The sequence below is a fragment of the Campylobacter geochelonis genome (genome assembly GCF_013201685.1).
In the GTDB taxonomy this organism is placed as follows: Bacteria; Campylobacterota; Campylobacteria; order Campylobacterales; family Campylobacteraceae; genus Campylobacter_B; species Campylobacter_B geochelonis.
This window is the reverse complement of record NZ_CP053844.1, coordinates 1,845,285-1,902,955: the sequence shown is the minus strand read 5'-3', so window position 1 is coordinate 1,902,955 and position 57,671 is coordinate 1,845,285. Positions and strand designations below refer to the sequence as shown.

The 57,671-nt window shown below is 33.2% G+C and carries 52 protein-coding genes and 1 pseudogene (2 of these 53 cut by a window edge); 36 read left to right on the top strand and 17 right to left on the bottom strand.

Features of this window, described 5'->3' with window-relative positions:
• The 17 genes and pseudogenes from CGEO_RS08715 to CGEO_RS08640 form a co-directional block, all read left to right on the top strand.
• Positions 1-498 carry the 3' portion of a response regulator transcription factor gene (locus CGEO_RS08715; RefSeq protein WP_075493159.1) on the top strand. Its footprint begins 186 nt before the window's first position, so the window shows 498 of its 684 coding nt (coding positions 187-684); its start codon lies beyond the left edge, outside the window; its stop codon occupies positions 496-498.
• A 129-nt stretch (positions 499-627) separates the two neighbouring features.
• Positions 628-2,094, top strand: a complete 1,467-nt coding sequence (ccoN, locus tag CGEO_RS08710) for a cytochrome-c oxidase, cbb3-type subunit I (protein WP_075493160.1) — start codon at positions 628-630, stop codon at positions 2,092-2,094.
• 15 nt (positions 2,095-2,109) lie between these two features.
• Positions 2,110-2,775, top strand: a complete 666-nt coding sequence (gene ccoO, locus CGEO_RS08705) for a cytochrome-c oxidase, cbb3-type subunit II (protein ID WP_075493161.1) — start codon at positions 2,110-2,112, stop codon at positions 2,773-2,775.
• Positions 2,776-2,787: 12 nt separating this feature from the next.
• Positions 2,788-3,021: a cytochrome c oxidase, cbb3-type, CcoQ subunit gene (locus CGEO_RS08700; RefSeq protein WP_075493162.1), complete on the top strand. Its 234-nt coding sequence runs from the start codon at positions 2,788-2,790 to the stop codon at positions 3,019-3,021.
• On the top strand, positions 3,018-3,884 hold the full coding sequence (locus CGEO_RS08695; RefSeq protein WP_075493163.1) for a c-type cytochrome: 867 nt from the start codon (positions 3,018-3,020) through the stop codon (positions 3,882-3,884). The genes CGEO_RS08700 and CGEO_RS08695 overlap by 4 nt, the downstream gene beginning before the upstream one ends.
• Before the next feature lie 10 nt (positions 3,885-3,894).
• Positions 3,895-4,113, top strand: a complete 219-nt coding sequence (locus tag CGEO_RS08690) for a DUF4006 family protein (protein ID WP_075493164.1) — start codon at positions 3,895-3,897, stop codon at positions 4,111-4,113.
• Positions 4,114-4,234: 121 nt separating this feature from the next.
• Positions 4,235-4,843, top strand: a complete 609-nt coding sequence (locus CGEO_RS08685; RefSeq protein ID WP_075540209.1) for a TPM domain-containing protein — start codon at positions 4,235-4,237, stop codon at positions 4,841-4,843.
• Positions 4,824-5,315 carry a FixH family protein gene (locus tag CGEO_RS08680; RefSeq protein ID WP_075493166.1) on the top strand — a complete coding sequence of 164 codons (492 nt, stop codon included), beginning with the start codon at positions 4,824-4,826 and terminating at the stop codon, positions 5,313-5,315. The genes CGEO_RS08685 and CGEO_RS08680 overlap by 20 nt, the downstream gene beginning before the upstream one ends.
• A 50-nt stretch (positions 5,316-5,365) precedes the next feature.
• Positions 5,366-7,666 carry a PD-(D/E)XK nuclease family protein gene (locus tag CGEO_RS08675; protein ID WP_075531859.1) on the top strand — a complete coding sequence of 767 codons (2,301 nt, stop codon included), beginning with the start codon at positions 5,366-5,368 and terminating at the stop codon, positions 7,664-7,666.
• On the top strand, positions 7,651-10,395 hold the full coding sequence (locus tag CGEO_RS08670) for a RecB-like helicase (protein WP_075540210.1): 2,745 nt from the start codon (positions 7,651-7,653) through the stop codon (positions 10,393-10,395). Before CGEO_RS08675 ends, CGEO_RS08670 begins: the two co-directional genes overlap by 16 nt.
• 77 nt (positions 10,396-10,472) lie before the next feature.
• Positions 10,473-10,898: a 50S ribosomal protein L13 gene (gene rplM, locus CGEO_RS08665; RefSeq protein WP_075493169.1), complete on the top strand. Its 426-nt coding sequence runs from the start codon at positions 10,473-10,475 to the stop codon at positions 10,896-10,898.
• 2 nt (positions 10,899-10,900) lie between these two features.
• On the top strand, positions 10,901-11,290 hold the full coding sequence (rpsI, locus tag CGEO_RS08660) for a 30S ribosomal protein S9 (RefSeq protein WP_075493170.1): 390 nt from the start codon (positions 10,901-10,903) through the stop codon (positions 11,288-11,290).
• 162 nt (positions 11,291-11,452) lie between these two features.
• Entirely contained in the window at positions 11,453-12,439 is a 987-nt protein-coding gene (locus CGEO_RS08655; protein ID WP_075540211.1) for an OmpA family protein, read from the top strand.
• A 52-nt stretch (positions 12,440-12,491) separates the two neighbouring features.
• Entirely contained in the window at positions 12,492-13,130 is a 639-nt protein-coding gene (locus CGEO_RS08650; RefSeq protein ID WP_075540212.1) for an HAD family hydrolase, read from the top strand.
• Between the two features lie 113 nt (positions 13,131-13,243).
• Positions 13,244-16,795: a pyruvate:ferredoxin (flavodoxin) oxidoreductase gene (gene nifJ / locus CGEO_RS08645; RefSeq protein WP_075493173.1), complete on the top strand. Its 3,552-nt coding sequence runs from the start codon at positions 13,244-13,246 to the stop codon at positions 16,793-16,795.
• 144 nt (positions 16,796-16,939) lie between these two features.
• Positions 16,940-17,077 (top strand): hypothetical protein, encoded by a 138-nt coding sequence (locus CGEO_RS10340; RefSeq protein ID WP_367188332.1) that lies wholly within the window; start codon positions 16,940-16,942, stop codon positions 17,075-17,077.
• A 67-nt stretch (positions 17,078-17,144) separates the two neighbouring features.
• Positions 17,145-17,608 (top strand): annotated as a pseudogene (locus CGEO_RS08640) (aspartate/glutamate racemase family protein).
• A gap of 625 nt (positions 17,609-18,233) precedes the next feature.
• Here CGEO_RS08640 and CGEO_RS08635 read toward each other — a convergent pair.
• Together CGEO_RS08635 and CGEO_RS08630 are read right to left on the bottom strand one after the other, a co-directional pair.
• Positions 18,234-18,437 (bottom strand): hypothetical protein, encoded by a 204-nt coding sequence (locus tag CGEO_RS08635; protein ID WP_075540213.1) that lies wholly within the window; start codon positions 18,435-18,437, stop codon positions 18,234-18,236.
• 155 nt (positions 18,438-18,592) lie between these two features.
• Positions 18,593-18,751 (bottom strand): hypothetical protein, encoded by a 159-nt coding sequence (locus tag CGEO_RS08630; protein WP_165589861.1) that lies wholly within the window; start codon positions 18,749-18,751, stop codon positions 18,593-18,595.
• Positions 18,752-18,942: 191 nt separating this feature from the next.
• On the opposite strand from CGEO_RS08630, the gene CGEO_RS08625 reads away from it, so the two are divergent.
• The 3 genes from CGEO_RS08625 (at position 18,943) to luxS (ending at position 20,466) form a co-directional block, all read left to right on the top strand.
• The gene (locus CGEO_RS08625) at positions 18,943-19,269 is read left to right on the top strand and encodes a DUF2325 domain-containing protein (protein ID WP_075493175.1); all 327 of its coding nucleotides are present in this window, start codon (positions 18,943-18,945) and stop codon (positions 19,267-19,269) included.
• A 128-nt stretch (positions 19,270-19,397) separates the two neighbouring features.
• Positions 19,398-19,895 carry a flavodoxin FldA gene (gene fldA, locus CGEO_RS08620; protein WP_075493176.1) on the top strand — a complete coding sequence of 166 codons (498 nt, stop codon included), beginning with the start codon at positions 19,398-19,400 and terminating at the stop codon, positions 19,893-19,895.
• A gap of 82 nt (positions 19,896-19,977) precedes the next feature.
• Positions 19,978-20,466, top strand: coding sequence for an S-ribosylhomocysteine lyase (luxS, locus tag CGEO_RS08615; RefSeq protein ID WP_075540214.1), 489 nt, complete (start codon positions 19,978-19,980; stop codon positions 20,464-20,466).
• A gap of 1,488 nt (positions 20,467-21,954) precedes the next feature.
• Here the strand turns inward: luxS and CGEO_RS08610 are convergent.
• The gene (locus CGEO_RS08610; protein WP_242647994.1) at positions 21,955-22,374 is read right to left on the bottom strand and encodes a hypothetical protein; all 420 of its coding nucleotides are present in this window, start codon (positions 22,372-22,374) and stop codon (positions 21,955-21,957) included.
• An 87-nt stretch (positions 22,375-22,461) separates the two neighbouring features.
• Between CGEO_RS08610 and dut the strand changes: the two genes are divergently transcribed.
• From dut to CGEO_RS08585, 5 genes are all read left to right on the top strand, one after another.
• Complete coding sequence (gene dut, locus CGEO_RS08605; protein WP_075493178.1) at positions 22,462-23,151, top strand: dUTPase; 690 nt, start codon at positions 22,462-22,464, stop codon at positions 23,149-23,151.
• Positions 23,148-23,888: an EI24 domain-containing protein gene (locus tag CGEO_RS08600; protein WP_075540215.1), complete on the top strand. Its 741-nt coding sequence runs from the start codon at positions 23,148-23,150 to the stop codon at positions 23,886-23,888. The genes dut and CGEO_RS08600 overlap by 4 nt, the downstream gene beginning before the upstream one ends.
• 117 nt (positions 23,889-24,005) lie before the next feature.
• Positions 24,006-24,200, top strand: coding sequence for a hypothetical protein (locus CGEO_RS08595; RefSeq protein WP_075493180.1), 195 nt, complete (start codon positions 24,006-24,008; stop codon positions 24,198-24,200).
• 90 nt (positions 24,201-24,290) lie between these two features.
• Positions 24,291-24,935, top strand: coding sequence for a ferritin family protein (locus CGEO_RS08590; RefSeq protein ID WP_075493181.1), 645 nt, complete (start codon positions 24,291-24,293; stop codon positions 24,933-24,935).
• 299 nt (positions 24,936-25,234) lie between these two features.
• A complete protein-coding gene (locus CGEO_RS08585; protein WP_075540216.1) occupies positions 25,235-25,894 on the top strand; it encodes a Crp/Fnr family transcriptional regulator in 660 nt (219 codons plus the stop codon).
• Between the two features lie 1,106 nt (positions 25,895-27,000).
• Here CGEO_RS08585 and CGEO_RS08580 read toward each other — a convergent pair.
• Positions 27,001-27,408, bottom strand: coding sequence for an acyl-CoA thioesterase (locus CGEO_RS08580; RefSeq protein ID WP_075493183.1), 408 nt, complete (start codon positions 27,406-27,408; stop codon positions 27,001-27,003).
• Positions 27,409-27,514: 106 nt separating this feature from the next.
• On the opposite strand from CGEO_RS08580, the gene ciaB reads away from it, so the two are divergent.
• The 4 genes from ciaB (at position 27,515) to CGEO_RS08560 (ending at position 32,109) form a co-directional block, all read left to right on the top strand.
• Positions 27,515-29,329, top strand: a complete 1,815-nt coding sequence (gene ciaB, locus CGEO_RS08575; protein ID WP_075531466.1) for an invasion protein CiaB — start codon at positions 27,515-27,517, stop codon at positions 29,327-29,329.
• Positions 29,330-29,491: 162 nt separating this feature from the next.
• Positions 29,492-30,451, top strand: a complete 960-nt coding sequence (locus tag CGEO_RS08570) for a sugar ABC transporter substrate-binding protein (protein ID WP_075540217.1) — start codon at positions 29,492-29,494, stop codon at positions 30,449-30,451.
• The gene (locus CGEO_RS08565) at positions 30,438-31,184 is read left to right on the top strand and encodes an ATP-binding cassette domain-containing protein (RefSeq protein ID WP_075540218.1); all 747 of its coding nucleotides are present in this window, start codon (positions 30,438-30,440) and stop codon (positions 31,182-31,184) included. Before CGEO_RS08570 ends, CGEO_RS08565 begins: the two co-directional genes overlap by 14 nt.
• Positions 31,177-32,109, top strand: a complete 933-nt coding sequence (locus CGEO_RS08560) for an ABC transporter permease (RefSeq protein ID WP_106381575.1) — start codon at positions 31,177-31,179, stop codon at positions 32,107-32,109. Before CGEO_RS08565 ends, CGEO_RS08560 begins: the two co-directional genes overlap by 8 nt.
• A 666-nt stretch (positions 32,110-32,775) precedes the next feature.
• Here the strand turns inward: CGEO_RS08560 and CGEO_RS08555 are convergent.
• Positions 32,776-33,300: a hypothetical protein gene (locus tag CGEO_RS08555; protein ID WP_075493188.1), complete on the bottom strand. Its 525-nt coding sequence runs from the start codon at positions 33,298-33,300 to the stop codon at positions 32,776-32,778.
• 1,144 nt (positions 33,301-34,444) lie between these two features.
• On the opposite strand from CGEO_RS08555, the gene CGEO_RS08550 reads away from it, so the two are divergent.
• The 5 genes from CGEO_RS08550 to CGEO_RS08530 all read left to right on the top strand — a co-directional run bounded on the left by CGEO_RS08550 (position 34,445) and on the right by CGEO_RS08530 (position 43,311).
• Positions 34,445-35,125: a MerR family transcriptional regulator gene (locus tag CGEO_RS08550; protein ID WP_075493189.1), complete on the top strand. Its 681-nt coding sequence runs from the start codon at positions 34,445-34,447 to the stop codon at positions 35,123-35,125.
• Entirely contained in the window at positions 35,122-38,565 is a 3,444-nt protein-coding gene (locus tag CGEO_RS08545) for an acyl-[ACP]--phospholipid O-acyltransferase (RefSeq protein ID WP_075540220.1), read from the top strand. Before CGEO_RS08550 ends, CGEO_RS08545 begins: the two co-directional genes overlap by 4 nt.
• Before the next feature lie 1,363 nt (positions 38,566-39,928).
• Positions 39,929-40,831 carry an ABC transporter ATP-binding protein gene (locus CGEO_RS08540; RefSeq protein ID WP_242647995.1) on the top strand — a complete coding sequence of 301 codons (903 nt, stop codon included), beginning with the start codon at positions 39,929-39,931 and terminating at the stop codon, positions 40,829-40,831.
• A gap of 9 nt (positions 40,832-40,840) precedes the next feature.
• Complete coding sequence (locus tag CGEO_RS08535) at positions 40,841-42,430, top strand: DUF4857 domain-containing protein (protein ID WP_075540221.1); 1,590 nt, start codon at positions 40,841-40,843, stop codon at positions 42,428-42,430.
• 95 nt (positions 42,431-42,525) lie between these two features.
• Positions 42,526-43,311 (top strand): substrate-binding periplasmic protein, encoded by a 786-nt coding sequence (locus CGEO_RS08530; RefSeq protein WP_075493192.1) that lies wholly within the window; start codon positions 42,526-42,528, stop codon positions 43,309-43,311.
• A gap of 729 nt (positions 43,312-44,040) precedes the next feature.
• On the opposite strand, the gene CGEO_RS08525 is transcribed toward CGEO_RS08530, so the two are convergent.
• The 12 genes from CGEO_RS08525 to CGEO_RS08470 all read right to left on the bottom strand — a co-directional run bounded on the left by CGEO_RS08525 (position 44,041) and on the right by CGEO_RS08470 (position 55,908).
• A complete protein-coding gene (locus CGEO_RS08525; protein ID WP_106380115.1) occupies positions 44,041-44,175 on the bottom strand; it encodes a FeoB-associated Cys-rich membrane protein in 135 nt (44 codons plus the stop codon).
• 84 nt (positions 44,176-44,259) lie between these two features.
• Positions 44,260-45,075, bottom strand: coding sequence for a DUF4198 domain-containing protein (locus CGEO_RS08520; RefSeq protein WP_075540222.1), 816 nt, complete (start codon positions 45,073-45,075; stop codon positions 44,260-44,262).
• A gap of 24 nt (positions 45,076-45,099) precedes the next feature.
• Positions 45,100-45,408, bottom strand: a complete 309-nt coding sequence (locus CGEO_RS08515; protein WP_075493195.1) for a hypothetical protein — start codon at positions 45,406-45,408, stop codon at positions 45,100-45,102.
• A 13-nt stretch (positions 45,409-45,421) separates the two neighbouring features.
• The gene (gene feoB / locus CGEO_RS08510; protein ID WP_075540223.1) at positions 45,422-47,932 is read right to left on the bottom strand and encodes a ferrous iron transport protein B; all 2,511 of its coding nucleotides are present in this window, start codon (positions 47,930-47,932) and stop codon (positions 45,422-45,424) included.
• Complete coding sequence (locus tag CGEO_RS08505) at positions 47,923-48,168, bottom strand: FeoA family protein (protein ID WP_075493197.1); 246 nt, start codon at positions 48,166-48,168, stop codon at positions 47,923-47,925. The genes feoB and CGEO_RS08505 overlap by 10 nt, the downstream gene beginning before the upstream one ends.
• A 151-nt stretch (positions 48,169-48,319) precedes the next feature.
• Complete coding sequence (locus tag CGEO_RS08500) at positions 48,320-48,820, bottom strand: TlpA family protein disulfide reductase (RefSeq protein ID WP_075540224.1); 501 nt, start codon at positions 48,818-48,820, stop codon at positions 48,320-48,322.
• Positions 48,820-49,521: an ABC transporter ATP-binding protein gene (locus tag CGEO_RS08495; RefSeq protein WP_075493199.1), complete on the bottom strand. Its 702-nt coding sequence runs from the start codon at positions 49,519-49,521 to the stop codon at positions 48,820-48,822. The genes CGEO_RS08500 and CGEO_RS08495 overlap by 1 nt, the downstream gene beginning before the upstream one ends.
• The gene (locus CGEO_RS08490) at positions 49,518-50,660 is read right to left on the bottom strand and encodes an ABC transporter permease (protein ID WP_075540225.1); all 1,143 of its coding nucleotides are present in this window, start codon (positions 50,658-50,660) and stop codon (positions 49,518-49,520) included. Before CGEO_RS08490 ends, CGEO_RS08495 begins: the two co-directional genes overlap by 4 nt.
• Positions 50,647-51,915, bottom strand: a complete 1,269-nt coding sequence (locus tag CGEO_RS08485) for an ABC transporter permease (RefSeq protein ID WP_075531455.1) — start codon at positions 51,913-51,915, stop codon at positions 50,647-50,649. Before CGEO_RS08485 ends, CGEO_RS08490 begins: the two co-directional genes overlap by 14 nt.
• Positions 51,912-53,282 (bottom strand): Fe-S-containing protein, encoded by a 1,371-nt coding sequence (locus CGEO_RS08480; RefSeq protein WP_075540226.1) that lies wholly within the window; start codon positions 53,280-53,282, stop codon positions 51,912-51,914. Before CGEO_RS08480 ends, CGEO_RS08485 begins: the two co-directional genes overlap by 4 nt.
• 84 nt (positions 53,283-53,366) lie before the next feature.
• Positions 53,367-53,888 (bottom strand): iron transporter, encoded by a 522-nt coding sequence (locus tag CGEO_RS08475; RefSeq protein WP_075493203.1) that lies wholly within the window; start codon positions 53,886-53,888, stop codon positions 53,367-53,369.
• A 25-nt stretch (positions 53,889-53,913) separates the two neighbouring features.
• Entirely contained in the window at positions 53,914-55,908 is a 1,995-nt protein-coding gene (locus CGEO_RS08470; protein ID WP_075540227.1) for an FTR1 family iron permease, read from the bottom strand.
• A gap of 667 nt (positions 55,909-56,575) precedes the next feature.
• Between CGEO_RS08470 and CGEO_RS08465 the strand changes: the two genes are divergently transcribed.
• On the top strand, positions 56,576-57,175 hold the full coding sequence (locus CGEO_RS08465) for a 4Fe-4S dicluster domain-containing protein (protein ID WP_075540228.1): 600 nt from the start codon (positions 56,576-56,578) through the stop codon (positions 57,173-57,175).
• A gap of 2 nt (positions 57,176-57,177) precedes the next feature.
• A protein-coding gene (locus tag CGEO_RS08460) for a proton-conducting transporter transmembrane domain-containing protein (RefSeq protein WP_075540229.1) crosses the window boundary here: on the top strand, positions 57,178-57,671 show its start. It continues 1,474 nt past the right edge of the window; only the first 494 of its 1,968 coding nucleotides appear in the window; the start codon lies at positions 57,178-57,180; the stop codon falls past the right edge of the window.

The window sequence follows — 57,671 nt, the reverse complement described above, 5'->3', positions numbered from 1 at the left end:
CCTATTATGGATGGTCTTGATATGACTAAAAATTTAAAGAAAATTTCCCCAAATACACCAATTATCGCTCTAAGCGCATTTAGCGATAAAGATAAACTTTTAAAAGCTATTGATGTTGGTATAGATAAATATCTTTTAAAACCTATAGATATGGATGAATTGCTTGTCGCTATAGAGACTCTTGCTAAAAATAAAATTGATGCTTTAGGCGATATAGTGCTTGCTGATGGATATGTTTTTAGTCAAGTAAAAAAAGTTCTTTTAAAAGATAACAAAGAGATAGCATTAACAAAAAAAGAACTAGCTTTTATATCTTTACTTATAAATCGGCTTGGAACGCTTGTTCTGCACGAAGATATTAAGACAAATGTCTGGATAGGCGAAAAGGCCAGTGACGCGGCTATACGGACATTTATAAAGCGTGTTAGAGACAAGGTTGGGGCTGATATGATAAAAAATGTTCCAGGACTCGGATATAAAATCGAAGTTTTGCAATAGAAGTTAAATTCGTAATTAATACAAAAATAATCTAATTAAGAATAAATCTAGCAAAATAACATTATAATTACACAATTATTTTTTGTTTATATGAAAGATAGATATCAAATTTTTACATAGGAGGTTTAGATGCGACCTGGAGATGCGTTAAGTTACGATTATACAGTTGCAAAATACTTTATGTATACTACCCTTGTATTCGGAATCATCGGTATGTTGATAGGCGTTGTTTTGGCTTTTCAACTTGCATACCCTGATCTGAACTATTTAGCTGGTGAGTATTCAACTTTTAGTCGTTTAAGACCACTTCATACCAATGGTGTGGTTTATGGGTTTATGTTGTCTGGAATTTTTTCCACATGGTACTATTTAGGACAAAGAGTTTTAAAAGTTTCCATGAGTGAGTCGAAGTTTTTGATGTTTATTGGAAAACTTCATTTTTGGTTGTATGTTGTAGTTATACTTCTAGCAGTTGTTAGCCTTTTTGCTGGTGTTACAACTTCAAAAGAGTATGCTGAACTAGAGTGGCCAATCGACATCTTAGTTGTTGTTGTTTGGGTTTTATGGGGAGTTAGTATCTTTGGACTTATCGGAATAAGAAGAGAAAAAACTATCTATATCTCACTTTGGTATTATATGGCTACATTCCTTGGAATAGCTATGCTTTATCTTTTCAACAACATGGAAATCCCAACTCGTCTTCTAACAGGCATGGGCAGCTGGCTTCACTCAGTATCTATGTATGCTGGAACAAATGACGCTTTAGTTCAATGGTGGTGGGGACACAACGCTGTTGCTTTTGTTTTCACAGTTGGAATTTTAGCTCAAGTTTACTACTTCTTACCAAAAGAGAGTGGACAAGCAGTTTACTCATATAAACTTTCACTTTTCTCATTTTGGAGCTTAATGTTTGTTTACCTATGGGCTGGCGGACACCACTTGATATATTCAACAGTTCCTGACTGGGTTCAAACTATGGGTTCAGTTTTCTCAGTTGTATTGATTTTACCATCATGGGGTTCAGGTATTAACATGCTTTTAACCATGAAAGGCGAGTGGAATCAACTAAGAGACAATCCGCTAATTAAATTTATGGTTCTAGCAACAACTTTCTATATGTTCTCAACTCTTGAAGGACCAATTCTTTCAATTAAATCAGTAAATGCTCTAGCGCACTTTACAGACTGGATTCCAGGACACGTTCATGATGGAACACTTGGCTGGGTTGGATTTATGACAATTGCAGCAATGTATCATATGGTTCCAAGAATGTTTAAAAGAGAGATTTATTCTAAATCTTTAATGGAAGCACAATTTTGGATTCAAACTACAGGTATAGTTTTATTCTTTGCATCTATGTGGATAGCAGGAATTACTCAAGGTATGATGTGGAGAGCAACAGATGAGTATGGTAACCTTGCTTATTCATTTATCGATACTGTAACCGTGCTTGTACCTTACTACTGGATTAGAGCAATAGGTGGTCTTTTATATCTAATAGGATTTTTCATGTTTACATATAACATGGTTAAATCTTTCTCGTCAAGCAAAGTGGTTGAAAAAGAGCCGCAAAATGCTTCACCTATGGCAGCTTAATAAGGAGGATATGTAATGTTTAGTTGGTTAGAAAAAAATCCATTCTTTTTTGCGGTGTTTTTATTTATAGTAATTGCTTATGCTGGTATCGTTGAAATCTTACCTGATTTTGCCGATAGCGCTAGACCGATTGAGGGTAAAAAACCGTATAGTGTGTTGCAACTTTCAGGTAGACATGTCTATATCAGCGATAGCTGTAATGCGTGTCACTCACAGTTAATTAGACCATTCAAATCAGAAACTGATAGATATGGTGCTTATTCAAAAAGTGGCGAATTTGCTTATGATAGACCATTTTTATGGGGTTCAAAAAGAACAGGTCCAGATCTTATGCGTGTAGGAAACTACAGAACTACAGATTGGCATGAAAATCACATGAAAGATCCTGTATCTGTTGTACCAGGAAGCATTATGCCTGCATATACTCATATGTTTAAGAAAAATGCAGACATAGAAACAGCTTATGCAGAAGCATTAACTGTTAAAAAAGCCTTCAACGTTCCTTATGATAAAGAGGGTATGCCAAAGCTTGGAACTTGGGATGAATCTAAAGCTCAAGTTATGGCAGAAGCTAAGGTTATTGTAGATCAAATGAAAGATCAAGATGTTAAAGATGCGTTTGCTAGAGGTGAAATTAGACAGATTGTCGCTATCATCGCATACTTAAACAGCTTGAAATAAAAGGATTTTGAGATGAGTATAGAAACTATGAGAGAGTTACAAGCTTACGGCTACTTTATTTTGATAGTATCTTTATCTATAGGGCTTTATGCCTACTACTATCATTTATATAAGTCAGAAAAAACTGGTCGTAGAAATTACGAGAAGTATGGCAAACTAGCTCTTGATGACAGCTTGGAAGATGAAGTTTTAGAGTCTGTACCTTCTCAAGATAATGATAATACCAAAAAGGAATTTAGAAAATGAAATGGTTTAATTTACAAGATAACATAAACATGCTCACCATCTTGAGCGCTATTGCTCTACTTGTTCTTACCTTCGTTATTGTCGGCTTATATATGAAGAAGATGAAGGAGAAAAGAACTAGTAGCGAGTCGGAGATGTCTGGTGAAAGCTATGATGGTATAGGTGAATATAAAAACTCACTACCAGTTGGTTGGGCTTTATCATATATAGCTTTGATAGTATGGGCTTTATACTACTTTTTAGTTGGCTATCCTTTAAATTCATACTCACAAGTTGGCGAGTATAATGATGAGGTAAAAGCATATAATGCTAAATTTGAGTCTAAATTTGCAAACCCAGATCAACAAACCCTACATGCTATGGGCGAGGGAATTTACCTTGTTCAATGTTCTCAATGCCATGGCATAACAGGAAATGGTATAGATGGAAAAGCTGCAAATTTAGAGATTTGGGGTAGTGAAGCTGGAATACTTGATGCTATTGTAAAAGGTTCAAAAGGTATGAACTATCCACTAGGCGAAATGCCGGCTGATATGGTAGATACAAATAGCGCAAAAGCTATAGCTGCATTTGTCGCTAAAGAAATTTCTGCTATAAAAACTACAGCAAATGAAAGCTTAGTTGAAGAAGGACGCGCTCAATGGGGTGTTTGTGCAGCGTGTCATGGCGATGATGGTAAAGGAATGGACGGACAAGCTCCAGATCTTACTAAATACGGCTCACTAAATTTTGTTGTAGATGTTTTAGCTAAAGGTAAACACGGTTTAATAGGTGAAATGCCTGCATTTAATGATGGAAGATTAACAGATGTTCAAAAACGTGCAGTTGGCGAATATGTCATATCTTTATCTAAAAACAGATAGGAGTTAAAAGATGGAAAACAATAATAGAAGTGTATTTAGTATACATGGAGTTACAGGTATGCTTATAGCTACTGTTTTACTTATTGCTATACTAGTTGGCTTGACTATCTGGGGTATTAAAGCACAACAGCAAGTTGCAGATAAGCCATATACTTTAGATAACCTTACTAGCGTGCCTATGAAAACAGATGTTAAGACCGCTAATGATGTTATGGTTATAAAGAAATAAGGGGGATGGAATCATGTCAAAAGCTTTAGAAGCAATCATCTTATTAGGGCTTATCGTAAGCGCTATAGTATGTGCATGGGCGGTTCTTACGCCTAATCATCTTTTTATAGGTTAATCGCAATTGAAAAGATATATCATGGGTGCTATTTTTAGCACCCTTTTTTTATTTACGCACATTAATGCACAAAGCATAGTTTTAGAAAATGACTCTATTTTACTTGATAAAACAATCTCAGAAATGCAAATCATAGGAGATGAACTATATCAAAAAACTGGCGTTGCTTTAGAAGTTGCCGCAGTTAAGAGCCTAAACGGACTTACACTTAAAGAAAAAGCTGAACAACTTAGTAAAAATTTAAAACAACCATACGCTTTTATACTTTTAGCAGTAGATGAGCAAAAAGTTGATATTTTTACAAATGGCGATGTTGAGTTTGATAAAGAGGCAGTTTTAAGCCCATATCCAAGCAGTGGAAGCATCATACCCATTATCGTTTCGGTTAAAAAAGGAAGCGATCCTTACAACCCAGCTTTGTTTAACGGATATGCAGATGTGGCTGAACGCATAGCAAAAAGCAAAAACATCGAGTTAGAAAACGCAGTTGGCAACACCAACAGAATCGTTCTTGATGTGATAAGAGTGTTTGTTTATGGTTCGATAGTTTTAGTTATACTTAGCGGATTATATTATAAAAGGTTGAGAAAGAAAAATGCAAACAAACAGCAGTAAAAAGACATTTTGGCCTTATGGAATACTTCTTTCTATAGGAGCTATCGTTGTAGCATGTGTGGCGACTGTTATCTTTTCGCTTGATTATCCAGTTCATATGGACAGCTTTTATCTTGAAAGTTACGATAAAGTAGATAGAAACTACAACGAAATTCAAAAATCACAGGCTAAATTTGAGTCTAAATTTGACGTAGCTTTACTTCCAAAAGATATAAATTTAAACAAAAAGTCTGAAGCAGACATAAAAATAGTTTCAAAAACAGCAGAAAATTTGCCAAATTTAACTAGTGAAATTCTACTAACTAGACCAGAAACAAATGAATTTGATAAAAAACTAGATGCTAAATTTGAAAATGGCGTGTTAAAAACGCAAGAATTTAGTGTGACTAAAAAAGGCAGATGGCAACTTTTGGTTAAGTTAAGCGATGGGGATTCAACAGCATTTTACAAATTTGAACTCTTAGCGATATGATAAAAAAAGAGCTTTTTGTATTTACCACTGCAAGGAGCATTCGAGCGTTTTTGGAAAAATTTGATAACGAAATTTTACCAAAAACAACTACTATAAACGCCTTTTTTAAAGAGTGCGTGTATCAACCAAATTTAGTAGAATGCGATGAGATAAATAGAATTTTATTTATGCAAAAAGCAGTTGTAAAGACTAAAAATTTACAAGTTAGTCTAAATTTTCCAAGCGAATTTTTTGCATTTTTAAAAAACAAAGAGTATCTTTTCTCATTTTTCAAAGAGCTTGCTATATCTAAAAAAGATATAAACTCACTTCAAACAAGCGACACATACGCGCAATACGATGAGCATTTAAGCATACTTGATGAGCTTTTAAGTAACTATAAATTTGAGCTAAAAAATGCTGGTTTTTACGATGATATAACGATAGTTGATGAGTATAAGATAAATGAAAATTTTATAAAAGATAACGATGAAATAACTATCTATATAGATGGAATTTTAAGCGAATTTGAACTAGAAATTTTATCTTGCATAAAGACTCTAACCACGCTAAAACTTATCTTTAAAACAACAAAATTTAACCATAAATTTATAAAAAACATATCAAATTTAAAGCTTAAGCAAGGCAAAGAATACTGTTTAAATTTAAGCACAAACGAAGTAGAAAGCGAACAAGACTTAAGCTTAAAAAGTGAAATTTTTGTAAGAGGACTAGCATCTCAAAGTATGCAATGTGCTTATATTTTTGAAAAAATTTCAACATTTATAAATAGCGGCATAAAGGCTCAAAATATAGCTGTGATTTTGCCAGATGAGGGATTTAGCGAGCTTTTAAAGCTGTATGATTTTAACAATATGCTAAATTTCGCTATGGGAACGCCATTTACTAAAACTCTTTTTTATGAAATATTTTCAAAAGTAGTACTAAATTTAAAAGAAGATAAAGCTCTAAATTTAGAGCAAGATTATATAAACAAGGCTAAAAATTACGATAAAGACACTCTTTTTTTAAATTCAGTAAATTTTGACAAACAGCTTTATGAGAAGTTAAAAATAAATTTTTATAAAGAGGCAAAATTCGATGAGTTTAAAGTGTTAGTTGATGAAATTTTACAACTATCAAACGAGCCAAAAATTGCAAAAATCCTAGAAAATCCACTCTATGAGATAGAAATTTTTATGCAAAACTCTACTTTGAGTTTTAGCCAAATTTATGAGATATTTTTAATGTTAATAAGCGGCTTAAGCGTAGAGCATGTAGGTGGTGGAAAAGTAAGCGTTATGGGGATTTTAGAATCGCGTGGTATGAAATTTGATGGAGTTATCATACCAAATTTTAACGATGAGCTTGTTCCAAAACGCTCTGTAAATGAGCTGTTTTTAAACTCAAAAGTTAGAGAAAAAGCGGGTCTTATAAGCTATTTAGAAAGAGAAAATTTACAACGGACTTATTATAAAAATGCCATTTTATCGGCACAAAAAGTCGCCATTTGTTATGATAATAGCGATGAGAAATTGCATTCAAGATTTTTAAGCGAGTTTGAATATAAAAAAGATAATGAGTATAGCGATGAGGATTATCTAAATTTGTTTAAAAGCGGTGGCTCGCAGTTAAATTTAGATGATGACAAACTTGTGTTCGAGCATGATTTTTTCGCATCTTCTATGTCATTTTCTAGACTAGATACCTACTTAAAATGTCCAAGAAAATATGCCTATGCGTATATTTTAAAACTTAGTCCAGCAAAGCCATTAGATGAAGATGAAAAGGCTAAAAACTTAGGCTCAGCGCTTCATAAAAGTCTTTATTTAACTTATAAAAAAGATATAAATTTCAGCCTTAAAAACTTTGAAAACGCCTTGCTTAGCGTGAAAAACGAGTTTGGCTTAAACGACTTAGATATCTGCATGGCATTGTTAAATTTTAAAAAATTTGCAAATTTGATGAGCGAGTTTGAAGCTGCTGGTTGGGTTTTTAAAGATGGCGAGCTTAAAGTAAACTCTAAATTTTGTGACATTGACATACATGGCTATCTTGATAGACTCGATTTTAATGGCACGGAGTATAAAATTATCGATTATAAACTAAGCGGTGGCGATAAAAACTCATTGCAACTACCGTTTTACCAAGCGCTTTTAGATAAAAACTGCCAAAGCTGCTATTTGAATTTAACGACAATGCAACTAGTAAGTCCAGCAAAAACAACAAGAGATTTACAAAGTGTTATAGAAGACTTAAAAAACATTTCAAACACGCAAATTACGTTTGAAAGAACCACAAAAACTGGGATTTGCAACTTTTGTCCATACACTTTGATCTGTAAAAGGAGCGTGCAGTGCAAAACTTTTTAGCCCTAAAAGCAAGCGCTGGAAGTGGAAAAACCTTTGCGCTTAGTGCTAGATTTGTAGCTTTGATTTTAAGTGGCGTAAAAGCAAATCAAATCATGGCATTAACCTTTACAAACAAGGCTGCAAACGAGATGAAAGATAAAATCATAACCTTGTTTTTAGAGTTTGAAAAAGAGCCATATAAGCTAAATGAGCTTTGCAAAATGCTAAATTTAAGCCCAAACGAAGTGATAAAAAAACGTGATGAGCTACAAGATGAGTTTTTAAAAGAAAATCTAAAAATTTCAACCTTTGATGCGTTTTTCTCATCGATTTTAAGAAGCTTTGCTCTAAATTTTGGGATTAATTCAAATTTTGCTGTCGAGTCAGATAAAGAGATAAAAAATCTTACAAAGAAGAAATTCATAGATGAAATTTCTAAAGAAAAAGGGCTTTTAAACGAGCTTGCAAGCTATATTTTATCAGCACAAAACAGTCAAGATGATTTTTTTAACACCCTAGAAAATATCTATGAAAACATAGGAAAACTTGGAATTTTAGAAGCTTGCTTGCTTCCAAGCGATGATAATATTCTTGATATTATGTCAAATTTAGCTAAATTTGCAACCCAAAAAGATGGCTCAGATACTGCCGTTAAGTCATTTTTAGCAAATAGAGCTCAAGAAGTTTTAGAAAAATCATTTTTATCAAAAGATACGCTTAATTACAAAACTTACTCTAAAATTTATGAGCCAGTGCTAGATGTGATGTTCGATGAGCTAAAAGAGGCTTTAAGGGAGTATTGTGTTGATTTTGAAAAGTATAAACTATCAAAGCTTAGTAAAATTTTAGAAATTTATAAAGATGCAAGACGCGATATTAGCAGAAATTTAAATGTTTTAACCTTTAGCGATATAGCCAAATTTGTTCACACGCTTTTAGTTGAAAAACAAAACTCGCAAATGCTCTATTTTCGCCTTGATGCTAGGATAAACCACCTTTTAATTGATGAGTTTCAAGACACAAACATAACTCAGTATGAAATCCTAAAACCGCTAATTGATGAAATTCTTGCAGGATATGGACAAAATGGGCTTGGAAGCTTCTTTTATGTGGGCGATACAAAACAAAGTATATATAAATTTAGAGGGGCAAAAAAGGAGCTTTTTGATAAGTTGATGGCTGATTATAAGCAGATTAATTTACAACAACTAAACACCAACTACCGAAGCGATGCTTTGATAGTTGAGTTTGTAAACGAGCTTTTTGATGGTAAAATCAAAGACTACACCCCGCAAAATCCAAGCTCAAAAAATGCTGGTTTTATCAAGGTTTTAAACAGCGATGAAAGTGTGGCAAAAAGTGCTGCAAAAGAGGCGCATGAGCTTATAAAAAGTGGCGCGCAAAGTTCAGATATAACCATACTTTGCTGGAAAAACAAAGATATAGATGAGATAAAACAAGAGCTTTTAACGCTAGATATAAACGCAAGTGGCGAGGGAGCGAACCTGCTTTTTAATACGCCATTTGTAAGAGCTGTGATAGAGTATGCTAAATTTTGTTTAACAGGAGAGCAAATTTATAGGCTAAATACTCAAAATTTAGTAAAAAAAGATGTCTCAAAACTTCAAATCGATTTTAGAAAAACTACAACCCAAACCGTGCTTTATCTTATAAAAAAGCTAGATATAAATTTAGCAAACGCCGATATAACAAATTTTATCGAACTTAGTAAAAAGTATACAAACATCATAGATTTAGTTTTTAGCGATGATGATACGCTAAGCGCGAGCAAGGATGGTGATGGAGTGAAGCTAATGACTGTGCATAAGTCAAAAGGGCTGCAGTTTCCTCATCTTATCGTGTGTGATAAATTTGGCTCATCAAACACCGATAGAAGCAAAATAGTTTATGAATACGACGTATCAGCGAACAAATGGGAAATCGCGCTTAAGCAAAAATACAGAGAAAATGTCGATGAAAACTACGCAAATTTTCTTAAGAAGTCAAAAGAGCTAAACAAAGAAGAGGATTTAAACAAGCTTTATGTCGCGCTTACTAGGGCAGAACACAGCCTAATAATAGTAAAAAACAAAGAAGCAGATGAGGGCAAAGAGAGCTTTTTTAATCAAATAGTGTTAAAAAAAGATGTCAAAGAGCCTCTTTTAGATATAAAAGAGCAAGAAAAGGGAGAGTTTATCCCATACAACACAAAAAATAGCGTTAAGAAAAATAAGCCAAAAACCATAACTTTAGCTCAAATTCCACCTCAAGAAAATAGCACAAAAGATGATAGTCAAGAGCTTGATTTAGGCAGTGTAAATTTTGGTTTAGCGCTTCACTATACACTCGAGAGTTTGGATAAATTTGATAAAAACTCGCTTCAAACCGCCTTGATAAAAAGCAAAAACAAATTTGCAAAATCGCTTGATAAAAATGCCTTTATCCAGATAGAAAAAAGAGTAAATTTGTTATTAGAGAGTGCTGAATTTAGCCAAATTTTAGCCGGTAAAGAAATTTATAAAGAGCTTCCATTTAAGATAAATGGGGCGTTAAAGCAACTTGATGTTTTGCTTGTCGGAAAGAACGAAATTTGCGTGGTTGATTATAAAAGTAGCGTAAAATTTATAGAAGAAAACAAAGAGCAAGTTTTAAGCTACAAAGAGGCTTTGGGCGCGATTTATCAAGATAAAATTATTAAAGCTTATATTATTTATTTGCTTGAAGATGAAATAAAAATTCTAAAAGTTTAAAATATACTTAATTTAAGTATTATTTAAGCATTATTTCTATACAATCACGTTTTACAAAATCAGACAAAGGTAAAATTATGACAAAAATTACTAAACCTAACGAAGTAAAGCGTGATTGGGTTGTAATAGACGCAACAGGCAAAACTTTTGGTAGAATGCTTACAGAAGTTGCTGTTTTATTAAGAGGAAAGCATAAACCATGCTACACTCCAAATGTTGATTGTGGCGATTATGTTATCATTATAAACGCTTCAAAAGCCACTTATACAGGATTAAACAAAGGCGAAGATAAACTTTATCACAGACACTCAGGATATTTTGGAAGCGTAAAAAGTGAGAAATTCTCAGATTTGCTAGCTAAAAATCCAGTAAAGCTATATAAATTAGCAGTTAGAGGCATGCTTCCTAAGACAAAGCTTGGTAAAGAGATGATTAAGAAGCTTAAAGTTTACGAAGGTGGCGAACACCCACACACAGCACAAATAACTAAAGAAGGAAAATAATCATGCCTACAGTTTATGCAACAGGAAAAAGAAAAACAGCAGTAGCTAAAGTTTGGGTAAAACCAGGAAGTGGTAAAATCACGGTTAATGGTATGGATTTAAACTCATGGTTAGGCGGACACGAAGCAATTAAACTAAAAGTTGTTCAACCTTTACTTGCTACTAAACAAGAGACATCTATGGACATCACAGCTGCGACTTTAGGTGGCGGATACAGCGCACAAGCAGAAGCACTAAGACATGGTATTTCAAAAGCTTTAGCTGCTATGGATGCTGACTTTAGAGCTGCTTTAAAACCAAAAGGACTATTAACTAGAGATAGTCGTGTAGTCGAGAGAAAGAAATTTGGACGCAGAAAAGCAAGAAGAAGCCCTCAGTTCTCAAAAAGATAATGTTGTACCTTGGATTTTTTCTGAGGTGTTTTTTAGTAGATTTTATCTACTTGTTTTTATGCTTTATGAGCATGAAGGTTATAAAATTAATAAAAAATATTTAAGAATAGTTTATATTAATTATGTTAGAATGATGACAAAATTCTTTGAAAGGAACTTGGTATGAAAAAATTTTTACTTGCACTTAGTTTATGTGCATCAACAGCTTTATTAGCTACAGACGCGGATTACAACTGGGAGTTTACTCCAACAATCGGAGGAATTTTACCAGAGGGTAATACAGATATGAAAGACTCTTTTAGTTATGGTTTAAGAATAGCTAAAAACCTAGAGAATGCTTGGATAGATCAAGTTGAGCTAGGTTATGATAGATCAAGCAAGATGAAATTGAAAGTTGAAGGCGATGAGCCAAGCTTGAATTCATATTTTATCAATGCTGTTAAAGATATCTATAGTTTCACAGACAACTTAAAACTATATGGTTTGGTTGGTGCTGGTTATTTGGATTTCTCTGAAGATGATTTAAGCAGTGGTTTTGGTCAATACGGTTTAGGACTTAAATACTATATAACTGATAATTTTGCTACAAAATTAGAAGCTAGAGATGCTATAACATTTGATCATGGCGATCATTTCTTATTCTATAGCTTAGGTTTTGCCGTTGATTTTGGTAAGAGAAATGTAGATATAGCCGCTCCAGTTGTAGCAACTGCAATAGGCGATGAAGATATGGATGGTGTTGCTGATAATCTTGATAAATGCCCAGGCACTCCAGCTGGCGTGGTTGTAGATGAAAATGGATGTGAAAAAGTTATAAGATTAAATCTTGATGTAAATTTTGCATTTGATAGCGCAAAAATCACTCCAGATTATATGAAAAAGATTGAAACAGTATCTGATTTCTTGCTTGAGCATAAAGACTACAGCGTTATCTTAGAGGGACATACTGATAGCGTTGGTGCTGCAGCTTATAATCAAAAACTATCTGAAAAAAGAGCAGTTAGTGTTAAAAATGCTCTAGCTGATTTAGGCGTAGCAAATGAGAGAATCACTACAGTTGGAATGGGCGAGACTCAACCAATAGCTGATAATGCTACAAAACAAGGTCGTGCTGAAAACAGAAGAGTTGACGCTAAATTTAGAAAATAATTTTAATACGAGCGGTCGAAAGATCGCTCTTTCTTACATATAAAGTTTCACTTTGAAAAAAACTATACTTTTTGACCTAGATGGTACACTTATCGACTCAACAGAGTCAATCTTGGATGGCTTTAGAACGGCTTTTAAACAACAAAACGAAATTTATCCAGATGATGAAAAGATAAAATCCTTTATCGGCTATCCACTTGAAATAATGTTTAGCAAGCTTGGCGTTAAAGATGAGCTTGTAGATGAATTTGTTAAAGCTTATAAAAGCAGATATAAAAGCACATTTTTAGATGCCACAACTCTTTTGCCTAGCGCAAAAGAAGCAGTAAAAGAGGCATATGAATTTGCTGATTTAGGCGTTGTAACTACTAAAACATCAAAATATTCTGTTGTTTTGCTAGAAGATTTGGGAATTTTGCAATATTTTAGTGCTGTTATTGGTAGAGATGATGTTAGTAATGCAAAACCGCACCCAGAACCTATTTTAAAGGCACTTAGCGTTATGAAAAAAAGCTTTGAGCATTCATATATGGTTGGCGATACTAAGTTAGATGCGATTTGCGCTACAAAAGCAGGCATAAATAGTGTTTGCGTAACTTGTGGATATGGTAAAAAAAACGAGCTTGAGCAACACTGCAAAAATATCTTTAAAACACCGCTTGAGGCTGTAAACTTTATAAAAAATTTATAAGTAAATTCTTTTAACTTTATCTTTAAATGCTCTTATTAAAAAAAATCTGCTACAATATGTAACTAAATTTTGATTCTAACGATACTTTAGTTAATATTTCTTAGGAGAACCTTATGAGCAAAAACATGAAAACTATGGATGGAAACGAAGCAGCCGCTTATGTTTCCTATGCTTTTACAGAAGTAGCTGGAATTTATCCTATTACCCCTTCATCTCCGATGGCGGATTATACAGATATTTGGGCGGCTAAAGGCAAAAAAAACCTTTTTGGTATGCCTGTTAAAGTTGTTGAGATGCAAAGTGAAGCAGGAGCTGCTGGAACAGTGCATGGCTCACTTCAAGCAGGAGCTTTAACTACTACATATACAGCAGCGCAAGGCTTATTGTTAAAAATACCTAATATGTATAAAATAGCAGGACAACTTCTACCTGGCGTTATACACGTTGCAGCGCGCTCTTTGGCTGCTCAAGCACTTTCTATTTTTGGTGATCATCAAGATGTTTATGCTGCTAGACAAACCGGTTTTGCTATCTTAGCAAGCGATTCAGTTCAAGAAGTTATGGATATAGGCGGAGTTGCGCACTTAGCAGCTATTAAAGGTAGAGTTCCATTTATGCACTTTTTTGATGGTTTTAGAACAAGCCATGAAATTCAAAAAGTAGAGGTTATGGACTATGCTGAATTTGATAAATTGATTGATTATGATGCGGTTAATGAATTTAGAAAAAATGCGCTAAACCCAGAACACCCAAAAACTAGAGGAACAGCACAAAACGATGATATTTATTTCCAAACTAGAGAGCTTTCTAACAGATACTATGACGCACTTCCAGATATAGTTGCTGACTATCTAAAAGAAATTTCAAAAATAACTGGTAGAGAGTATAAGCCATTTAACTACTACGGTCACCCAGAAGCAGAAAGAGTTATCGTCGCTATGGGTTCAGTAAATCAAACTCTTGAAGAGGTTGTTGATTATCTAGTTAAAAAAGGTGAAAAAGTTGGTATTGTAAAAGTTCATTTGTACAGACCATTTAGTCTAAAATATTTCTTTGATGTTATGCCAAAAAGCGTCAAAAAAATAGCAGTTTTAGATAGAACAAAAGAGCCAGGAAGCCTTGGCGAGCCACTATATCTTGATATAAAAGCCGCATTTTATGGTAAAGAAAATGCTCCAGTTATAGTAGGTGGAAGATATGGACTTAGTTCAAAAGACGTTGATCCTGCTCAAATGCTTGCTGTTTTTGAAAATTTAAACCACAAAGAGCCTAAAAACGGCTTTACAGTTGGTATAGTAGATGATGTAACTCACACTTCACTTGAAGTTGGCAAAAAAATCTCTCTTGGACATGAGGGCGAGATAGAGTGTCTTTTCTACGGTCTTGGAGCTGATGGAACAGTAGGAGCAAACAAAAACTCTATTAAAATCATAGGAGATAAAACTGATCTTTATGCACAAGCTTACTTTGCATATGATAGTAAAAAATCAGGCGGATATACAAGAAGCCACTTAAGATTTGGTAAAAATCCTATCCGTTCAACTTACCTTGTATCAAACCCACACTTTGTAGCCTGTTCTGTAGCGGCTTATCTTGATGTTTATGATGTTGTTGATGGTCTTAGAGAGGGTGGAACTTTCCTTTTAAACTCAATTTGGAGTGCAGAAGAGACAGCTCGCAGAATTCCAAACAAAGTTAAGAAAATTTTAGCTCAAAGAAATATCAAATTTTATATCTTAAATGCTACAAAACTAGCTCATGAAATCGGACTTGGAAACAGAACTAACACAATTATGCAGTCAGCTTTCTTTAAACTAGCTAAAATCATACCATTTGAAGAGGCGCAAACTTATATGAAAGAGTATGCGAAAAAAACTTATGGAAACAAAGGCGATAAGATTGTCGAGATGAACTACCGAGCTATTGATGAGGGCGCTGGTAAATTAGAGCAAGTTACAGTCGATCCTGCATGGGCAAATTTAAGTGTAGCTGAGGGCAAAAAAGAGGATAAATACTTAGGAAGCGATTTTATAGAAAATGTTGTTAAACCTATAAATGCTGCTCGTGGCGATAGTTTGCCAGTTTCTGCATTCTTAGGACATGAGGATGGAAGCTTTGAAGCTGGAACAACTCAGTATGAAAAACGTGGTGTTGGCGTAACTGTACCAAAATGGATAGAAGAGAACTGTATACAGTGTAATCAGTGCGCATTTGTCTGCCCGCACGCAGTTATCAGACCATTTTTACTAAATGAAGAAGAGGAAGCAAACGCACCTCAAACAGTTAAAGATCACCTTTTAGAAGCAAAAGGCAAAGAGGTTAAAGGACTAAAATACAAAATTCAAGTAAGCCCACTTGATTGTACCGGATGTGAACTTTGTGCTCAAAACTGCCCAAGCAAAGAGAAATCTCTTGTTATGGTTCCACTAGGCGAAGAGATGGATAAAGGCGAGCAAGAAAATGCTGATTATTTGTTTAAACAAGTAACTTACAAAGATGACTTGATGAATAAAGAAAGCGTTAAAGGTATCGGATTTGCAGAGCCTTACTTTGAATTCCATGGTGCTTGCCCAGGATGTGGCGAGACTCCATATATCACTCTTGTAACAAGACTTTTTGGCGATCATATGATAGTAGCAAACGCAACAGGTTGTAGCTCTATATATGGTGGTTCGGCTCCATCTATGCCATACAAAAAAGATGCAAGCGGAAAAGGTGTAGCATGGGCAAATTCACTGTTTGAAGATAATGCTGAGTTTGGTATGGGTATGGAAGTTGCAAGTGAAACTATGCGCCACCGCATAGCTGATATTATGATAAATACAAAAGATAAAGTTCCAAACGCACTTTCTGCACTTTATAACGACTGGTTGGAATTTAAAGATAGCACTCAAAAATCAGCTGAAGTTAGAGACTTGTTAATCCCAATTTTAGAGCAAAACAAAGATGTTGAAGGTGTAAAAGACTTGCTATCTTTAAAAGGATATCTAGCTAGAAAATCACAATGGATAATCGGAGGCGATGGCTGGGCTTATGATATCGGATATGGTGGACTTGATCACGTTTTAGCAAGTGGCGAGAATATCAACGTGCTAGTTCTTGATACAGAAGTTTACTCAAACACAGGTGGACAAAGTTCAAAATCTTCACGCGCAGGTTCTATAGCGCAATTTACAGCATCTGGTAAACCAGTTCAGAAAAAAGATCTCGGTCAGCTTGCTATGACTTATGGTAATATTTTTGTAGCACAAATCAACTCAAACGCTTCTCAAGCTCAAACTATAAAAGCGATTGCAGCAGCTGAAGAGTATAATGGACCAAGCTTGATTATAGCTTACTCTCCTTGTATCGCTCATGGTATGAAAGGTGGCTTGTCTAACTCAGGAAATCAAGCTGAGTTAGCGACAAAATGTGGTTATTGGCCAACTTATACCTTTGATCCACGACTTATCAAAGAGGGTAAAAATCCACTTAAAATAACTTCTAAAGAACCAGATTGGGAGCTTTATGAGCATTTCTTGCTAAATGAGACAAGATACAGCGCGCTTAAGAAAACAAATCCAGAGCATGCAGCAGCACTTTTTGAGAAAAACAAAAAAGATGCGCAAAAACGTCTTAGACAGCTAAAACGTTTGGCTAATGCTGATTATAGCGATGAGGCATAAACTAATCTAAATGGTATAAATTTAGAGCGTAAAGCTTTAAATTTATACTTTAGTTTGTCTAAATTTAGCTTTTAAATTTAGACAAACTTTTAAATTTCTTATCTACAAAGGAGTTTTGATGAAAAAATCGGACTCATAGGTGGCATGAGTTATGAATCAACCATTACTTACTATCAACTTATAAATCAAAAAATCAATCAAGCTAAAGGTGGCTTAAATAGCGCTAAAATCACACTTGAGAGTATAAATTTTGAAGAGATAGAAAAAGTATCAGCGAAATAATGAGTGACAAAAGGCTGGAGAAATTTTAAAAAAATGCGCAACGAATTTGCAAAAGTGCGATGTAGATGTGATTTTGATTTGTACAAATACTATGCATAAAATTTACACTCAAATTTCACAAGCCGTTGATATGCCTGTGCTTCATATCGCACAAGCGACTTTAAATTCGCTAAGAGAAACAACATCTCAAAAGTTGGGCTTCTTGGCACGATTTATACGATGAAAGAGGATTTTTATAAAGATATTCTTATAAAAGGTGGCGTTGAAGTTGTTTTGCCTAGTCAAAAGGATATGGAATTTATAAATTCAGTTATCTTTAATGAACTTTGTTTTGGCGAAATTTCACCTACATCTAAACGCGAGTTTTTAAGAATAATTGAACAAATGGGTGAATTTAAAGCTAGTGGAGTCATACTAGGATGTACCGAAATAGGGCTTTTGATAAAGCAAAGCGATACTAAAATTCCATTTTTTGACACGACTTTAATACACATCGATGAGGTGGTAAATCTGGCTTTAAAGATGGATTAAAAGTTTTAAATCTATTTTATAATGTCTATAGGTTTTCGGTTTGCCTTAAACCATGCTCTGTAAATTCAATATAGCCAATCTTACTCTCTTTTAAGATATTTTTCTTAATTAAATCATTTAATACATTTTGTATTTTTGATTTATTTATTTTTGTCTTAAAATCAACATCTCTAATTAAGTCATTATCTTGTTTTAATTTAAAATAAATACCATTGATTAAAATATTTTTGCTTACTTGTGTTAGATTTTCTAAGAGGTACTCAACTATTTTCTTATAAGCAATATCATTTAAGGCGGCTCAAAATCTTTATTTTTAATTGTATAATTTTCAATTATATTTTTTAAAAGCGTATTTTGTTCCGCTAGATTTTTATTTTCTTTTTTAATTTTAATAGGCTCTGAAAATTCTTTTTTAAGCTTTTCTATCTGGCTATCTTTTTTTTTAATGCATTTTGATACTCTTCTTTTAAAAATTTTATATTGTTATCATACTTCTCTTCTGCTTTGTTATATATATTTAATTTTGATTGCAATTCTCTATTTTCTTCTAATATTTTTTGATTTTCTATTTCAAATTTAGATAGTTTTTTATATTATTTTTAGAAATTTCCAATTTTTTTCTTTTTCAGTTAGATTGCTTTTTAATTTTTCTATGTTTTGCTCTAATTTTGCTTTTTTCTGTTTTAGTATTTTCTCTTACATCAAACAAATCCTTTGTAATTTTGTTAGCTTCCTCCTTCATTTCATTTATTTTTTTTCTGATAAAGTTGCTTTCTTCTTTGCTTAAAAGTGTTTGATTTTCGATATATTGTTTGATTTTTCTAGCCAATTTGGCATGCATAAGAGTAGCCCAGTAGAAGCCATTTGAAATGAGCGGATAAATAAGGGTATATATAATCGCGATTGAAATAGGAACTAAAGTATGGTGATATGATAAAAACGAAAGCCAAGATTATGAATTAGAGGTGTAAAACTTATGATTTCCTAGTAGTTTAAGCTTTTCATCAAGTTTTGCATCGGCGAAAAATATGAGTATAAATTTATGTTTAGTAGCATCCATGAGATTACAAACGAACTCATAAATGGGCTGTATCTAAAGTCATAAAGTTTTGCTTTTATTGATTGTTTTATATCGTTTAGCACTATTTTCCTTTAATATAATTTTATAATATTTTACTATAAACGTACTTAGAATTTTAATAACAATTTAAAATATAAAAGAACATTTAGGCTACAAGTGAAAAATAATCGAAAAATTTCATATTATGATAATGAATATCAGAATAATTTAAACTTTTATACTGTATAATACCACATCAAAAAAAGGAGATGCTATGTCAGTTTTAGTTATAGGAGCAGATGAAATAACGCCGATAAGGGCGGTTTTAAGGGATTTGGGCGCTAGTAAGATAGAGCATTGGGATGCTAGAAATGAAAATAGGGTAAATAGAAAATCTATACCGATTGACACTGAATGTGTGGTCATGCTAACATCATTTTTGAACCACAACACGATGAAAAAGATTAAAAGCGAAGCAAAAAAGAGAAAAATACCTCTAGTTTGCGCAAAAAGAAGCGTTAGCTGTGTCTATTGTGAGTTTTGTAAAATTTTTAATCTTAATAAAGAATTTTCTTGCAAATCAGCTTGTGCAGAAGAGTAAAATATAAATTTAGTTTAAATGAAAGTTGCAATATTTGTTAAAAATATAAAGTTATACTTAGTTAAATTTGTCAAATTTGAGATTGATTATAAATTTTAAAGTTAAAAATTTTTAAATAAAGGAAAAATATGTCGATAGCGATAGTTTATGGAAGTTCGATGGGAAATACCGAAAACGCAGCCGGTGTTATAAAAGAAAAATTAGGGCTTGAGGCAGATGTTTTAAACATCGCAGATACGGATGCAAGCACGCTAAATGGCTACGATAAGCTTATATGCGGTACTTCAACTTGGGGAAGTGGAGATTTGCAAGATGATTGGGATGCGTTTGACTTTTCGGCGCTAAATTTAGATGGAAAAACAGTCGCGGTTTTTGGACTAGGCGATAGCCAAAGCTATAGTGATGAGTACTGTAACGCTATGGGAAAACTTTACTACTCGCTAAAAGAAAAAGGCGCAACTATGGTTGGCGAAGTTAGCAAAGATGGTTACACTTTTGAAGATAGCGAAGCTATAAATGATGATGGAAATTTCGTTGGTTTAGCGCTTGATTATGATAATGAAGATGATATGAGCGATGAGAGAATTTCAAACTGGATTGAAAAAATACGACCGTATTTTGCCTAAAACTCCTTTTAAATTTGGCGTGTAAAAGCGCCAAATTTCTTAAATTTAGATATAATGCCTAAAATTTTTTTAAAGGTTTTATATGCCACTTCTTGATAGTTTTAAAGTAGATCACACTAAGATGAAAGCGCCTGGCGTGCGTTTTGCAAAGAGTATGAAAACCCCAAAGGGCGACGTTATAAGTGTTTTTGACCTTCGTTTTTGCGAGCCTAACAAAGAGTTGATGAACGAAAGAGGAACTCACACGTTAGAACACCTGTTTGCTGGATTTATGAGAGATCATCTTAACTCAAAAGATGTCGAAATCATCGATATTTCGCCGATGGGTTGCAGGACTGGTTTTTATATGAGTTTGATTGGAAGTCCAAAAAATGAGGATGTCATAAAAGCATGGCAAGAGTCGATGAAAGATGTTTTAAAAGTAGCGAGTCAAGAGCAAATTCCAGAGCTTAATATCTATCAGTGCGGAACTTGTGAAATGCATAGTCTTGATGAGGCGCAAAAGATAGCTAAAAGCGTTTTAGATAGAGGCATTGGCGTGATAGATAATGACAAGATAAAGCTTGCTTAAATAATTATTAAAAAACTATAGCTTGCCTGATTGCGATTTATAGCCTAGACAACGGTATCGCGCTTGGTGTGATTTATAGCTAGGCAAGGTGAGCATAGTTTAGTATTTTTAGCTTTTTTACTTAAAATAAGTAAAGCTTTTGCTTTGGCGTTTTATAAAAATCAAGTTTTGTTGGTTTAGTACGTTAAAGTGTTTTGGCTTATGTAAACTCGCATAAATTTTTGGCTTTTATGGTTGATTAAAATTTATATGAATTTATTAAAATTGCAAATTTTAGCTTAAAAATATTGACTAAATTTAGAAATATTTATTAATTATATTTATCTATTTTTAGCTTAAATTTAGACAAAGTAATTTTATCTACTTTATAATCTAAACATAAATTTACTCTAATAATAAAATTATTAGAGTAAATGAGCGCTTTGGAACTTTAGAATTTAAGTGTAAATTTATGATGTTTGTTTGGAGTTTTTTGAGATTTTTGTTTAATGAATTTTTCGTGATTAATTTAGCTAAGATTTATGAGTTGAAGTCTAAAAATTTAAAGCTAGACAAATATTTTTTTAACAAATTTCGTGTCAAGCCCTGTATTTATAGCAAAAATATATAGCTTTACTTTAAGAAATACCGTATAAAAACTCATTGTTATCAACTACATTGTGCAAATAATTAAGAAATTTCTTTAAGAAATACTACATAAAACTTTTTAATAAGAGTTTTTTAGTCGCTTTTATCTTTTTTAAACTCTGCAATTGAAAATTTACCGCTGTGATAATAAATTTGTTGTGATTTATTTGAGCAAATTTTGGTTTGAGTTTTGTATAAATTTGGCTTGATTTATTTAAATTATTTTACGCTAAAAACGTATTTTTAGATAATTTTTCATCCCCATTGCGATACAACGCACCAAATAAATCATATCTAAGTGGCTAAAATTTTCGTTTTTACTCTCGCATTATTTATAAATTCTCATTTTTGCTAACTTAAAGTAGCCGTTAAAACAATTTTTTCAAATTTGTTATTTGATAAATGAATTTTGCAAAGTATCTGCTAAATTAAAAATTTGGCTAGTTTTTAGCAGTTGATTTAACAAAGTTTTTATAAGTTAAATTTGGCATAAATTTCTAAAAATTTTGTTATAAAGCACTAATTGTTTTCTAATTTTTAGTATAAAAATAAATTGATTTACAACTTTTTTAAAGTAAAAATAACTTTAAGTTATCAAAATTTGCTAAATTTGGAAATAAAAGATTTTTATAAAAATTATTTAAGTATTTTTACATCAAACTGTTAATTAAACCTATTTAAATCTTAAATTTTATAACCCAAGATTTTACAAGAGATTTTGCAACTATTTACAAGTTAAATTAAACTATAAATATCTAAAATTAATTTGTTTCAAATTTAAAAATATACTCTCTTAGAGGTTGAAAAGTTATAAAAATCAACCAAAAAAGTAGAAATTCTAACCTTTAGAATAAATTTGGGTTATACGATTTTCTCATCTCTTTTCCACTCATATTTTTTGCCAAAGCCCAAGCGGTTATCTGTAAGTTTTGCCCAGCTAACTTTTATAGTCCAAAGTGTTGGATTCATAGCAAGTGCAAATGGAAATCTTTTAAAGTAAATTCTTTGCTCAAATTTATCGCTTAAACCCATCTGTCCAAGAAACTGCACGCCTTGAATTTTGCCGATGATGGTGGTATCAAGTGCGATTGTCCCAGAGACTTTATCGCAAATTTCTATAGCTTTTATATGCTTTGTTTCTTTGCTTGCAGCTATTATAAGTTTGGAATTTTCTTTATCATAAGCGTAAAAAGCGCTTGAGCTATAAGGAGCGCCATCTGATAAAACGCACAAGCTTAAAAGCTGCATTTTGCTTATAAAATCATCAAATTCTTTTCTCACAAATCCACCTATGCTAATAAAATTTAGCAATGATACCAAAATTATTACCAAAAATTTGTTATAATCTTATAAAAAATAAGGAAAATTATGAACCCGCAAGAAAAACTAAAAGATATGTTTGTTATGCAACAACGCCTAAATGACGAGACAAACGGCATTGGATGGGAAAACGGATATGCAAAAAACGGCAAGTTGATAAACTGGAAAAGATGTATTTATATGGAGTGCGCTGAGCTGATTGAGAGCTTTTCGTGGAAGCATTGGAAAAGCATAAATGCACCAACAAATGCCGAAAATGTCGCAGTTGAAATCGTTGATATATGGCACTTTTTGATGAGTTTGGTTTTAGAGCAAACTTACACATATAAAGATATTGATACGGTTGTAAACGACGTGGCGTCAGTTAGCGGTTTTGGCGACTTTTGTATAGATGCGTATGATATCAGCGAGTATAGTATTTATGAGATAATTAACGATATTGAGGTGATTATACATGATTGTAGTGGGTTTAACTACGAGCTTCACAACCTGCTTACAAACTACTTTAGAGTTGCGCTTAAGTGTGGCGTAAATCTGCATAATCTTTATGAAATTTACATCGCAAAAAACGTTTTAAACAAATTTAGACAAGATAACGGTTATCAAGATGGAAGTTATCAAAAAATTTGGAATGGCAAGGAAGATAACGTTGTTATGAGTGAGATTTTGGCGTGCGGTGGGCTAAATTCGCAAGAAATTTATGAAAGATTAGAAGTTGAGTATAAAAAGATAAAATGATAGGAATTTTTAGACTCTCTTTAAAAGATTTTTTAACGCGTAAATTTATACTTTTATCGATTTTACCGTTTTTAGTGGCGGTTGTGTTGCTTGGCGGGTTTATGATATTTGGCGGAAAAGAGCTGTTTGATACGCTAAGTCTTGGCGCACAAAGCGGGGATTTTTCGTTTTTAGATGAGAGCGAGTATCCGTGGCTAGCAAAGGCGCTAACTTTTGGGCTAACTAAATGGATAATCTCAGCGCTTTTTTATGTCGCTGGAACCTTTTTAGTGCTTATGCTCTCTGTTTTTATCGCACTTGGCGTGGCTGGATTTTTAACTCCGATAGTCGCAAAAGAGCTAAATTTGCGACATTACAACCTTGTTAAAGAGAGCGAGCCGAGTTTTTGGCGTGTGATGAAGCTTATGGGGATTGAGCTGGTTAAATTTATAGTGATTTTGCTGATTTGCTTGCCGCTTTTATTTATCCCAGTTATAAATTTATTTGCTATCAATATCCCGTTTTTCTATCTTTATTATAAATTTCTTCTTGTTGATGTAGCTTCAAATGCTCTTGATAAAACTAAATTTGAACTAGCTTATAAAAAAGGCGGCGGTTATGGTTTTATTTTTGCGTGCATTGTCTTTTATATACTTTGTTTAGTGCCATTTGTTGGGCTTTTTTTCCAACTTTTTTTCGTTATATATCTAACCCATATTTTGTATTCAAAAGAGCGAAAAAACAGCTTGAAATACTAAACCAACTCGCTAGCAACTTTACAACTGTTTTATAAAACATCTTTTGCTTGATATAAATCAACAAGAGTTTTATAAATTTTAGCTACTATTTTACCAAATTTATTAAAAGGAAATCCAATGAAAATAGATAATATTTATGTTTGTAACGTTTGTTGCACAAGAAGCGATGAGGATAAAAATGCAGTCTTTATAAAAGCTCATAAAGGTGGCGAAGAGGTCGATATATGCACATCTTGTATGCCAAGCGTGATACATGGTTCAGGCTTAGTTGTTAAATCAAACGATGAAGTTAGAGAGGAAATTTCTTTATAATTTTGATTTGAATTATCAATAAAACTTATTATTGACAAAATTTTACTCTTGTGATAAAATACTTTGATTTTGATAATGAAAGGATTTTGTATGAGACAGTACGAGAGTTACAAATGCCCAAAATGCGGTAACGTAGTTGAGGTTCAAGAAGTTGGCGGCGGAGTTTTAACCTGTTGTGGCGAAGAGATGGTTTGCATCACTGAGAATTTAACTGCTGTGAATTTGATGAAAGCGTTTGCAGGAGAGTCTCAAGCTAGAAACAAGTATGATTTATACGCAGATCTTGCTAAAGAGGCTGGATATCACGCTATCGCAAAACATTTTTATGAAGCAGCAGAAAATGAAAAATGGCACGCAAGAGCCGAGTTTAAAGCATATCATCAACTAGTTAATGATCCAATCGATAAAATGGATAAAAACCTACTAGATGCAGCAGCTGGCGAAAGATACGAGCATGAGACTATGTATCCGGACTTTGAAGCAATCGCAAAAGAGGAGAAGCTAAACGATATCGCTAGACTTTTTAGAGCTATCGGCAAGGTTGAAGTTGAGCATGAAAGAGAGTATCTAGCGCTTAAAGATATGCTTGATAAAGAGGGATTTTTTGAGAGCGAAGATGAAGATATATGGGTTTGCGAGATTTGTGGACACGTTCACAGAGGCAAAAAAGCTCCAGGCGCTTGCCCGCTTTGTAAAGCGCCACAAGAGTACTTTAAACGAGAGTTTTTAGGCTAAATTTTAGAGCCAAATTCGGCTCTAAATATATTTTTGATATCAATTTTTGTTTATCCTTGCAAAATAATATTTTGATAATGCTTATATATTTTTACGATTTAAAATGTGTTATATATAAAGTATTCTGAAATTTCATATATAATTATCTAAATTAAATTGTTCAGTTAAAATTATGATATGTTTTATAATTTTTCGATAACTTTTTTTGAATATATTTATGTGATTCGTTTATTTAAAAATTTTTAATAAAAAATTATTATAATTACAAGATATATTAGTGTTAATCACAAAGGAAAAATATGCTCAAAGATGCAGACAGAGTTTTTTTAGAGGAGAAATTTTTATCTAAATTTGATTTTAGTGGTGAAGACAGAGAAAAAGTCATAAAAAATTGTAAAAATAAATTTATGAAAAAAGATGAGATATTATATCAAGATAATGAAGGCTACTACGGTTATATCATAATAAAAAATGGAATTTTAAGAGCATACGTTACATCAAATACCCTAAAAGAGATAACGATTTTTAGGGTAAAAAGTGGCGAGGAGTGCATACTTTCTTCAAACTATACAACAACATCTTTTGGAAAAGAGCTTAACTTTCAGATAGAAGAGTGTTGCGAGTTTTTATTTATACCAATGCAAATTTATCAAGAATTAAAAGAAAAATACCCATCTGTCACGAACCACACTTTAAAACTTATATCAAAAAAATTTAGCTCGGTCATAGAGGTGATTGAGCAAGCGCTCTTTTTGCCACTTTCTGATAGGATACGCATTTTTTTAGAGCAAAATTGTAAAAACAAAACGATAAAAATCACGCACGAACAGCTAGCAAATCATCTTGGAAGCGCAAGAGAAGCGATATCTAGAACACTAAAAGATATGGAAAAATCTGGAGAAATAGAGAGAAAACGAGGATTTATAACTATACTTTCTAGTGATTTTAAACGGAATTAAAATGTAACATAATCACAAAATTTAATGGAAATTTTTGCTATTATTTCGCAAGTTTTCTTTTAAGAAAACTTGATTTTTTATGCATGGCTTTACGTCATATCCGCGGTTAGTTAGATAAATACTTCTAATCGCGGCTTTGCGTTTTTATAAATTTGTTTAAATTTAAGTTTAAGTATTTATATATAAAAATATTATTATAATATACATTAAACTTAAATGAATTTCTTCTAAAATATTTAAAATCAATTTGTTGCTTTAGTCACATTTAATAAATTTATAGTCTTAAAATGCGCGTAATTTATCCTAAAATAGGGCATTATATCGTTTTTTTAGCTAAAGCATTTTTATAAATTTAGTGCTATAAATTTTTTTAAAATATATTTACGTTATAAGTTAAATTTAATAATTTCGTTGTTGGATTTTGTTACAAACTTAAAAAGTAAGTTTGAGCTGGAAAAATTTGGTTAGAATTTATTAACTTAATTTTATATAAATTTATAAAATAATAATGATAAGATTATTAAATTTAAAATTTATATCAATTGTTATCTTTAATTTGTAATTTCAAAAACAAGATATTTTAAAAACAAAAGCAAGAAATTTTTAAATTTACAAACTTAAATTCAAAAAACAGATAAAAATTCTGCAGATTCTCATATAAATTCACGACACAAAATCTTTAAATTTAAAAGATTTAAGAATTTTATAGCCAAAATATTTTGCTATAAATTTAAATGTTTGAAATTCGATACTTTAAATATATAAAATTTAAAATAATCTTTTGATAAATATATAAAATTTGATAATTCTTGAGTAAATTTTACCTAAATTTAAGAGTTTAAAAATTTGCTAAGTTCTAGTTTGAAATTTGCAACACTTTTTAAGCTTATCCAAATTTTATAAAGAGCAATTACAAAGATATAAAGCAAAAAAGCGATGAAAGTTACGCTGAGAGTTTGTCTTGCCTTAATGTGCTTTAACGATAAAAATCAAAAGCGAAGAAGCTAAACTATATATAATTTTGATGTTTATCTTGTAAAACTAAAGAAAAATGTTAAAAAACAAGCTCAAATTTAGCCAAATTTGGTGAATTTGGCTAATGCGGTTTAAAAACCATAAAGCCTTTTTAAGTCTTCATCTATGATTTTTTTATTTCCCGCGCGATCTACGCTTACGTATGTAACTTCGGCTGTCGTTACGTGAGTGCACATTATCGTATGCTCGCTAGTAAGCCTTTCAACCGTAACTTCGACAACTGTTTTTATAGAAGTTTTTCCAACTTCAGTCACCTTTGCATGGCAACTTACTAAATCTCCAATAAAAACCGGTTCTTTAAAAACAACCTCTTTCATCGCTATTGTCACAACTCGCTCTGGCGCGATTTCGCGAGCTGCTATAGCTCCTGCTGAATCGATTTGCGAGAGTATCCAACCACCGAAAATATTTCCGGCTGGATTTGTATCTTTTGGCATAGCAACTATTTTTATGCGTGGTTCACCCATTGTTTTTAGCATTTTAATCCTTTTTTTGTCGTAATTCTACCCATAAAAAGTTAAAAATTTATTTTTTATCTAAATAGTTAAAAATTTAATGTTAAAATCTTTGTTTTAAAGGAAAAATATGAATAATTTTAAAAAACTTTTAGAATATGTAAATGAGAACAAAAACGAGCTAAACGAGCTTTATGAAGATCTTGAAAACGACTATGTTAAAAAAGGTCTTGAAATCTGTAAATTCAAAGGTACAAAATCACAAAGAATAGCCATTTTAAGACGGATTGTGGATTTAAAAGTTGATCCTTTGCTTCAAGAGTTTAAAAAGGCAAAATATGATGAAAAACTTACCTTAGAACTTCGCGATAAGATGTATGATTTCACGGCTTTGATTCACGAAGGGCTTCACAGAAAGCTTATCACAAAAGCGACAAATAACAAAATTTTAAGCGAATATAACTTAGCTTTGATTGCTGGGGTGCATAAAATCGGCTTAGTGATAAATAAAATGCAAAAAGAGTGGCAACACATTGTGATAGATGAAAACTCTAAAAAATTTGCCAAAATGCCAAGTGCTAGAAAATTTATCCAAGATAACGAGCTGTATCAAAAAACTCCAAGGGGAGATGTTTGTGATAGAAGTTATGGCGTTGTTGTTTTTGATAAAGATGGTGCGAAATTCCAGCCTTACGCGAATGTTTTTCTTGAAGACACAAAAGAGCTAGAGCAATGCTTTGATGCGTTAATAGAGCATTTAGACATGCTAGCTATAAGTGGTGAGGAAAAAGAGTATATAGAGTATTTTAAAAAGCTTAAAATCGCATTTTTACAAACAGATAACAAAAAGATGATAGCTTCATGGCGAGATGCTGAGATGGTCTGGATGAACGTAAAATCCCCACTTCAAGTAGGTCATCCACTTGAATACTACGAAGACGCCTACACTCACGCAGTCGCCTTAGAATGGGATATAAGACTTAAAGAAGATAGCGAGTTTGATGAGGTTAAATTTAAAGATGAGATTAAAGATAGTTTTAACAGCGTTTATAAAAAAATCGGTGCAAATGACGCTATAATGCACTCAGTCGTAAACTCAAACATAGATAAAACTCAGCTTTATATCTCAACTCCGATGATTTACTATGGAGCTGAACTTGAGGGGCTTTTTAGCGCGCAAGTTGTGCCAAATGATGAGTTTGTGAGCGCAAATTCTGGTAAGAAAATTTTTGCTTTTGTAAAGCATGTTTATCAAAGTGCCAAATCAAAGCCTTTTATGCGTATAAGTAGTGAGATTTTTGAAAAACAGTATTTAGACTATGGTAGAGAAATTCTCTTTTGTAAGCCTGAAATTTGGGAAAAAGTTTATGAGGTAAGCACGATAGGACATGAGTTTGGACATCTGTTTTTTATAGATGAAGAGAGTGAAACTTTGATGAATAAAAGCGGGGTTTTTAAATTTATCGAAGAGTACAAAGCGACAACTGGCGGGCTTATAAATTTCTTTTATCATGAAGATGAAGCGCTTAAACTACCTGTTTTTGATGAGTTGATTCGCCGAAGTGTTGGGCTTATAGCGTGGCAAAAAGTCGAGCATGTAAGGGCGTATTACTGTGAGGGACTTATACATTTGACGCTTCTTTTTGAAAGTGGAGTTTTGAAATTTGATAAAGAGAAGCTACACGTTAAATTCGATCTTGATGGATATGAGAAATTTAAACTTGCTTGCATTAAAAACTATGAAGCGCTAGCTACTTTTTACTACTATAAAAAAGATGCGGCGATATTTTTAGATGGTTTTTGTGAGTTAAAAGATGGAATTTATCTGCCAAATAACAAAGAGGCGCGAGAATTTGTCGAGTATTTTCACAATCTTTATGAAGAGATTGGCAATGAAACAAGCGATGAGGAGCAAAAGCAAGAGTGGATTAGTAAGATAAGCTAATAAACAAGTAAAAGCATAGTTTAGATAACTTGAGTGATAAATTTAGAAATGATTAAAGACAATTAAGTTCTAAGGTTTAGAAAAACTATTTTAAATTTATAACAATGTTTTACCATAAATAAATTTAATTAAAAATGTAATAAATTTTAAAAAAGGATAGAAATGAAATTTAAAAGTTTGATTTTAGCTACGGTTTTGTTAGCTACAACTTTGGTTGCAAAAGATAGACTTAGTATCTATTTTGAGGCTGGTGCGGTTGGGGACTCGTTTTCAACTGTTATATCAAATGGCGCAAAGGCTGCGGCTAAAGATTTGGATGTGGATTTAAAAATTTACTACTCTGATTGGGAGCCAAGCAAGATGGTTGAAAATTTCAAAAACGCGCTTGCTACAAAGCCAGATGGCATGGTTATCATGGGACATCCTGGCGATGAGCTTTATGCTCCGCTTGTAGAACAAGCCGTAAAGCAAGGTATCGTGGTAACTTCGGTTGATACTGAGCTTTTAAAAACTAGAGAGGAATTTGCGTCTAAAGGCTTTGGCTATGTTGGAAGTAACAACTACGAAAGTGGCAAATCTATGGCAAATGAAGCTATAAGAGTATTTGGGCTTAAAAAAGGCGAAAGCGTGATGATATGGGGGCTTTTAAGCCAGCCGATTCGTGGGTTAAGAGCTAAAGGCATGATAGAAGTTTTTGAAACAAATGGCATAAAGGTTGATTATATAGAAATCTCTCCAGAGATAAACAAAGACCCATCTTTGGGGCTTAGCGTGTTTAGTGCCTATGTTTTAAAACATACAAAAACAAGACTTGCTATAATGGATCATGGTGCATTAACAGCGCAAACTCCACAGTTTATGAAAAACTTAAATTTAGATAAAGACAAGCTTAATATCGCTGGTTTTTCACTCTCTCCTGCAACAGTTGCTGGGATAAAAGATGGCTATATCGACTTAGTTGGCGACGCGCAGCCGTTTGTGCAAGGATATCTTGGAGTATGGCAAGCTGTGATGAGTAAAAAATATGCATTTTCAGGTTTTAACATCGATACTGGCGGTGGATTTGCAACAAAAGATAACATAAAAACAATCGAGCCGCTTATAAAAAATGGCATTAGATAATATTATAAAAATAAAAAACGCTTATAAAAGTTTTGGCAAAACAGAGGTTTTAAAAGGCGTTGATTTTAGTCTAAAAAGTGGCGAGATAATCGCCCTTTTAGGCGATAACGGTGCTGGAAAATCGACTTTTATAAAATGCCTTTGCGGATATGATAAATTCGATAGCGTAGATGGGTTTGAAATCGATAATAAAAGTATAAATTTAGCTAAATTTAGTCTAAAACAAGCTAGAAATTTAGGCATAGAAGTTGTCTTTCAAGAAAGTACACTAGGGCTATCTCAAGAAATTTATAGAAATATTTTCGCTACTCGCCACATAACCAAATTTGGGCTAATTGACAGAAAAAAAGAGATAGAGATAACAGAGCAAATTTTAAAAGAGTTTTTAGGTTTTAAGGGTTCTGGTTTAAACGCAACTTCAAAAGCGCTAAATTTAAGTGGTGGCGAAAAGCAAGGTTTAGCTATCGCAAGAGCGGTTTACTTTAACTCTAAAATGCTGATTTTAGATGAGCCAACAACTGCGCTTGGAGTGAATGAAACATCGCGTGTGATGGGGTTTATCGCTAGTTTAAAAGAGAAAAACATAAGCGTTATTATCATTACGCATAACTTAAATCACGCTTATGAAACCTGTGATAAATTTGTTTTTTTAAGAGATGGAGTGATAAAAAAAGAGCTTTTAAAAGAGCAAATTTCAAATTTAGATGAACTTTATAAGGCGTTTTATGAGTAGGACGAATTTGATTGTGAGTGCGATGTTGCTACTCATTTTAGCACTTTTTACTGCCTTTTCGCCCGATGTTTTTTTAAGCAAAAGTATCTATTTTAGCTATCTTTCATCTATTCCGATTATCATAATCTTATCGCTTGGACTTTTGCCACTTATCATAGCTGGGGAATTTGATATGAGTTTTCCTGCGGTTATGGCGATGAGTGGGTTTGTCTTTTCATATGTTTTTAAACTTAGCAACTCTTTGCTTTTAGCAGCTGTTTTGTCTTTAAGCTTTGGAGCTTTTGCTGGGGCTTTTAATGCATTTTTAGTAGTCAATGCAAAAGTCCCATCAATCATAGCAACGATTGGCACGCAGTTTTTTTGGCGTGGGCTTGCTGTGGTTTTAAGCGGTGGGCTATCACTGTCTTTAGCAAGCGCTGATGGGGTTGTGAAGAGTTTTTTTGTTGGGCGAGTGAGTGGCGTTCCAGCGCAATCCTTAATCGCAATCGCTTTGGCGGTTTTAACATACATTTTGATTTTTCGCCATAAATTTGGAGACAATATCCTTTTTACTGGCGATAACACAAAGGTTGCAAAAATGCTAGGAATCAACGTTGCAGCGACTAAATACGCCCTTTTTATCAACATGGGTTTAGCAAGTGCGCTAGCTAGCATAATCTTAAGCCTTGAGTTTGTAAACTGGTGGCCAACGCAAGGAGATGGTTATATGCTTTTGGTTTTTGCTGCGATTTTTATCGGCGGAACAAGCGTGTATGGCGGAAGCGGGAGCGTGTATGGAACACTTGTTGGTGGCGTGATAATTGGTATCATGGAAAGTGGGATTGTCGTTATGGGCTTTGATGCGTTTTATACAAGGCTTGTTTATGGCGCTATAATCGTGATTTCTGTTGTCGTGTATGCTAAATTTGAGAAAAAGCAGGAGTGATTTTATAAATTGATTATGTAGATTTATAAATTTTGCTTTTATAAAAGGGTGGTTTTTAGTAAATGGTTTACTTATAGCTTGTTATTTACGGTTTTAAATGCAAAAATTGTACTAAGTCAAAAGCTTTAAACTGTTTTTAAACCCCTTAAATCTGCCAAATTTTTATAAATAAATATGATAAATAAGCCATTTTGATTAATAATTTTATATATTATTTTAAATTTGCTAGGTGAAATTTAAAGCATTTCGTTTGAATAAAATTTGCAGATTTAAAAAACGAAATATTTTAAAAAATTTATAAAACTATCCAGTTTTGATGATTTTGCGCTGTAATTTACCACTATAAAAAGGCAAATAGCGCAAATGAGAAAAACTGCACAAAATTTTCAAAAATTTCACAACGTACAAAAAGTGTAAATTTACAAAGTCTAAGCTTATTTTTAAAGCAAAAATGCCAAATCATCAAAATGCTAAAATCAAAGAGCAAAGCCTTAACAAATCGCTAAAAAACGTCACTAAAAGCATAATGTACAATATCGAAATAAGATTATAATTTATTTTAAAACATAACTTGCAAAAAACCACTAGCAAATAAATCTCATATCTTAAACCAACTCGCGCGTTAAAATAGGCTAAATGCTGCTAAAATTTAGCCCTAAATTTATACTAAAACTCAAAGCATTCTATGTGAATTTGCTTATCCTCGCTTAGTTTTTCTACTACTTTTTTGCTCTCATCTGTAACCGGTAAAACGATGTGATGACCCTCTTTAAAGCCTAAAAAGTAGTCTTGCTCGCTTTTTACTATGCGATTTAGCGAACTAGCAGAAAACTTTTCGCTCGCTCGTGGAGTTTGGCTAGGAGAAAATGATATGATATTTTTCTCATCATCGACTAAAAAATTCATCTCAACTCTTGATTCTTGCATCTCTTCTGCTAATTTTATATGTTTTTTACACATATTTTTATAATACATCGGATAAATAATCAGCCAAAAAACCGCCATCACCAACGAAACAAGTGATAAAAGCGGAACTGTTTTTAAAAATCCATCTAAAATAATTCCAACCAAAATAAACTCAAAAGGCACAGCATAAAAGCTAATCAGCTTTTGGCGAACCGCCTTTTTACTGTGTAAAATCATAAATTTTTTTAAATTCGCAACGTCTTTATTTGTGATAGTTACTTGCATTTTTTTCCTTGAAATTTTTGCTTATTTTACCAAATTTTGCTTAGTATCTTGTTATAGTTGGTAAAAATTTCGCTGTGTTTCAAAAATAGAGTCTATAGGCTAAAATTTGCCTATTTAGCGGGTTTTTAATGGAATTTAGTTTAAGTCTGTTTGATAAATTTAAATCATAGGCGTTAAAAATAGTTGTAAATAAAACTAGAAAATCGCTTCCATAAAGAAGCCTGTGATGAATCTGCTTTTGCCCTTTTAGATGTGATAATACTTTGGCGAGATTGGCGTAAGAAGTGCCAAAATACCTGCATAAAGGTTATCAAACTCGTGCAAATATCTTAAAATTTCTAGTAGTCGTTATCAAAATTTAGAGGATTTTACTAAGAGATTTAAATGCATTTTTGCAATCGATTCTCATATGCGCAAGCTTGCCATAACTCCAAGCTCTAATGAAGCTTTTAGCTCATCTGCGCCTTGTGGGGCTTTTTGATTTTACAGCGCTTTGGCTTACAATATGCATTAAAAGTGGAATTTTTAGCTCGCAAAGCAAGGCAAAATACTCCTTATATAATATCTTTTAAATCAATATCTAAGTAAAAGTGAAGAAATTTAGCTTTGCAAAAGCCAAATTTGTGGTATTTTTGGATTAAATTTAGAGCATTTTTTTTGTTTGGGTTGATAGAAAAATAGCAAAGCTATATCTTTGTTCTCTTTGTAAAACTCCAGCGCATCGTCATTTCTCGCGCAAACTGTTTTGTCTTTATGGGTTTTAAGGTATTAAATTTCGCACCAGCTAAAAACAACTGATTTTTTAGTAAATTTAGACTCTCTAATCAGTCTTGAAAAGTTGTTTTCATAGCCAGTAAAGCCATTTTTATAAGCTTTTTTTGTCTATGCTAAATTGCCTAGCAAATAAATTTAGAGCTATTTTGTCAAAAATTTGGTTAAATTTCGCAACTTTAATAAGAAAATGTGAATGAAAATCAACAGTTTGCATAAATATCCTTTAAATTTAAGTAGCAAAAGCTAGATCAAGCCTTTAGAAATTTCTGTAAATTTGTAACTTTTATGTTGATTGTCAAGTGATACTATACACTTTATGAATATTTAAGCAACATTTTTGTAAAGTTTTAAAATCATAAATGGAGAAGCTATGCAAGATAAGACAAACAGTTCTGCGCCGACTCATTATAAGATGAGCGAACTAATAGAACTAACCGAAACTCCTAAATCAACCATACTTTTTTACATAAAAGAGGGGTTGCTTCCAAAACCAACCAAGGTTAAAACCAACGTTCACTCATACGGTGTTGATACGGTTAAAATGCTTAAATTTATAAAATACACTCAAACTTATTTTAACTTTTCAATCAAAGAGCTAAAAACTCTTGTTTTACGAGATGATTTTAGCTTTGAAAACTGCTATGAGTCGCTTTTAAATTCGCTTGATATTTTTATGGGCGCTGGGTTTAAAAAAGAGGTTTCTAAAGAGAAAATCGAAGATGAGTTAAACATCTCAAAGAGCGAACTTGAAGGCTTTATAAAAGATGGTTATATACTAAGCAGGGATGGAAATTTAACTCAAAAAGAGCTTGAAATTTTATCTATCATAAAAAGAGCAAAAAACAGCGAAATCGGCTTTGATATAGTTAAAATCTATCTTGAATTTGCTTTAAATTTAGCAAAAATCGAAGGCGAGATAGCTAAAGAAGCACTTGAGAAATCAAGTGATAAAAACGAGCTTTACCGCCTGATTTTAGACATTACACTAACTTTAAAACCATATATTTTTAACTACCAGACATTTAACATATACAAAAAGGATATAAAATGACGAAACTGTTTTCCTTGCGAGGATTTTCGCCCTTTATAGCGGTGATGTTTATAAACGCTATAGTTGATTTAGGGCATAAGATAACGATTCAAAATATTTTAGTTAAAAGCTATACTGGAAACGAGCTTGTTATCCTAACTGCGGTTGTAAATTTGCTTATTTTGCTTCCTTATGTTTCGTTTTTTTCATTGGCTGGATTTTTAAATGATAAATTCTCTCGCACCACTATAACTCGATACGCCGCTGCTAGTGAGATTTTTCTTACATTTTTAATAACGATTTCTTATCTTTTGGGCTGGTTTTATGTGGCGTTTTTTATGACATTGCTTTTAGCTATCCAAAGTGCGATTTACTCTCCAGCAAAATATGGACTTATAAAGATGATAGTTGGAGAAAAAAACCTTGGAGCGGCTAATGGAGTCGTTCAAGCAGTGACAATCATCTCGATTTTACTGTCATCTCTTGCATTTTCAGTTGTGTTTGAAGTTTATGCGAGTTCATCGACAAGTCCAGCAGAGCTGATGAAGTCAGTTTGGTTTATCGGCGTTATGCTTTTTGTTTGTTCTGTTTTGGAGACATTTTTCACTTTTAAAATTCCATTTTTTAAAGCAAGCGATGAAAATAGTAAATTTGAGTTTAAAGAGTATGTTAAATTTGGCTATTTGAAAAAAAATATGAGTATGATAATAAAAGATAAAAATGTATGGCTTTGTACTTTGGGGCTGTCGTTTTTCTGGGCGATTTCGCAACTTATCATCGCGGTTTTTCCAGCTCATTATAAGCTAATTAGCGGCGCTGATAACGTTGTAGTTATCCAGTCCATACTCGCAGTAAGCGCGATAGGTCTTGTTTGTGGCTCGTTTTTTGCAGGAGCATATAGTAAAAACCATATCGAGCTTGGGCTTGTGCCATTTGGCGCTTTTGGTCTTTTTATCTCGCTTTTACTTTTTTCTAGTTCGCAAAGTGCCTTTGGACTAGGATTTGCGTCTGTTTGTTTTGGTTTTGCTGGTGGAGTTTTTATCGTGCCTTTGAATGCAAATATTCAGTTTTTCACATCTGAAAAACGCATGGGAAAGGTGCTTGCTGGAAGTAACTTTGTGCAAAATTTATTTATGATTTTATTTTTGATTTTAGCTATTGTTTTTGTGCAGTTTATGATAAGCACAAAGCAAATTTTTGTTTTTGCAGCTTTTAGCATTTTAGTCTGTGCGATTTACGCTATAAAGGCGTTGCCACATCTTTTTTCACGTCTTCTTGCTATACCTTTTTTAAAATTTGGCTACCGTGTAAATGTTAGCGGAGTTGAAAATATACCAAAAACAGGCGGCGTGCTTCTTTTAGGAAATCATATAAGCTGGATAGACTGGGCTGTAGTTCAAATAGCAACTCCAAGACCGGTTAAATTTGTAATCCATCGAAGCTTTTATGATAGGTGGTATTTGCAGTGGTTTTTCAAACTTTTTAAAGTCATTCCTATAGGAAGTGGGATGAACAAAAGTGCGTTAGAAAATGTTCGTACAAGGCTTGAAAATGGCGAAGTTGTAGCACTTTTCCCAGAAGGTCATATAAGCTATAACGGACAGCTTGATGAGTTTGCAAAAGGCTTTGAAGTAGCCTCAAACGCAACTGGAGCAAAAATAGTCCCATTTTATATAAGAGGGCTTTGGGGTTCATCTTTTTCGCGCGCTAGAAAATACTTTAAAAATATGACTTCAAAAGAGGGAAAAAGGATGCTAGGCGTTACCTTTGGCGAACCAATGCCAGATAGCAGCACAGCTAGTGAAGTCAAGCAAAAAGTTATGCAACTTTCGTTTTTTAGCTGGGGCGAATACATAAACTCGCTTGAGCCGGTGCAATTTAACTGGTTAAGAAATGCTAAAGCAAATCTCTTTAAAAAGGCTATCGTGGACTCAACTGGCGTGGAGATGAACAACTTTAAAGTCATAACCGCGGTTTTGATATTTTTAAAGAAATTTAGAAACTCGTTTAAGGATAGCCAAAATATCGGCTTGATACTGCCTTCATCTGCGATGGGGAGTATTATAAATTTAGTCTTATTTATAATGGGTAAAATTCCTGTGAATTTAAACTACACACTAAGCGTTGAAAATATGGCAAAATGCGTTGAAAATGCAGATATAAAATCTATTGTCACATCTAAAAAATTTATAGAAAAACTAAGCTCAAGAGGGCTTGTTTTTAGCGATGAGTTAAGCGCCAAATTTATCTATCTTGAAGAAGTCGGCGCTAGTATCAGCAAAAAAGCGAAAATTTATGCCGCTATAAAGGCGATTTTACTTCCAAGCTTTATGATAGATATTATATATTTTAGAAATGTTAGAATCGATGATGATGCGATTATCTTATACAGTAGTGGAAGCGAGGGAGAGCCTAAAGGCGTTGTTTTAACCCATAAAAATATTATGTCAAACGTAAAACAAATCTCTGGGCTTTTAAACAGCGATAAAAACGAAGTCATACTTGCTTCTTTGCCGATTTTCCACTCTTTTGGGCTTACTGTCACGACGTATTTGCCACTAAGTGAGGGCATAACAAGTGTGCATGTTGCTGATTCAACAGATGGGCTAGCTGTGGCTAAAATGGCGGCTAAACAAAGTGCAACTGTGATGTTTGGAACATCGACATTTTTTAGACTCTATGCTAAAAATCCACGCATAAATCACCTTATGTTTAAAACTATTAAATTTGCCATAGCTGGGGCTGAGAAGCTAAAACCAAGTGTAAAAGATGAGTTTAAGATGAAATTTGGTGTTGATATTTTTGAAGGATATGGAGCGACTGAAACAACGCCAGTTGTAAGTGTAAATATGCCAAATATGCTTGAACTTGACAGCTTTAAAGAGCTTGTGTTTAATAAATTTGGCAGCGTTGGACTTCCGCTTCCTGGAACTGTGATAAAAATAGTTGATTTAAACACCCTTGAAGAACTTGCTCAAGGAGAAAGCGGGCTTATACTTATAGGTGGACATCAAGTTATGCGAGAATACCGCAAAAATCAAGCTAAAACCGATGAAGTTATAGTAACGATAAATGATGTTAGATACTATAAAAGTGGTGATATAGGATATCTTGATAGCGATGGCTTTTTATACATCACAGATAGAGTTTCGCGCTTTGCAAAAATCGGCGGCGAAATGGTAAGCTTAGGAGCGCTAGAAGATAAGCTAGGCGAGATTTTTAAAGATAGTATTCACTTTATATGTGTGAATTTAGCCGATGAGAAAAAGGGCGAAAAAATCGTTATGTTGTATGATGGAAGCACAGAAGAAAAAGAGGTAATGAGCGCTATAAAAGCTTCGAATATACCAAATTTAATGCATCCAACTTCAGTGCATAAAGTAGAGCAAATCCCATTGCTTGGGACTGGAAAGGCTGATTATAAATCAAGCAAAACTTTAGCTATAAAAATCGCTGGATAGGCGTGGTTTTGGGAGTTTTGTGCTATAAGATTTACTAAATTTAGGGCTTGATTTATTGAAATTTGTTAGAGTTTAAAAGGTTTTGAAGTTATCAAATTTATTGTGAGTTTGGTATGGTTTAAATTTATATAATTTGTTGAAATTTATAAATTTAAATATAACTTAGCTTTAAATTTGACAACCTTTTAGCTTTTGCGAAAAATGTTTAAATTTATGTATAAATAAATTTGTAAGTTTATTAAATTTATTTATATTTTTGTAAGATTGAACGATGAAAATTTCAAATTTATTTAATTGATAATTTCATTTTTATAAAGATTTGTTATGAAATTTGATGAATTTTAAAACAAAAAAGGTTGATTTTGGTTGCTTATCAATGCGTTTTTATGGCAAAAACAGCCCTTATGGTTACTATAAAAACGCATTTGCTATTTGTAAAATTGAGTTTAAAATTATAGATTTTATAAATTTATAAAACTAAAAATTTATCATGCTTGTTTGCTAGTTCATTTTTTGGCAAAAATAGCATAAAAAGTTGATATAAAACGTATATTTAAATTTATACTTTTTTTGTAAATGAAAGATTTGTTTTGCTAATTATTGGCATATTTTTAGCAAAAAAAAGCCCTTGTGATTGTAAAAACGCAGTATTTAAATTTTAAATTTAAATATTAAAAACTGAATTTTAAATACCGGTTTATGAAAATTTGTTTCAAGTTTGCCAACTTTTAGCCGTTTTTAAAAGTTTGGTTGTTGATGTATTTTTTGGCAAGAAAATAGCCTTTGCGATTAAGATAAAAATATTAGAATTTGATGAGTTAAATTTTCAAACTATTTTGTTAAAAAAGTAGTAGGTTTTATCGGTTTTACAAGTAAATAGTTTTTTTATTTGTTATAAAACCAGATTGATAAATTTAAAAGCGAAAGTATCTAATAAATTTTAAAGCTAAATTTTAAGATTTAAATTTAAAGCGTGAAAAGCCTAACTTCTGATATCTCATAAATTTTTAAAAGTAAAAACATAAAAGCTAAATTTAAAAGCGAAAGTATCTAATAATTCAAAATATAAACCAAAATTTAAAAGCGAAAAATTAAAATTTAAAGTGCTAAATAACTTTGCGAGTTATTAAATTTGATTAGCTTGTTAAAGTTAAATTAAATTCACAATTTAACTAAAAACTAAAAATTTGCTACAGCTGATACGAGTTTGTTTTGGTTAAGTTTGGGTTTGCTAAATAAATTTATCACCAAATTTTTATCGCTAAAAAATCTTATAAATAAAATCATTTGTGATAATGACTTTTAAGATTAATTTCATAGAAAAATAGGTAAAATTAAACGAAATTTAAATTCAAGGATAACCGTGCAAACTCAAAAAAATCCTTTAAAAACAAATGATGAATTTACTCAGCCAAATAGCGCTTTTGCAAGAGAAAATGCCGTTGAGGTCAAGAATTTAACGCACTATTATGGTAAAAAAATGATATATGAAAACTTAAGTTTTACAGTGCCAAAGGGCTGTGTTTTTGGAATTTTGGGGCGAAATGGTGTTGGAAAATCAACGCTTATAAACATTCTTATGGGTTACATTCACCCAAAAGGTGGCGAGTGCAAAGTGCTAGGAAAAGAGAGTTTTAACCTTGATAACGAGGCTAAAAGAGATATCGCGCTTCTTTTTGAGGGATTTATAAGTTATGATTATCTAAGTATAGCGCAGTATGAGAGATTTTTAAAACCATTTTACCCAAAATGGGATAGTAAAATTTATAAAGAGCTGGTTAAACTTTTGGGCTTAAATGAAAATCAAAAGCTAAATTCTATGTCTTTTGGACAAAAATCACAAGTAATTTTGGCAAGTTTGTTTGCTCAAGATGCAAAAGTGCTTATCTTTGATGATTATTCTATGGGGCTTGATGCTGGATATAGGCGGCTTTTTGGGGATTATTTAAAAGACTATCTTGATGGCAAGGATAAAACCGTCATTATAACAAGCCATATCATGAGCGATTTGCAAGATTTAGTCGATGAGTTTATCATAGTTGAGCGAGGCGGACAGGTGTATCAAAGCTCGATGAGCGAGTTTATGCGCGAATTTAGAGTTTATAAAGTTGGTTTGGATAGGGATTTGAGTAAATTTGGGTTTAAAAATATAGACAAATTTAAAAACCATCAAATGGCATACGGCTTTTGCCAAATCGATGATGAAATGCCTATAAATGCGACATTTGAGGATAAATTCCTTGGCTTTGTTGGAAGATATGAGTAGGGGGAAGATGTGGGATCTATTTTTTTAAAAGAGATAAGCAGGCTAAAGGGAGTTTTTATCTTTTTGGTTGTGGTTTTGGCTGGATTTTTCTTGTGGTTTTGCTTTAAAGTAAGATATGATTTTGGTGCGATTCACCCTGAGAGCGTGATTTGGTATGGGTATAACTTTTTTGATAACCATCCTGAAAGCGTTATGGCATGGGTTTGGGTGATTTTAGGAGTTGGAGTTAGTTTAGCTCAGTTTTTAAGCGAAAGAGCACGTATAAAGTGCTTGCTTCATCTACCAAAAAGTAGTGCTATGCTTTTGCTTGAGCATTTTTATCCAGTTTTTATACTTTTTGGCGCGATTTGGCTTGTTTTTGGTGGATGGCTTTTAGTTTTTAGCTCATTTTTTTATCCGGTTGTTATCTTAGAGCAAATAGCGATAAATTGGTGCTACTACGCACTTTGCGGAGTACTTTTTTATATATTTACAAATGCGGTTGTGATAAACAAAAATGCAATTTTTAGCTTTGCTTTAGCTGTTGTTTTTACGGTTTTATCTTTTATGGTGCTTTTTTATCTTAGAAGCTTTTTGGTTATTATTTTACTAGCCGTAGTTGGTGGAATTTTGTGTTTTAACTCCTTGCTTTCACATAAGCAAACATCACTAAAAACACCGTTTTTAGGTGCTATTTACGTTGTTTTAGCAGTTGTTTTTGTATTTAGCGGGGTTGGGTTTTATGATAAGAGTTTAAAAGAGAAAAAAGAGAATTATTATATATTTTACTCACCAAGTTTGAAAGAATTTATCTATCAGCACAACCTTGGCGGGCATTATTTTGCTTATAAAAGCGCAAGTGGCAAAGAGTTTAAAAGCGAAAAAGAGTATAAAAATGAGCTTGCTTTTAACTACTATATGGACTTAGAGCAGCAAGGAAAACTGCCGGTTGTGATTGATGGCGAGAGTTTTAGCAAAGAGCGTATAAAAAATGCAAGATTTTCTATGAGTTACACACCAGCAGACGCCAAGCCCCCACAAATTCCACTCTATCCGCTGTTTAATCCTGATCCAAAAGTATCGTCCATACCTTTTAGTGAAGATATGATTTACTTTGCTAAAAATGGACTTGAAATTTATCATCACGATGGAAATTTAGATAAGGAATTCTCTTCTTTTTTAAATGATAAAGCGCTAAATTTAGATGTGAAATTCCCAGCCGTTGCGGTTTGGGGCAGGTTTACAAATTTAAAACCATATGATAGTGGAATATTTTTTAAAGACAGCAAAGGAGATGTTTTTAACATAACAGTTTATGATAACAAGCTTGATTTCAAAGAAATCCCATCTCTTAAAAATTTCGAGCATTTGCACGTAAATGAGAGTAAAAATAGCGATTTTCTAGCTATCGCGTTTAAAGATAGTAAAATTTATCTTATGGATAAAAAATATCTTTTAACTAAACTAGATGTTGGCGAATTTAATTGGCACACGATGAGACTTAGAGTTGCATTTGATGCTAAGTATTTGCAAGTAAGATATGATGATGGAAGAGTCTATAAAGCTTTTGCCTTTGATAAAGATGATTTTAAAGAGGTTGATAAATTTCAAATAAAGTAAATAAAAGATAATTAAAATATATTTTTTGCTAAATTAAAGTTAAATTTAACCAAATATGGTATAAAATTATAACAAGCTTTCTTTAAGGGGGTTTTATGTCAAAAGTTATATTTTCCTTAATGCTTTTTATTTTAAGCTTAAACGCGCAACATCTTAGAGTTTGGATGAATGTCGGGTATCAGCCATTTAGTATGCCAAAAGATGGCAAAACGGCAGGGTATGAGATAGACTTGCTAAATGAACTTGCCAAAAAGTTAAATTTCACTTACGAGATAGTAGATACAAAGCTTGAAAGCCTTGAACATATGGCAGATAGTAATCTTGCCGATATGGTTGTTTCTAGCATAAATGTAAGCGAAGAGCTAAAATCTGTTGTTGAGTTTTCAACACCTTACTACAAAAACACATCAACGGTCTTTTTAAAAAGAAAAAACGATGAGTCTATAAAAGACTTAAACGAAACTATTAAAGGCAAAATCGTAGGTGCGTTTAAAAACAGATATCAAGTAGGGCTACTACACAAAATTCCAGATATCATAGTAAAAGAACTAACCGTAAAAAAGGGTATAGGTGCGATAATAGAGCTAAAAACAGCTCAAGTAGATGTTTTAGCGCTTGATAGAACACTGGCAAATATTTATACCAAAAAAGGAAGAACCGTATCTGGATACTCCAAAAATGTTGTTGGATTTTTGGATGATTTGGGGTTAAATGATGATATAGAAGTTTTTTATGAGGATAAATTTGATAGTGAGGGTTATGCCATCGTTTTTGGAAACAGCATGAAAACAGAGCTAAAAGATGGGATAAACAAGGCGATTTTGGATATGTATGAAGATGGAACTATCAAAAAACTTATAAAAAAATATAGACTTGAGTAGAACATAACGGCTTTGATTTGGCGATGAAATTTGGTGAGATTATAAATTTAGTAAATGCAAGGTGTGATTTGCCTTATAAATGAAAGTTTATCATAGTTAAAATGCTTGTTTTAATAGCTTTTTTGCGTTTGTCTTTTTTAAAACAGGTTTTTTGTTTGTATATTTTAAGATGTTTAGCTTGTAAACTTATGCTTAACTTAATAAATTTAGCCAGCTTTATCTTAAATGCTTCTAACATTTCTCTTAAACTGCGCGCAAAAGGCTTTTGTTTAAATTACATGCTAGTTTGATTTAGCAAAAGCTAGTTTTCGTGTTTTAAAATAGTTAGCATTTAAACCTGCTATAGCTTTGGCTAAGTAAAATTTAAAGTTGGTTTCAAAGTATTTATGCATAAATAAATGGCTAAAAAATTTATTGCAATCTTGTTTAAAATACAAGTGCGACTCTTTTAAGACTTTAAGAAAGCTAAATTTGTAAAATTTTTATAAAAAACATATAAATTTACTAAAGTAAAATGGCTTTAAAAAGCGGAAAATATAAAGATATAAAAGTAAAAATTACAAGTTTGATAAGACAAATTGACTGCTAAATTTAAAGCTAAATTTAGCATATTTTGCAAAAAAAGCTAAATTTAGTATCTGCTATAAAAAGGCTAAATTTAACAAAATAGCGGTTTTAAAACCGCTTGAAAATAGCTTAAAACCAGCCGTAGAAATATAAAATAAAGGGCTATTTTTTCTTTTTGCTACAACAACTTTTGCCGTTGCCACAACCACAATCCTTTTTCTTAAACTCTTTATAGTAAAAATAATACCCCGCCGCACACGCTAGCACTACTAAAAAAATCGTTTCTGTCACACTCATCAAATTTCCTTTTTTAAATTTAGGCTATCTTGCCTTGCAAAACAGGCTAAATTTAAAAGGGCGACTTTAAAAGCCGCCACAAATTTACTTCATATCTTTAGCTTGAACCCAGATAACTGCGTCTTGACTTAACTCTTTGCCTTTATACTCAGTGTCGCTTCCAACGCCAAGTGCGGCAAATCCCCACCAACCAGCTTTAGGAATTCCAAATGTAAATTCGCCATTTGCATCAGCTTTCATACCGATAGTTACAAAACTATCTTGAGGAGCTTTTACAAATGGTTTGCCCATTTTGTTTTCTTTGATATCGACTGGATGGTTTAGATACTCAACCTCAATCTCAGCAAACGCAACTGGTTTGCCGTTTGATTTAACAATGCCAGTAAATGTGCTTCCAGCCCAGACAGCATATGGTTTTGTCAAAGGAACGATTTCAGCTTTTAACCCAAGTTCTGCATCCCAATCAGTCGGAGCGCCAGCAACGTTTACAACCATTTTTGTGATTTGTTGGATGTAGGCGTCTTCGTTTGCTTCAAAGTATGGAGCTGGAGTTAAAACAAAAAGATGATCGCCCATAGTTCTTGCTTTATAATCAGTGCTATATCCAATGCCTTCGTTTGAGTTGCCTTTAAATTTAATCTCTTTTAAGCTATCTTTTAGCTCAGTTTTTTTCTCTTTGTGGATTACATAAAAGTCTTCAACGCCAACTCTAGATTTGTCAGCTTGAAGCCCCATATCCATAGTATGCTCATCGGCAAATGGGTGGTTAAAAACTACTTTTAGTGGAATCGTACCGCCTTTATTTAGTGCTGATTCTGGTGTGTAAACCATTTGAAAATGCGCAAACGCACTACTTGCCAAACCTGCCGCAACAATAGATGAAATAACAATTTTTTTCATTTAATCTCCTTTTTTAGTTTAAATTTACTCAGCTATATCAGATGATTTAACTGTAACCTCATGACCCTCACCAGCGTAGAATTTAGCCACATACTCACCCTCTGGTTTTTTAAATGTATATGTGCTATCATCGCCAAATTTAGCTTCTGCTATGGTTTTGCCATTTTGCTCTAGCATAAATTTAACTCCTTTTGCCGAACTTCCATCGCTAAAACCGCCTTCGCAAGTTACGGTATCATCGCCATTATCAAAACAACTCATTAAAGCTGTGTGAGCAAAAAGTGATGAGCTCATAAGAGCAACTAAAGCTGATGAAAATAGAATTTTTTTCATTTTCTTTCCTTTATTATGATTTTGGTTTTGTAGTCCAATTTATCCTTTTTTCAGGGATAAATGAGATGATGACAACTATAGCTAGTAGTATTAGATAATAATACGTCATAGCAACAAGACCACTAAGTGCAAAAGCGCTTGAGATAGTAAAAAACAAGCTTGCAACAACAAGTGCTAAAGTAAATGGGAAAAAGATAGCAAAAAGCATCCATGCCCAGCTATTTGTCTGCATTTTTACAACTATCATTGAGGCTATACAAGGTGGAGTTAGCAGCATAAAGATTATGATAGAAGCTGCGTGAAGTGGTGTGTAGCCACTGTTTCTACTCATAGTCTCTTCTGGACGCTCGTTTTGGTTTTTCATCTCATCATCTACGCTATCTAAGCTAGTATCGCTTGCGGTTTGATTCATGTCGATTTTGCCGGTTTCATATATACTACCAAGTGTTGCAACAGCAGACTCACGAGCTGCAAATGAGCTTAAAAACGCAACATTTATCTTCCAGTCAAACCCAGCAAACTGAGTTATCGGCTCTAAAGCCCTTCCTGCCATGCCTAAAAGCGAGCTTTCGATTTTATCGTTTTTTTGCTGTCTTAAGATGGTGTTTCTACCAGTTGAGAGCTTTCTTAAGGCGGTGTTTATCTTTTTAGCATCTTTGTCATCTTTGGCTACTTTTAGAAATTTATAAAACTCAGGATTTTTAGAAGCATAACTTTCATCGACTGATTTGCTTCCAGCCATCTTTTTAGAGCGGTATCCATCGTAGAAATTTAGCAAACTAGCAACTTCTTCTCTAGTATCAACTAATGAGTAATATTTAGTTTTAGATACGGCTTTATCAAAGTTAGCTAAAATTTTTGTCTCTTCTTTGTTATACATCTCTTGTTTTTCATCGCTTAATCCAGGAAATTGAAGCAGGGCAAAAAGAACAATCGCCACAGCTATAACAATAGTGCAAACCTTTTTTATATAGACCCAAACTCTCTCGCACGCTCTTAAAATCACACCTTTAAAAGTTGGCAAGTGATAAGGTGGAAGTTCCATAACAAAAGGGGCGGTTTCTCTGGTTTTAAGTATCGTGCCGGTTAGAAATTTAGCGATTATCAAAGCAGTTAGTATAGTAACTGTTGAGATATAAAACATCATAAGTCCCATATCTTGCAAGAAAAACGCGCCAAGTAAAAGTGTGTAAAATGGCACTTTTGCCAAACAGTTCATCAAAGGAACAGTCATGATAGTAGCCATTCTTGCTCTATCATCGGCTATGCCTTTTGTAGACATAACTCCTGGCACAGCGCACCCTCCAACAAAAGCGCCACCTAAAACAAGTGGAAGTGTGCTTTGCCCATGAAGACCAAATTTCTTAAACACACGATCGAGTATAAACGCCATTCTAGGCATATAACCCACATCTTCCATAACCGCAATCAAAGCAAAAAGTATGAAAAATATCGGTAGATAATTTAGCAAAGCAACGGCTGAATTTACAAGCCAACTTGCAAGATCTGTTATCATAGGAACTTTTGCTATATCATTTGCTGGCGAGATGTCTGCAACAAAATTTTTAATCGCACCAAGGATAGGCCACGTATAGTCCGTTATCTTATATCCAAAAACGATAGAAAGCTCATAAACCAGCACTATGATGATTAAAAGTATAGGAAAGCTTAACCAGCGATTTAGCACCACTTTATCGACTTTATCGGTTAGTGTAAGTTCGCCTTTTTTAGTCTCTTCTACGCATTTATGGCAGACTACATCGGAGTTTTCATAGCGAAAAGATGCTAGAAAACTATCGACATCTTTATCAAACATATCGTGAAATTTCTCTCTTAAGTTATGCGAAATTTCTGATATATTTGGGTTTTTATCTTCTAAAAGTTTTATAGCAACTTGATCGTTTTCTAAAACCTTTATACTTAGCCATCTTTTGTTCATCTCGTTGTTTTCAAAATTTATCTCATCTTGAACTTGCGTTATAAGTGGTTCAAGCTCTTCATAGTTTATTTTAAATTCTTTATAGTTTTCTTTAAGTTCAACTACATTTTCAAGCGCGGCTAAAATCTCTTTTTTGCCCTCTCCTTTAGCTGCACTTGCGCGGATTACAGGACAGCCAAGAATTTTTTCTATCTTTTTATCATCGATTATTATCCCTCTTCCTTCAGCCACATCGCACATATTTATAACGATGATAACAGGTTTTCCTATCTCAAGGAGCTGAAAGGTAAAGTAAAGACTTCTTTTAATGCTTGATGCATCAACTATGTTTAAAATCACATCTGGATTTTCATCTATTATAAACTCTTTTGCCACCTTTTCTTCAAGCGAATATGAGCTAAAAGAGTAAGTTCCAGGCAAATCAACCATCTCGATATCAAGCTTTTTGGTTGAAAAAAAGCCAGATTTTTTATCCACTGTAACGCCTGGATAGTTAGCGATATGCTGATGAATGCCACTAAGCATGTTAAAAATAGTTGATTTTCCGCAGTTTGGTTGTCCAGCAAGAGCTACTTTTAGTTGCATTCGTAAACCTCGATTAACGCTGCTTCGCTCTTTCTAAGTGTTAAAATGTAGTTGTGAATTCTAAGTTCCATAGGGTCATAAAGTGGAGCTTCTCTTACCACTTCTATGGTAGCTCCGTTTACAAAACCCATATCCAAAAGTTTTTGTAAAAGTTTGTCTTTAGCGCTTAGTTTTACTATTTTGCATGATTTTCCAGCTTCGATTGTATCTAGTCCAAATGTTTTTAGCACACTCATTATAAGCCTTTCTGTAATCTTGATAATTAATTTCGTTATTATATGCCAAAGAAGCTTTAATTTGATTTAAAAAATTTAAAATTTATAAACGAATATTAAATTTAAATTCTAGTTTAGCTATCAAGATACAAAAAAGCCAAATTTTCTAAATTTAAAGCAGAATTTTTATCTCATTTTCTATCACACTTTGTGGAACAAGCCCTAAAAATCGTTTTTTTATCTCGCCATTTTTACTAAAAACATATGTCGTTGGAGTCCCATAAACTCCGCCAACCACATCAGAAAAGTAATCGACTGATTTGCGGTTAGCTATAGTTAAAAAATCAACCCCTTTTTTCTTAAATTCACTTAGTTGAGTGTTTAAATCATCACTTCGTCCACCCATTAAACCTATGACTTTTATCTTGTCTTTATACTCTTTTGCTATGTTATTTAGTGCTGGAATTTGCGCCATGCACGCAACGCAGTCTGTGCTGTAAAAAAAGAGCAAAAATGGCTCATTTAAACCTGCGATTTTAAGCTCTTTTTTGCTCGCATCGTAGTTTGTATCTATGCCATTTTCATCATTTAGCGCCATGTGGTGCTGTTTGCTTAGATCAAAGCAACCCGCAAAAATTAATCCAACCACAACCAAAAAAGCAAATTTTTTCATTACTGTCCTTCATCTGTTTTATTAGCACAAAATCCAGCCTCGCCAGCTATGATTTTATCGATTTTACCGTGTTTTAGATAGACTATTTTATCGCCAAATTTACCAAGTTCTGGGTTGTGCGTGATAAGCAAAAGCGTTTTTCCCATACTTCTTAACTTGCAAAATAGCTCTAAAACGACTCTTTCGTTCTCTTCATCTAAATTTCCAGTTGGTTCATCTGCGATGATGATTTCTGGATCGTTTATAAGCGCTCTTGCTATACAAACGCGCTGTTGTTCGCCTCCACTTAGTTGGCTTGGCAAGTGATCTAGCCTATGTGCAAGTCCAACGTTTTGAAGTGCTTTTTTAGCATCATCCACATCAACGCTACTGTGATAATACTGCGCTAACATCACGTTTTCAAGCGCGTTTAGATATGGTATGAGATGAAATTGTTGAAAGACAAGTCCGATTTCCTCTCTTCTAAATTTAAGCACATCTTCAGGGCTTAAATTTGAAGCATCTTTGCCATTTATCAAATACTTTCCTTCGCTTGGGTTATCCATCAAAGAAAGGATATTTACAAGTGTGCTTTTACCACTTCCACTTGGTCCCATTATGCTTACCCATTCGCCTTTGTTTGCGCTAAAAGTTATATTTTCTAAGGCAGTCGTATCGCCAAAATACTTACAAATTCCATCTGTTTTTAAAATTTCCATCATTCACCTCTTAATAAATTTGCCATATTTGCATTTAGTGCTTTTTTTATCGGATAAAAGCTTGCTAAAAACGCAAAAACAAGCGAAACGATAATCGCCACAACCACGCTTATAAAGCGGAAATTTATAGTTGAGCTAAAAATCGCTTCACCTAAAATTTGAGCCAACAAAAACCCAGCAAAAGCCCCAACTATCGAAGCAAGCAATGCTAGAGTAAAAATCTCGCCAGTGTATAAATTTAGTATATTTTTCTTACTTGCTCCGATTGCTCTAAGAAGCGCAATCTCTTTTAAGCGAGAAAGAAGAATGCTACTAAGACTTGTATTTACACAAATAGCGGTTATGATAAGTATAATTATGCTAATTAGCGCCATTAAAAGCTTGATTTTATCTAGTATAGCGCCTTGTGATTTTGAAATTTTACTTACCGGTTCAAAGTGGATTTGTTTGTTTGATAAGTTTTTTGAAATTTGGCTTAGGTTTTGAAAATCTGTGTTTATGATGGCGTTTGAGTAGTTTATAAGCCCATCTTTTTTGAAAAATTCTTGTGCAAGAGAGAGCGAGATGATAAGCAAGTTATCCTCTTTTTCTCCATCATAAACAACGCCTTTTATGCGGACTTTTATGACATTGTTATCAAATGAGTTTTTTATCTCAACTTCATCGCCGACTTTAAAACCAGCGATTTTGGCTAAATTTACTCCAATTAGCGCGTTTTTGTTATCAAAGTCTAAATTTATCATCTTTCCGCTTTGCAAATCTAAATATGGCATAACCTTTTTTAAACTTTCAAAATTTACGCCCATTACAACAGCTGAGGTTGTGCCGATATTAGCGCTTGAGAAAAGAAATTTGCCCTGTGCTAAGACAAGCTCTTTTGGGATTTTAGAAAATGCTAAAGATAGATTTTTTTCTGATATGAAATTTTCCTTTTCAAAATCGCTTGGGCTTATGATAAGGTTTGCGCCATAGCTATTTAACTCTTTGCTAACTTTTGCGTCGATATCTGCATAAACGTTGATAAATGCCGAGCTTACGCACGCTCCTATCATAATGGCTATAAAAATCACAAGGCTTCTAAGACCTGAGTTTTTAAAGCTTTTAAGGATTGAATTTATAAAAAATATCTTATTTGCGTCCATATAAAGCCTTTGCTGGTAAAATATCTATAACGCTTTTAAGCGGTAAAATCGAACCTAAAATACAAATTAACACGCCAAATGCAACGCACAGTGGCAACACCATAAAACTAAAACCAACAAATGAGTCAAAAATTTGATAAAACAAAGCAAAGGAAAGCGCATATCCTAAAATCACGCCAAACATACTTGCTATCACTCCAACGACGACCATTTCTAAACAAAAATTTAGATAAATGCTAAAATTTGAAGCGCCAATAGCTTTTAAAAGTCCGATTTCTTTGGTACGCCTGTAAATTTCACTACTCATAAGCGAAGTTATGCCGATACTTGAGATAAGTAAAGCGATTATGCTAACTATACCCATTAGGCTTTGGATTTTTTGTGTTATTCCGCTTTGTGTTTGGCTCACACTTAGCACGCCTTTTGCAAGGCTAGATGGGAACTCTTCGCTGATTTGGTAGGCTATTGAGCTTACATAAGCAGAGCAATACCACTTATCATACTCAACGCTATCAAGGCTATCAAGATTTCTTCTTGCGCGAACTGAGAGATCGTTTTCTGGGATTGTCATCGCGCTAACTTCAGCCTTGTTTATAAGACCTGGTTTATCTAGTAAAATTTGGGCTAGTTTTAGGCTCATTACAACTTGATTTTTTTGCGTATCAGCGCCATGAAGTATGCCAGTAACGCTTACTTCGTGGTTTGCTAAATTTAGCTTATCGCCCACTTTTATACCATCTTTTTGCGCTAATCTATCGCCAACTATAACGCTTGTTAGGCTATCATCTTTTGGATACTCTCCATCTACATGCCAAAAGATATTTAGTTGAGTTACGCCGGTTTTGTAGTCGTTTTCATCGCTTATAGGGACATTTTTATCAAAATAAGTTCCTTGAATGCTATAAATTTTATCGCCACTTTTTACCTTGCCATCTAAAAAAGGTGCAAATGCTACGATGTTATTTCGCCAAAAAATCTCTTTTATGTGGTGCAAGTCTGCCTCTTTTAGATAATCTTCATTTTTAAGCGGCGAGTACTCTTTACCGCCAATCTCAACGCTTAGCGCGTTACTTTTTGGTAAAACTACGATGTTTGAGCCATATCCTCTTAGCTCTTTTGCTACCTCATCGCCGATTTTTAAAGTCATATTTAACATACAAGCTATCAGTGCAACGCTAAGTCCAACTGTGATAAAGGCTAGAAATTTTTGTGCTTTAGCGCGAAATAGCGAGTTTTTTATCATCGTAAAAATCATTTTCTCTCCTTTAGTCTACCATCTGTTGTAACGTAAAGCTCTGGATTTGTGCTAAATTTATCCATATTTTCTTGAGTTTTGAAAAAGTATGTTTTGCCATAGTATAGATATGTAAATTTAGTCTTTATGTTGCTAACTTTTTCTAAGCTAACTGGATCGGTTACCATTTTTTCGACTATTTTTGTAAAAAATACAGCGCCATCTTCTAGCGTTTTTTGTTTTACGCTAATTGTCTTGCCATCATAACTATACTCCATAGGTATGGGATTACAACCTCCTGCTTTTCCAACTGAAGGTAGGAAAATTCGTACATTACAAGAGATACAAATCAAATCATTTCCCTTTTTAACATAGCCCATATCTCCACAAATGCTACAAGCATCAAAAACGATAATAGGAGAGCTTTTATCAGCGTATCTGTTTAAAAGAAAAAACCTAACTTCATGCCCAGTATCGGTTACATAAGCGTAGCGATGAAGTTTGTTGTCTTTTAAGACGCTAACATCAAATTTAAACTCGCCATTAACTGGTTGGACTAGAGTTGGGGTTGAAATTTTTGGCGGCGCGGAAGCGATTAGATAAAAATATAGCATAAAAGATGAATTTAGTGCACAAACTAAGATAACCCAAACTAAAAGTCCGTTTGCTTTGCTTCTTGCTGCTTTGATTTGGCGAAATTTAATACTTCCAACTTCGCTTTTTATGGCACTTTTTGGGCGAGATAAAAATTCAAATAAAACGATAATAAATGCAAAAAAGCTAAAAATATATGGCAAAAAGCCGTTAAAATAAATAACTTTTGCAACTATTGAAAGCAAACTTGTATAGGTTTTAACAACTCCATTTTGCATTAAAAATAACACTAAAAACCCAGCTCTATCAACGATAAGCAAAACTATACTAAGTAAAAAAAGGCTAAATTTAAGCTTTTGGTTTTGGCAAAGATAGACGATAAAATAAAAACAAACTACTAAAATCAAGCCAAAAGCGATTAAAAACAGGCTTGTTAAACTAAGTGAGTCTAAAAGCTCGCCTTGAAAAACTGGAAAATTTGAACCAATCTCGCCGTAAATAAAGCCTTGCGCTATAAAAAGCAAGCATATGCAAACGAGTCTAAAAATTTTGCTTTTAAAAAACAAAGCCACAAAGCAAAGCACAAGCACCAAAATCAAAGCTAAATTTACAAAAAATATAACTTTTTGATCAATTAGCGCGTGTTTGCAAGCCTTAAAAATCAAAAAACCTATAATAGCAAAGATTATAGCCTTATAGATGTTTTTAAAACTCTCGCCTTTTGGCGTTAAAACCGCACCAACAAACGCTGGTGCTAAAAATGCTAACAGTACATGAACTAGATAAATCGACATTTTTAACCTTTAAATCTTTAAAAAAGCTCTTTTAAAAAGAAATTTTTTAAAGATTTGCCCACACAAACGCATGGGCAAAAAAAGCTACTCTTTTGGAGCGCCGGTGTATTTAAATGTATAACTTGCTGTAAATGGAGCAAACCATTTTGCAACGCCAGTTGCTTTATCAGCGTGGCGACCAAAGCCTTGTTTTTCAGGATTGTCTATCATAAATTTAAGCTCATAGTTACCAACGCCACCATCCATTTTAAGGTTAGCGCCATAGTGAGGCCCATCGCTTGCTACCATCGGCATTAAAGTTCCGGTTTTGATTTTGCCGTTATCTGTGTTTTTTAACTCATAAGCGATTTTTAGATATGGTATCCACTCGCCCTCGCCAAAACCGTTTGGGTTTCCTTTAGTAGCGTGGATATCAGCTTCTAAGTGGATATCTGAAAGGCTTGGAGCAAGGTCGATGCCTTTTGGTTCCATGTCGATTGGTTGAAGATATACTGCTGCTATTTCCATGTTGTTCATCTCAACTGGATCGCCGATTGGATGCTCTGCTGCAAAACTCATAACACTTGTAAGACCTAACGCTAAAGTAGCGCAAACTAATTTGTTCATTTTCTCTCCTTGTAAATAAAATTTATTAACTAATTTTTGCTTTTGCTTTCATTATAAATATACCGATAACTAAAATCGCTAAAAGTATAAGTTGAGGCACTAAACTCTCATAATATGGATAAACTCCTAGCCACTCAATCGTTAAAGCGCCGTTTATATGAGTCGGGATAAAGACTTTTCCTTCAACTAGCTCCATAACGCCTTTTCCGGTAAAGACAATCGACATATAAAAGATGATTGTCGATGTGATAAGGAAAAATGGTCGAATCGGGATTTTAACTGCGCTAAATTTAAATACAAAATAGACTATTATCAAAAGTACAAGCCCGACAACAAAACCAGCCGCAACCATAAACAAAAGGCTTGGCGTTTTTGCATCAAAAATCAAAGCTTGATAAAACAGCACAGTCTCAGCTCCTTCTCTAAATACAGCTAAAAACACAGTCCACCAAAGTGCCTTGCTTGAGCCACTACTTAGGCTTGAAGCGATATGACCTTTTATATAGGTATTCCACTTTTTAGCTCCTGCGTTTGAAAGAAGCCAAAACCCAACATAAAATAGTAGCAGCACCGCTACTAGCATGGTAGCTCCTTCGATGACTTCTCTGCTTTGACCTGCGTTTTCAAACATCAAATTTGCAAGATATGCAACAACAAAGCTAAGCACAACAGCAGTGCTTAGTGAGCTATAAACTATGCTAAGTCGGTTTTGGTTTCCTGTTTTTACGAGATATGCAACCACAGCAGCTACGATGATAAGGGCTTCAAAACCCTCTCTTAGGATAATTGTCAGTGAGTATAAAAACAAAGCCAATGGACTGTTTGAACCGCTTGTTTTTTCTAAGCTTGCGTTAAGCTTTGATATTAGCTCATCTTGAGCCTCTTTTACTCTTGTAGCGTCTGCGCCACTTTTCATCAATGCTACGATTTTACTAAAGCTTGCTTCGGTTGAGGTTTTTAAATTTATATCAATCGCACCAACTTTATTCTCCATCCCGCTTGCTTCATACTCATCAAAATATATGTCTTGAGAGTCGCTAATAGCGTCGTTTACTTCGCCATTTTTGTATTTTTCTAGGCTAAGAGCAAGTTTGGTTGCGATGTTTTTAACCACAGGAGCAAAATCAACTGATTTTTCTTCCTTGATTTCTACTTTTGGAGCAAGCGCGTAAGACTCGCTAGGAAGCTTAGCAACTGCAGTTTTTAGCAAATCATCTAAATCTTTCATATACAAATCAAATTTATCTTGAGTGAAAGTAGGTGAGTTTGAGATAAGGCTTCCCATGATTTGCTGAATTTGCTGGTCGAAATTTTGTGAGATATACTTTCTAATAGCGATTTCAAGCTGAGTGTTTCGGTAGAGGTTAAATTTAATCTCGTTATTTAAATTCAGCTTCAAATCATCAAATTTTTTGTTTTTAAAATCATCTTTAACAACTTGAAGTTTAGCTAAAATATCGCTATAAACCGCGTTCCACGGGTTTTGAGCTGTTTGATTTGCGTTTTGGTTTTCATTTTCGTTTTGGCTTGTTTGGGTTGGTTGGCTTTGCTTTGATGGTTGAGCGTTTTGGTTTGCTAAATTTGATGTTTTAGTAGCATCTGTTTGCTTTGCTAAAGTGTTTGAAGAGCTGTCGCTATACTCGCCAACAAGTCTTGTTCCAGCTTCGATAATTGGCAAAACTTCATCGATTTCTTTGGTTAAATTTGCTATCTTTGCTTCAATCTCCTCAACTGGAGCTTTAGCAACTATGGCTTTTCTGATTTGACCAAATTGCGCTTCCATGGAGTATGATTTTTTAGCTGATAAATTTATACGAATTCCGCCCTCTAAATTTTCAAAGTGGCTAAAATACGCAGTTTGCGTAAGCTCTTTTGCCTTTTGGATATCTCCTGCTTTATAAACTTCTATCACTTTTACAAAGGTATCTTCGATGTTTTTTGCTTCAAGCGCGTAGTCTGTTTTTGCAAATAGCAAGATGGGAAATAAAAATAACAAAGCGATTTTATATATATTTTTCATATCAATTTCCAGTAATAATTTAAAAAAACAGCTGTAATCCTACTCCTAAAAAACTTAAACTTTAATAAAGATTATCATTATTGCACTTTTTATATATCTAAAATTTAGATTAAAATATGATGAATTTATATAAAAATTTAAAATGATATTTTAAATTTAAATTTCGATATTATTAAAATATACTGAAATTTAGTTTTATCTATAAGCCTTAAGAAATTTTATAAATTTAATACTATATTTTTACTAAATTTGTAAATTTACATTTATGATAATAAATTTTTTATATTTAAATTAATTAATTATATTTTTTCTAACATAAAAGCCACAAAACAAAGATAAGTTTTTTATCTTTGTTCTATATATAAATATTCCTAATTTTAGGCAGTTATGAGCTATAATATACAGATTTGCCTAAATTTATATGAAGTAATAAAATTTAAAATCTCTCCACACAAATTTAAAAAAGCTACTTTTCTTATATAAATATAAAAATACAAAACTAATATAAAACAATAAGCTTATGTCAGATATATGACAGAATTTATTAGTTAAAAAATATAAAATTGCACAAGAAATTTTAAAAAGGTGGTTATCACTATGATTAAAAACCCAAACTTACGCGTTGTGATTTTTAAATTTCATTGCGTTGTATTATCAGGAGGAATTTATGAAACAGCATAAATTTGTGATTGCTGATTATAAGCGTTGTATTGGCTGTGCTACTTGTATGGCTGCATGTTTTAAAAGCGCTTATGAGAGGGGAAAGCTATCAAAAGCGCGATTAAGTGTATTAAGGGAAGCAAAAGGCGTTATGCCTGCGCAGTGTCGTCAGTGCGATGATGGGCCATGCGCTAATGTTTGTCCTACAGGTGCTCTTAGGTTTGATGATAGCTGTATCGAGCTTCATGAAGAGATTTGCATAGGCTGTAAGATGTGTACGATAGCTTGTCCATATGGCGCTATTAACTCAAGTGCAGAGCTTATGCCATCGGTTAATTACTCAGTTGAACCAAAGCAATATCTTGAGATAGAATCCCAAGCTGGAGCTAAAAATATAGCCATAAAGTGCGATATGTGTTATGGAAAAGATGGCGGTCCAGCTTGCGTTGATGTGTGTCCTACAAGTGCACTTATCATGATAGATCCTTTAACAAATCATCACAAACTAGGCAAAAAGATTGATGTTGAGTCTGCAAGTAGTCTTGTTAAAAGAGTGCTAACTGGTGCGAAAATATCTAGCTTAGATAGCCATAATAAAGGAGCTTAGCCATGATAAGTGTTTATGTTTTATTTCTTATAAGTTCACTTGTTAGCATTTTGCTTTATAACGTTCCAAAAATGGCTGTTAAAGTTGGCTTTGGACTTAGCGCGGTAAGTTGTTTTTATGGCATGAGCCATTTTGTGATTAGTATGGGTAAAAATGATAGCTTTGTTATGTTTGGAAATTTTTTATTTTCTCCAAATTTTGCACTAACTCCGCTAGGAAATTTCTTCAGTTTTGTTGTTGTTTTTATAGGTTTTGCAAGTAGTGTTTATGGTATGAGTTATGCTAAAGAGTATATAAATAAAGCAAACATAGGTGTATTTGCTTGCTTGTTTAACCTTTTTATCCTTTCTATGCTTTTAGTAATTAGCGCAAATAATGTCTTTTGTTTTATTGTTCTTTGGGAACTTATGACTCTTGTTTCATCATTTTTGATTTTAGTAAATGATGGGAAAGGCACACTAAAAGCAGTGATGATATACTTAGGCATAGCGCAAGT

Excerpts from the sequence above, each read along its gene's own strand:
- ccoN (WP_075493160.1), top strand. The coding sequence starts at position 628 with ATGCGACCTGGAGATGCGTTAAGTTACGATTATACAGTTGCAAAATAC.
- ccoO (WP_075493161.1), top strand. The coding sequence starts at position 2,110 with ATGTTTAGTTGGTTAGAAAAAAATCCATTCTTTTTTGCGGTGTTTTTA.
- CGEO_RS08700 (WP_075493162.1), top strand. The coding sequence starts at position 2,788 with ATGAGTATAGAAACTATGAGAGAGTTACAAGCTTACGGCTACTTTATT.
- CGEO_RS08695 (WP_075493163.1), top strand. The coding sequence starts at position 3,018 with ATGAAATGGTTTAATTTACAAGATAACATAAACATGCTCACCATCTTG.
- CGEO_RS08690 (WP_075493164.1), top strand. The coding sequence starts at position 3,895 with ATGGAAAACAATAATAGAAGTGTATTTAGTATACATGGAGTTACAGGT.
- CGEO_RS08680 (WP_075493166.1), top strand. The coding sequence starts at position 4,824 with ATGCAAACAAACAGCAGTAAAAAGACATTTTGGCCTTATGGAATACTT.
- rplM (WP_075493169.1), top strand. The coding sequence starts at position 10,473 with ATGACAAAAATTACTAAACCTAACGAAGTAAAGCGTGATTGGGTTGTA.
- rpsI (WP_075493170.1), top strand. The coding sequence starts at position 10,901 with ATGCCTACAGTTTATGCAACAGGAAAAAGAAAAACAGCAGTAGCTAAA.
- CGEO_RS08655 (WP_075540211.1), top strand. The coding sequence starts at position 11,453 with ATGAAAAAATTTTTACTTGCACTTAGTTTATGTGCATCAACAGCTTTA.
- nifJ (WP_075493173.1), top strand. The coding sequence starts at position 13,244 with ATGAGCAAAAACATGAAAACTATGGATGGAAACGAAGCAGCCGCTTAT.
- CGEO_RS10340 (WP_367188332.1), top strand. The coding sequence starts at position 16,940 with ATGAGTTATGAATCAACCATTACTTACTATCAACTTATAAATCAAAAA.
- CGEO_RS08625 (WP_075493175.1), top strand. The coding sequence starts at position 18,943 with ATGTCAGTTTTAGTTATAGGAGCAGATGAAATAACGCCGATAAGGGCG.
- fldA (WP_075493176.1), top strand. The coding sequence starts at position 19,398 with ATGTCGATAGCGATAGTTTATGGAAGTTCGATGGGAAATACCGAAAAC.
- luxS (WP_075540214.1), top strand. The coding sequence starts at position 19,978 with ATGCCACTTCTTGATAGTTTTAAAGTAGATCACACTAAGATGAAAGCG.
- dut (WP_075493178.1), top strand. The coding sequence starts at position 22,462 with ATGAACCCGCAAGAAAAACTAAAAGATATGTTTGTTATGCAACAACGC.
- CGEO_RS08600 (WP_075540215.1), top strand. The coding sequence starts at position 23,148 with ATGATAGGAATTTTTAGACTCTCTTTAAAAGATTTTTTAACGCGTAAA.
- CGEO_RS08595 (WP_075493180.1), top strand. The coding sequence starts at position 24,006 with ATGAAAATAGATAATATTTATGTTTGTAACGTTTGTTGCACAAGAAGC.
- CGEO_RS08590 (WP_075493181.1), top strand. The coding sequence starts at position 24,291 with ATGAGACAGTACGAGAGTTACAAATGCCCAAAATGCGGTAACGTAGTT.
- CGEO_RS08585 (WP_075540216.1), top strand. The coding sequence starts at position 25,235 with ATGCTCAAAGATGCAGACAGAGTTTTTTTAGAGGAGAAATTTTTATCT.
- CGEO_RS08580 (WP_075493183.1), bottom strand. The coding sequence starts at position 27,408 with ATGCTAAAAACAATGGGTGAACCACGCATAAAAATAGTTGCTATGCCA.
- ciaB (WP_075531466.1), top strand. The coding sequence starts at position 27,515 with ATGAATAATTTTAAAAAACTTTTAGAATATGTAAATGAGAACAAAAAC.
- CGEO_RS08570 (WP_075540217.1), top strand. The coding sequence starts at position 29,492 with ATGAAATTTAAAAGTTTGATTTTAGCTACGGTTTTGTTAGCTACAACT.
- CGEO_RS08565 (WP_075540218.1), top strand. The coding sequence starts at position 30,438 with ATGGCATTAGATAATATTATAAAAATAAAAAACGCTTATAAAAGTTTT.
- CGEO_RS08560 (WP_106381575.1), top strand. The coding sequence starts at position 31,177 with ATGAGTAGGACGAATTTGATTGTGAGTGCGATGTTGCTACTCATTTTA.
- CGEO_RS08555 (WP_075493188.1), bottom strand. The coding sequence starts at position 33,300 with ATGCAAGTAACTATCACAAATAAAGACGTTGCGAATTTAAAAAAATTT.
- CGEO_RS08550 (WP_075493189.1), top strand. The coding sequence starts at position 34,445 with ATGCAAGATAAGACAAACAGTTCTGCGCCGACTCATTATAAGATGAGC.
- CGEO_RS08545 (WP_075540220.1), top strand. The coding sequence starts at position 35,122 with ATGACGAAACTGTTTTCCTTGCGAGGATTTTCGCCCTTTATAGCGGTG.
- CGEO_RS08530 (WP_075493192.1), top strand. The coding sequence starts at position 42,526 with ATGTCAAAAGTTATATTTTCCTTAATGCTTTTTATTTTAAGCTTAAAC.
- CGEO_RS08525 (WP_106380115.1), bottom strand. The coding sequence starts at position 44,175 with ATGAGTGTGACAGAAACGATTTTTTTAGTAGTGCTAGCGTGTGCGGCG.
- CGEO_RS08520 (WP_075540222.1), bottom strand. The coding sequence starts at position 45,075 with ATGAAAAAAATTGTTATTTCATCTATTGTTGCGGCAGGTTTGGCAAGT.
- CGEO_RS08515 (WP_075493195.1), bottom strand. The coding sequence starts at position 45,408 with ATGAAAAAAATTCTATTTTCATCAGCTTTAGTTGCTCTTATGAGCTCA.
- feoB (WP_075540223.1), bottom strand. The coding sequence starts at position 47,932 with ATGCAACTAAAAGTAGCTCTTGCTGGACAACCAAACTGCGGAAAATCA.
- CGEO_RS08505 (WP_075493197.1), bottom strand. The coding sequence starts at position 48,168 with ATGAGTGTGCTAAAAACATTTGGACTAGATACAATCGAAGCTGGAAAA.
- CGEO_RS08500 (WP_075540224.1), bottom strand. The coding sequence starts at position 48,820 with ATGAAAAAATTTGCTTTTTTGGTTGTGGTTGGATTAATTTTTGCGGGT.
- CGEO_RS08495 (WP_075493199.1), bottom strand. The coding sequence starts at position 49,521 with ATGATGGAAATTTTAAAAACAGATGGAATTTGTAAGTATTTTGGCGAT.
- CGEO_RS08490 (WP_075540225.1), bottom strand. The coding sequence starts at position 50,660 with ATGGACGCAAATAAGATATTTTTTATAAATTCAATCCTTAAAAGCTTT.
- CGEO_RS08485 (WP_075531455.1), bottom strand. The coding sequence starts at position 51,915 with ATGATTTTTACGATGATAAAAAACTCGCTATTTCGCGCTAAAGCACAA.
- CGEO_RS08480 (WP_075540226.1), bottom strand. The coding sequence starts at position 53,282 with ATGTCGATTTATCTAGTTCATGTACTGTTAGCATTTTTAGCACCAGCG.
- CGEO_RS08475 (WP_075493203.1), bottom strand. The coding sequence starts at position 53,888 with ATGAACAAATTAGTTTGCGCTACTTTAGCGTTAGGTCTTACAAGTGTT.
- CGEO_RS08470 (WP_075540227.1), bottom strand. The coding sequence starts at position 55,908 with ATGAAAAATATATATAAAATCGCTTTGTTATTTTTATTTCCCATCTTG.
- CGEO_RS08465 (WP_075540228.1), top strand. The coding sequence starts at position 56,576 with ATGAAACAGCATAAATTTGTGATTGCTGATTATAAGCGTTGTATTGGC.